This window comes from Acetobacter nitrogenifigens DSM 23921 = NBRC 105050 (assembly GCF_000429165.1).
Classification (GTDB): domain Bacteria; phylum Pseudomonadota; class Alphaproteobacteria; order Acetobacterales; family Acetobacteraceae; genus Acetobacter; species Acetobacter nitrogenifigens.
In genome coordinates this window covers 1-57,671 of record NZ_AUBI01000017.1, presented here as the reverse complement: position 1 = coordinate 57,671, position 57,671 = coordinate 1, and the positions used below count along the sequence as shown (strand labels likewise).

Here is a 57,671-nt window from a genome sequence, read left to right as displayed (position 1 = left end):
GCGCAGGAGCAGGCTCTTCCAGCTCGTATGCGATGGCGTGCAGTCGGGCATATTCCAGCGCTTCGTCGCGGTTTGCGAATTTGAGACGAAGCTGAGAGCGCGTGTCTCGACTGCCCGTCCACCCCATCAGGCCGCCGGGACGATGGGGAGAAGATTGACCGTATTCCAGAATCCAGATGTGCGTCTGGCTCTGCCCGGACTGTCCGGCGCTTTTCGGCTGTCTGTAAATTCGTGCCGTCATGCCCGTATCCTTCGCTGCGGTCTTGCCGTCTGGCGCAGTGGTCGGGGCGACAGGATTCGAACCTGCGACCTCATGTACCCAAAACACGCGCGCTACCAAGCTGCGCCACGCCCCGAAACCGAGCGGAAGCTAGGAGGCTCGACGTCTGCTGGCAAGTCCCAATTCGTCGATCATGTGAAGGAAGGGGCTTTTCCGGTGGTTTGTGTTCGTAAATTCCCACGAAAACAGGCGCTTCGCCTCTACGGACGGCCTGATGTCAGGCCGCCCGTCCCAGGGCTTGCTAGCCTGTAGGGGTTTCGGATTTGCGGGCGAGTGGCGGGACAAACAGGGGAGCTGTGTCCCACGGGAAGAGAATCCACGTGTCCTGCGGCACTTCAGCAACGAAGAGGTCAGTCAGCGGCTTGCCTGCCGGCTTTGCGTAAAGGCAGGCGAACACCGCCTTGGGAAGGCGTTCGCGCACGATTCGCGCAGTCACACCCGAATCGACCAGATCGTCGACCACGATGAAGCCCTCTCCGTCGCCTGCGACGTCCGGCGCCTTGATCACGACCGGCTTACCTTTTTCTTCTTCGTCGTAAGTTACGACGGAGATGGTCTCGATCAGGCGGCAATCGAGTTCACGCGCTACGATAGCGGCGGGGATCAAACCCCCGCGCGTTACGGCGACCAATCCCTTAAAGGGACCGCGTGGCATCAGATCCGTAGCGAGCAGGCGAGCGTCGCGGTGAAGTTGATCCCAGGTGACTGTCGCGTAATTGGTGGCCATCGTGCCGATATTCCCGTTTTGTGCTCGACTTCCTCTACCCGACGCAGCGCGTTCCGTTCACGGTTTGGTGGATCCGTTAAAAAACGTCCTCACACGGACGAAGGCGCTGGGCAGATTTCGCCCTATTGCTCTACCAACCACGGTTTTGCAACGCACACGTTCAATGTGCGCGGGCGTTGGTCTTGCTTTCGACCGTGAAGACCGATCACCCATAATCGTATATTGACGTGAACGGGCGTTTCGGCGACGAAAATTTTTGCCTTACGTCACACTTGGGCCCGATATGCGCCGCCAGGGCGCTGTTGGACAAGGTGCGCCGACTTTTCGGGAAATCATGTCCGCTTCGTCCGTTCTGAAACAGCCCGGGCTGATCGCCTATCTGATCAGCCGGAACGTCTCCGCTTTCGCCTCGCAGGTTCAGGCCGTGACGGTCGGTTGGCAGATATACGCGCTCACCCACAGCGCAGCGGCGCTTGGCTTCGTCGGGTTGGCGCAGTTCGCGCCGATGATGGCGCTGGTGTTTCCCGCCGGGCATGTAGTTGACCAACACGACCGCCGCCGCATCGTAATATTCTGCCAGTTCATCGAAATGTGCGCGGCGTTCGCCATCATGACCGCGACATGGACCGGCGCGCTTGCCCCATGGGGGATCTACGCGCTGGTGGCCGTCTTTGGCGCCTGTCGCGCATTTGAAATGCCCGCTCAGCAGACATTCCTGCCATCGTTGGTCAGCGCGTCGGACTTTCCGCGTGCGTCAGCCATATCCTCGTCGCTCTTTCAGGTTGTCTCTATCGTTGGTCCGTCTCTAGGGGGCGTGCTTTACGGCCTGGGACCGGCAGTCTGTTACCTTGTTTGCGGAAGCGCCTTCGCTATAGCGATGCTTAGCACGACGCGTCTGCAGTTGCGGTTTCCAGCCAGAGCGCGTCAGCCGCTCTCCCTTGTTTCAGTATTTGGCGGAATAAATTTCCTGCGCCGAAAACCGGCGATGCTGGGCGCCATTTCGATGGATCTGTTCGCCGTCCTGCTTGGCGGCGCCACAGCGTTGCTGCCCTTATATGCGGATAACATCCTGCACGCCGGTCCATTTGGGCTCGGATTGCTTCGTGCGGCGCCTGCATTGGGCGCCGTGATGATGGCCGCTGCGATGGCGCGCCATCCGCTGAAGCGTAACGCCGGTCGGATTATGTTTCTCTCCGTGGCGATCTTCGGCGTCGCCACCATCGCATTCGGACTATCGCGCTCCGTGCCGTTATCCGTTGTTGCACTGATGGTTCTGGGCGCTGCGGATGTGATCAGCATGGTGGTTCGCGACGCCCTGGTTCAACTGGGCACGCCGGACGAGATGCGGGGGCGAGTGTCGGCGGTTAACATGCTGTTCATTGGGTCATCTAACCAGTTAGGCGAATTTGAAAGCGGCATGCTCGCAAGCGCTGTGGGCGCCGTGCCTGCAGTGGTGATCGGCGGGGTCGGAACCTTGGTTGTGACGGTGCTGTGGATGCGCTGGTTTCCGCAACTGGCGGCATTGGATCGTCTAGACACGATTACGGCCGACTGAGGTGAGTGACATTTCGCCTCGTGGGGCCGTTCTTGCGGTTTTACGCCGACCCGACGACGGCTCTTTTCTGTTGGTTCGACGAGCCAATCCACCTGACGCCGGATTATGGGGTTTTCCTGGTGGAAAAATCGAACCCGGCGAGGGGATGTTCGACGCGGCCCGTCGAGAGCTGCGAGAAGAAACCGGCGTCAGCGCACATGGGCGGTCAGTAATTACGGCGTTCGATTCCGTAACTCGCGCTCCATCAGGCGCGCTGCTTTTTCACTACCTGATCGCTGTTATTCTTTGTACGCCTGATGTCGCATTGGCGGAGGTTTCACTGCGTGCTGGAGACGATGCGCTGGAAGCAGGCTGGTTTGACGCGGAGGAGATTCGTGCGCTCGGGACTCTGGCCAGCGCGCGGTGTCTGGAGATCGCACGGGCTGCCGGACCAACCACGCCGCAAGGCCTTTGATCTTCACCGCGCGATGAGATGGCGGCAGGGGCGCTGAGGTCTGGCCGCTTGCGTTCGGGCGACGCGTTGTTTATCGCGCAGCTATGAACAGGATCGAACGGCCTGAGCAAATGCCCCCCGCGACACCGGCGGACGACGCCGAAGCAGCCTTGCTGCAGGACGCAGGCGTCCGCGCCCTTCGAGCGGAAATAGGCGTCAACGGCCCCGAGCCGGTTATGGACCTACGGCCGGAGCGAGGACTCGCGCACAGCGTTCATGCGATCAACGATACACGGGATGGTTTTCGGCTTTTCAGGCTAGGGTGGACGCTTGGCTGGCTGGACATAAAGCTGCGTTACCGGGGGTCCATGCTTGGACCATTCTGGATGACGCTTTCCACGGCCATTATGGTCGGTGCGATGGGCTTCCTCTACGCGGCGTTGTTTAACATCAACCTGCGCATATACCTGCCGTTCCTATCGTTTTCGCTGATCCTGTGGGGCTACCTTAACAGCGCCGTGTCGGAGGGATGTAGCACGTTCACGGGTTCAGTCGGACTGATCCACGCGTTACGCATGCCGTTCAGCGTACATGTGCTGCGCGTGACAATTCGTGGGCTTTTGACCTTCCTGCACAGCGCAGCCGTGGTTGCGATCGTCTTCGCGATTTTCGGGATCGCGCCACGTCTCAATTGGGAGGTTCCGGCGGGCGTGCTGCTGTGGCTGGTCGATATGTACGCCATCACGCTTCTTTTCGGCGTACTTGGGGCGCGTTTCCGGGATATGCCCCCTGTCAGCGCCAGCATCATGCAGATCCTGTTTTTTGTGACGCCGATTATCTGGAAGCCTGATCTCATATTCATAGGCCGTCAGTACCTGCTGCTGGATCCTTGCTATCCACTCGTGGAAATCGTCAGGGGACCTTTGATGAACGAAGCGGTCCGGCCATCGATCTGGCTTGCGGCAGTCGCTTATAGCGGCGTGCTGTGGGTCACCGCCTTCGCTTTGTTCTCGCGTATGCGGACGCGTCTGGCGTACTGGGTCTGACGGCCATGGCCAGCATAGACGTCACCGACCTCGCTATTTCCTTTCCACTCTATCATGGCGACGCACGGAGCCTGAAGAAGACTGTCCGTCGATCTCTCAACGGCAAGCTGTCTGGGAGGTTCATGGAGGATCGGCGCGAGCGGGTTCTGGTGCAGGCCCTGAAGGGAGTCAGTTTCTCGCTTCAACGGGGAGAGAGGCTGGGACTGATCGGGGGCAACGGCGCGGGAAAGACCACTCTGTTGCGTGCTCTGGCGGGAATATACGAGCCGCTGGAAGGGCAGGTGCTCGTAAGGGGGCGTGTTGGCGCGCTCCTGGATACTTCTCTTGGCATGAACGATGATATGTCAGGACGGGAGAATATCCGCTTACGGGGCTTATTCCATGCCCTCGGCGACGCCGCCATTCAGGCTATCGAACGAGATGTCGAAACTTTCGCGGATCTCGGTCCGTTCCTTGATCTGCCGATCAAGACGTACAGTTCGGGAATGAGGGTCCGCCTTGCGTTTGGTCTCGCGACGGCGATCATGCCTCAGGTGCTGATCATGGACGAATGGTTCATGGCGGGCGACGCTTCCTTCCGCGAGCGAGCCCGGCAACGGATGATCGGGTTAGTCGAGGGAGCCGAAATTCTGGTGGTCTCCAGTCACCAGCCGGAGATCATGCAGGAGTGGTGCACCCGACTGCTTTGGATGGATCAGGGACGCGTGCGGATGGACGGCGCGACCGATGAGGTGCTTGAGGCTTACCTGTCTGCCGCAGGCTGACATAGGGTGCGCGTCTTCAACGGCACGCAATTGCGCGTTGCGTAGTCGCTAATTTGTACCAGGCCCAAAGCTTTGGGCCTGTTGTTTACTTATTGGGCGCGCGTATAAAATTTGCGGATACAGTCGTTAATTAATCGTTATTTTTTCAAAGAAACCATGTTTGCTGTTCCCACAAATACAAAACCTCCAGGTTTTCAATGGGAGAGATCGTCAATTCGTATGTCGGGCTTTTGTAGAGTCTCCTTATGCGTTATTGAAAGGTGAGAAGCGGATGCGATGTCTGCCTTGACTGGCTGAGAAGGCGTTTGGCGGGAACGTCGGCGTGAGTGAATGGCTGTAATCTACAATACGAATTACACTCACAACCCAAACTACTATCTCACATTAGCAATTGAACGGGCGGCGAAGACCGTTCTGGGCGACGACTCTGTCGTTGTCGCCGACAACATGAGTCTCGCCAGTATCGCGGCGTCCGGTCGACACGATGTTCTGATCTGCATTGACGGGCAGCGGATCAACAGTGAACTGATGAAGCGGGTACGTCCTGCTTTCAAGACAATGATTTTCTGGGCGTTTGAAGACCCGTTTATGGTCGACTTCAACGTCAATAACACTGGCGTATTCGACTACGTCTTCACGAATGATCCCTCTTGCGTCAGCGAATACAAGACGCCGGCGTTTTATCTTCCACTCGCGGCCAGCGTCTCTATTCACGAGCGCAAGGTCAGGGCGGCGAACGAACTCGACTACGACATCTTTTTCGCGGGCACGATGTGGCCGAACCGGGTCGAAACGCTTCGTCGCGTGGTCGCTGCTTTCCCTGAAGCACGACTAAAATTGATCTGTCCTGGCAACGAATATCTGCCGCCCTTGCCGGCTGATATCGCCGAACTCGCGATTCAGCGGCCTGTCAGTCATGAGGCGTTCATTGACTTCGCCAATGCAAGCACCGTCACGCTGACGATGTTCCGCGACTACGCGAGCCATGGAGACGTGGGGCAGGCGACGGCGCCGGGGCCTCGTTTTTATGAGCTCGCTCTGGCGGGCGCCGCTCAGGTCGTGGAAATCGGGCAGTCGATGCGCGAAAGCTATCTGACTGAAATCAACGGAATCAACGTCGCACGCGACGCAGACGAACTGATCGGGCATGTGGCTGCGCTGCTCGGCAACAAGTCCCTCCGCCGCAAGCAGGCGTTAGCCGCCCAGAAATCCGTATCGGAAGCGCATCTCTATGAGCACCGCATCCGGCGGATGATCGAGACGACCGGCGCTAATTTTGGCCGTAACGCCGCATCAACGACGAATGCTCCATCGCGCAAGGGGCGGCTGCGTGTCCTGATGTGCACGCATTCGACGATCTACGAACAGAACTGGGGTGGCGTAGAGGTCTATCAGCGCACGATCTCGTCTATGCTTTTGCGCGACGTTGAATTCTTCTACTGGCTCCGGCGGAACGGCTCATGCCGCCTGACCGACGCCAGCGGTCGGGAGATCGAGAGTTTCGATGTGCCTGATGTCGGTTGGCTCGACGCGCTGTGCGACGCGCCAGAGGAAACAGCGTTTTCGAGCGCCTTGAGCCAGTACAACTTCGATATCGTGCATTTTCAACACCTCGGGCATCACACGATGTCTTTGCCAATCATAGCGAAGGCCAACGGCGCCGGAGTGGTGTTTTCCGCGCATGACTTCCTACTCGTATCTGCACACTACAACCTGCTCAATCACGAGATGCGGTATTGTGAGGAGGACGTGAAATGGGTTCTCGCCGCCGACATTATGCTCAAGCGTTCGGAAAATCTTGAGTTTGGAGCAGAGCAGACGCGGCGCGCCTTCGTCGCGACGATGCTTAACTCAGTCGATGCAATTCTGTTCGGCACAGAGCATTCGCGCAATCTGACGCATACAATCTATCCACGCCTGGACAGCAAACGCAGCCTTGTTCTCGGAATTCCATCGCCCGAGACGACAGCGCCGGTTACACCGAAGGCTTACCAGCCTCTCGCGGGACGGCGCCTTTCAGTCGCCATCATCGGAAATTTTCTGCGAACGAAGGGCGCCGACACCGTCCTGAATACTATAGAGATCGCGAATCCCGATCTCTTCGAGTTCCATATTTTCGGTTATGTGCATCCCGAGTATCAGGAGGTTCTGAATAACCTCAAACGCTCCAACGTGCATGTCTACGGACGTTATTCGGTCGGTGAGATCGCCGCTCTGCAGGTAGCGGACGTTGCTCTCAATCTTTCTATATGGCCCGAAACCTATTGCATATCTCTTTCGGAGGCGTGGCAGAACGGACTGGTTCCTGTCGTGACCGACGTCGGCGCCCTCGGCGACCGCGTGATCGACGGCGTCAACGGCTTCAAGGTGCCGATCGGCGCGCCTGCGAAAGTGCTCGAACGTCTGGAATTGATCCGCTCCTGCGAGGCCGTGCGCCAATCTTTGATGGCTAACATCGGCCCGCATCTCTGGACCAACGCACAGGAATACGGCGCGGCGCTCCTAAACCTGTATCGGGATGTTGCGCCTCGCAATGGGCTAGGCAGCAGCAACGTGCAATTCGACGCGGGGCAGGTGAACCTGCTGCCGCATCCTTCGTGGAAACATCAGGCGCCGCCACGCCACATCTTCGATCCGCCGACGACGCGCGACGTTTCGATCGAGTTGCCCGAAATCGTAACGGACTGGCATTCGATTCAGGGCGCGGAATATTATATCGACGACGTGTGCCGCCACGTCTTCGCCGAGGCGGACGACGAGGAATTCGTTATCGCCAATGAGTTTCACATCCGGGGCTGGTACGTGGCGCCGGGAGTGTCCGGATCCGGTCAGCTTTACGCGGTCCTGATCGGTCAGGATGAGGCGCCCCCGATCTTCATTCCGACGCAACGGGAGGTTCGCTCGGACGTCACCGGGCTGTTCCCTGGCGCTCCCCGTCGCTCCGGGTTCGCCGGTCAAGTCGCATTGCGTGGCAAGTGGTGCGAGGGCGTGTTTCGCATTGGCCTTGCGAACATTGTCCATGGACGTGGCGCATTTCAATTGACTGGCGTGCAAATCGAAGTAGCGGACGGGCAAATTATCGGTATCGCCCGCGTCCCGCCCTCCAACGGACAGATTCTGCGAGATTTCGAGCGCGTTTCGGAAAGCGACGGCGTGCTGCGCGGCATCAAACTGTCGACGCTCCCCGATGGGCCGCGCCACGTCTACTCTGGCGACCTGGAGTTTTATCTCGATCACGTCACCGATCTTATCGAAGATGGAGGCCAGCATGAACGAGATGTGGAGGGAAGCGATCTCATTGTAAGGGGCTGGGCTTTCCTTCGTGGATTGTCGCGCGCCGGGCAGATTTTCGTGGTTCTGGTGAATGAGGCCAATGCCCGCAGCATAGCGTTCGGCACATCCCGCCTAATCCGTCAGGATGTGCAGACGATCTTCCATGACGCGCCTCTTTGTGTCGGCTTTGTTGGCAACCTGAGCCTCAATCGCGGGTTCAACGAAACGCTCGACGGCGCATACCGTCTATGTCTGCTTAATGTCGTCGGCGATGAAGCAGGAATGCGGCCCACTGCGGTCCGTCTGACGAGCAAGGACGGGAAGATCGTATCTGTTGAGGACTCACCACCCGGAGAGGCGGTGCTTGATAAATGCCGCGAAGCGGCAAGCGGATTTCTGAGCGTCTGATGTATGCGGCGTCTGTCGCGCGCATTAGGCGACGGGAGTTTCAGCCGTCGCTCGGAGATCACGCAGACACGCGGATGGGAGGGATGCGATGACTCTATTGCCTTCCGACGACATTCTTGATGTGAACGTTGCGCCAGTTGTGGCGCACGCTGCATGGGCTCGCTTCGAGGCGAGCTGGTACAGACGCTCATATCCGTTCGTCGCCGCAGCGATTAAAGACGGACAATACTCCAATGAATACGATTATTACGAATCTATTGGCGCAGCGTTAGGGCACTCTCCTAATCCGTGGTTCGATGAATTGTGGTACTTGTCCACTTATCCAGAGGTCATGCGCGCGGTAAAGCGTGGCGAATGGGCGTCGGGTTTCGATCATTACAAACAGGTCGGCTATACGAATTTTTCTCCGCATTGGTTGTTTTCTGAGAAATACTACCGACGCATGAATCCGGACGTGACGCACCGGGTCATTGCCGAGAAAGGAAAGCTGAACGGATACGATCACTTTCTGTCTGGTGGTGAAGCAGGCTTTCGTAGCGGCAGTCGGTTCTTCGACCCGCATGTAGTGGCGGTTCACGCGTCATCCAGCTCCGCCGCAAGCTTTCGCACGTTGGGACGTGAGGCAGGCGGGGCAGATACCTGGTTTTCACTGCTGCTTGATTTTCAGAACGGTTTCGCTGATGGCTGTCGCTCGTCCTGGTACTTCGATCCTGTCTGGTATCTGCATCGTTATCCGGAAGTCGCCGAGCAGATAAAGCAGGGAGAGTTTGCCTGCGCGCTTCATCATTATCTCATGGCAGACGACGCAAGCACCTACGATCCGCAAGATGCGTTCTCCGAAGCATTTTACGCCGAGGCATATCCAGATGTCGCCGCGTCCATAAAGGTCGGGCAGTTTCGAAACGGCTTCGATCATTTCCTGCGGGCCGGCGCCCGCGAGGGGCGGTTGCCAGTGGCTGGTTGTGATCTCGAGCAATACGCCACCCGGGCGAGCGTTCGCGCCGACATCGAAAACGGGCTTTTCCTGGATCCTTACGCACACTGGGTTGCGTCACGTTCCGCAGAAGCCGCGTCTACGCTTCCGGCGCAAGCAGCCGAAGCTTACGCCAAAGCGCATTTCATCGACACGGCGCGGTCGACGACCACGTTTCTTGGTCGCCGTCCCCTGAATTTTACCTGCGACGGACCACCTGCGGTCAGCGTTATCGTCGTGTTGCACAATCATTTTCCGCTGACCATGGGGACTCTTGCGTCCTTGCGGGATAATTTCGGCGGCAACATCGAATTGATCCTGGTGGACTCCGGTTCCACCGACGAAACGAAACATATCGCCCGATACGTGCGCGGGGCGCGGGTCATCCCGTTACGTTACAATGCGGGATTTGTGAGGGCCTGCAATGTTGGTCTTGCGGAAGTTACAGCCCCTGTCACGCTGTATCTTAACAATGATGTTATCTTGATGCCGGGCGCGCTGGCCAATGCTTTGGAACGTCTGGCCTCGTCGTCGAATATCGGCGCGGTCGGCGGAAAGATCGTTCGCACCAACGGGCTTCTACAAGAAGCCGGCTCGATCATCTGGCGCGACGGATCGACATTTGGTTACCTACGTGACGGGGATCCAAACTGCGCCGAGGCGAATTTCGTTCGCGACGTCGATTATTGCTCTGCAGCGTTCCTTCTGGTCTCGACGATTGCGGTCAAAGCGCTAGCCGGTTTCGACCCAAGATACTGCCCGGCATATTTTGAAGATACCGATCTTTGCGTGCGCCTGATCGAGCAAGGCTTTAGGATTGTTTACGATCCATCCGTCGTGATCGAGCATCTGGAATACGGCTCCTCCAATTCCGGAGCCTCCCACGCGCTGATGCAGCGAAACAGACGGGTGCTCGCGGCGTCAAGAGGTGCGTTTCTTCGCAATCAACTACCTGCGCACAGCCGCAACGTCATTATGGCGCGCACCCGAAAGAGCGCAGGGACGCGCATTCTTTTCATCGAGGATCGCGTGCCTTTGCGCGGCCTTGGTTCTGGCTATGTGCGTTCTAACGACATCGTACGCGGGCTTGCGGAACTGGGACACCAGGTGACGGTGTATCCGGTCGATAATCACTTCCATTCCGTTGCGCGCATTTACGCTGATTTCCCTGACACCGTGGAAGTTCTGTTCGACAAGACTGCGACGCAGCTCGATCACTTTCTGGAAGAACGAGCCGGGTGTTTTGACCTCGTCTGGATTGGCCGAACACATAACCTGAACCGCGTATTGCCGATTCTCCACGGTAATCACAGGTACCTTACAGGATGTGACGTGATCCTCGACACGGAAGTGGTCGCTGCGCCGCGCACGGTGTTGCGGGAGCAGGCTCTGGACCTAGCGGAAACGATCTCGGACCTTGACGCGGCTCTCCGCGTCGAATTCGAAAATGCCGTGTTCTGCAAGCAGATCGTCGCCGTGACCGAAACCGAGGCCGAGTTGATTAGACGGGCCGGACATACCAATCTCAACATTCTTGGGCACGCCCTTCAGATAGCGCCGACGCCCGCGTCATTCTCCGAACGGGCAGGGTTGCTGTTCGTCGGGGCGGTCACGGATCAGGATTCCCCGAACCTTGATTCACTGCTCTGGTTTCTCAGCGAAGTTATGCCGATTATCGTCGAACGCCGAACCGAAATCGCGCAGCTGACTATCGCCGGGTACCAGGGCGCGGACGTCGATATGACGCTTCTGTCAGAGTTCGACAACGTGCGGCTCGTCGGGCGCGTGGACGATCTCTCGCCTTTTTACAATACGCACCGGGCGTTTATCGCACCGACGCGGTTTGCGGGCGGCATTCCCTACAAGATTCATGAAAGCGCCTCACGCGGGTTGCCGGTCGTAGCAAGCCAGTTGCTTATCGACGAACTGGGATGGGTCGCCGGGCGGGACATCCTTTCGGGCGGCGCGCCGAACGCAGAGGTCTTCGCTGCCGCAGTCATCGCGCTTTACGATGACGAGTCCTTGTGGACGAGCGTCAGGCAGTCCGCGCTGGACCGCATCCGCGACGATTGCGACCCCGCGCGCTTCGCGCGCGCGTTGTCGGACATCATCGAAAAGGCTCGCGAATGACGGAATGCGTCGTTTGCGGGACACGCCCGCTGGGAGAGTTCTCCCTAGTTGTGTATGAACATTTCTCGCACCCCGGACTGGAAGAGCGGCATGGCCAAAAACGCTGAAAAGACAGAAAAGTACTCGGGCAAGGTTCTGATCTGTAGCGGCGGGCGCTTTGAATCCCAGGCCAACGCGCAGATACGCGAATCCATCATGGCCGGCTGGGCCGAGGTCTTTGGCGAAGAGAACGTCATCGCCGCGAACATCAACGGGGCAGCAGCCTCTATTCAGTATTTGCGGCCGACAATCGTTTTCGCCATCGGGTCTTACCTCCCGGAGAGCACCTATTTCGGCGAGGTTTGCCGAGAGGCGCGCAAGGTCGGCGCTGCGACGGTCTTCTGGGCGACTGAAGATCCCTATGAGCAGGACGCGTCCTACCGTATCACGGACGAATTCGATGTCGTCTTTTCCTGTGAACGTTGGGGATCAAATTTTTACACGCGTCCAAACGTCTGGCACCTTCCGCTCGCGGCGTGCCCGAAGCTGCATTATCGGCCGATTAACGAAACAACCGAGCGCACGATCGACGTGCTCTTCTGCGGCGTGGCGTTCACGAACCGCAAGGATATCGTGCGTGGATTGCTGCCGACGCTGCGTAATCTGAACATCAAGATCGTCGGGCCGGGCTGGGGCGAACTGGGCGTTGGCTTTTCAGATGCGCGGTTGGAGAAAGAGCAGTTGGTGCAGTTCTACCAACACTCCAAGATCGTTCTGAACCTCGGTCGGAGCCTGAGCTTCGAAAACAAACGCTTTATGATTTCGCCGTCGACGCCCGGCCCGCGGACCTACGAGGCTGCCGCAGCAGGAGCGATGCAGATATTTCACGAAGATACCTACGAAATCCGTCGATACTACACGAAAGACGAAATCCCGTCCTTCTCCAACAAGAGAGATTTCGATCGACTGCTCGACGTCTACCTCGAGAACGGCGCGTTGCGACTGGAAACGACGAAGAAGGCGCAGGCACGTACGATGTCGGAGCACACGTATGGCCATCGTATTCGCGAAGCGCTGGATATTTTGAATAAAGGTGGTTTTTTGCCGTAAATCTTGCTTCGGAAATGTGCTGTGGATTTGAATCTGGGCACATTTCCGATGTTTTTAAAAAACGACGATTGTTAGCAACTACTCCACACCGCAAATACGGCATCTTGACCGGGCAACGGGAAGGCGAGACGGGACCTGTTCCTGAATGGGTTCACCGGAGATAGACACTCTGATATCGATTCAGTCTGCGGCGTTCGAATAAAACTTTCTAAAAGACAAAAATCCACAGTGTGTCTAGGCGAGCTGAAGTCCATCTTCGGCACGCGCCTTCTGAAGTCTTGGTTTTTGCCAGTGCCCCTGCTCGATGTTGAAGATTTCCTGATCGATCTCTCTAACGACCTGCCGAGCAAACGGACCAAGATGCAGGTAGAGCGCACTTGTCATGACTACATATGGCAACGCTTTTGGATTATGCACGGCGCAATCCAAAAGCATGCGCCAGAATTGCCATGCCGTTCCAGGACCGGCACGATGAATACGGAAAAGTAGCCGGATGAAGCTACGAAGATCGCCCTTTATCATTCGATGCGTCCGTTTGCGCTTGAGCATACGACCCAATCGGCGCACACGATCGAAGTAAGCGGTCGGCTCATAGATTGTCCTGAGCACAATCCTGTAGTCATCAAGCACATCCCGACGTGGGCGGCTTGTCTCGAAATTCAGCCCGGCGGTGCACTGGTCGCCGGACTGCGTCTGACCATCGTCCAGAAAGAGACGCCCTTCTGCCAGCAGTCGGCGTGTAAGTTGTGTCGTTGGCAGAGCATAAAGCAAGCCCACCATGCACACGGGGATCGACGTGTCTTCGATACACTCGATCATGCCGGGAGCGACACTACCTTTCTCACTGTCGAAACCTACAATAAAGCCGGCATTGACGAAAATTCCGGCGCCATGAATGGTCTCGATGCTTTGTTGCAGACTTCGGCGGGTGTTCTGCTTTTTTTGCGTCATGACGAGCGTGTCGGTGTCCGGGCTTTCAATACCCACGAACACGGCAAAAAAATTGCAGTCAGCAAGATCGTTGAGTAACTCGGCATCGTCAGCAAGATTGATCGACGCTTCGGTCGAAAACTCGAACGGGAAGCTTTTTTCGCTCTGCCAACGCTTCAGGTCGGGTAGAAATTTTCTAAGCGCTTTCTTGTTGCCGATCAGATTGTCGTCAACAAAATCGACGTGTCCGCGATAACCAAGAGCGTAAAGCGCGTCCAGCTCAGCCATAACCTGTCCGGTCGTCTTGGTGCGCGGCACGCGGCCATATAGTTCAATGATATCGCAGAATTCACAACTGAACGGACATCCCCGTGAGAATTGAATCCCAACATGCAGGTAATGATCCAGATTCAGCAGATCAAAGCGTGGCAGTGGACTTTTCGTGACATCCGTTTTTCCCATGGGCGCTACAAAAACACCCTGCGTGACGCCGTTACGCCAGGCAGAAATGAAATTAACCATGATTTCTTCAGCTTCGCCGAGAACCTGAAAATCAGCAGCTTTATAGATATCCGGGCTTGAGGTGACATCAGGGCCACCGATCACCACGGGCTTACCTTTGGCGCGGCATATGTCGATGATGTGTAGGGCATCGATTCTTTGCGGAAGCATGCCCCCCGTCATCACCATATCAGCCCATGCGAAATCCTCTTCTGTCAGAAGTTCCGTATTGCGGTTGATCAGTCTGACATCCCAGTTATTCGGCAACAGCGCCGCCACGGTTATCAGACCCAGAGGCGCCGCAGGGTAACGCGCGCCAGTCAGGTCACAGGCCTCCTTGTAGTTCCAAAACGAACCTGAATTAAAAAGTGGAAAGACCATGAGGATCTTGCAGCTGTCGGTCATCGGGAATAAATCCTCAGATAAAACAGCTGATTACGATCAAATCGGGAGACTTTCCGATTTTTTCGAAAGTGCGCCGGACCACGGGACGCGGTCTAGTTTAGTTTTAAGGAAGCAACACATTAGGCCACGCTTTTACTGACCGGCGTCGGGTGAGTAAGCTCTGAACTGTGAGGCGTCGATGCAAGACCGTCATATGACCCTTACCAGAAGGGAATGCCTGCTTTTAGCCCAGATATCCTGGAATGGCGATAGCACAGTGTTATTTTCCGTTGTCATGTTGAATTTCTAAAATTGGCCTAAAAAAGAAATAATAAAATACCAATTTCTACATTAGTCATTCTGGTAAAAATATAGCCTATTCAATATCTTGAGTAAAAATAGAAACGTTCGTATTTGTGCGCAGTATAGGCCGCTATTTTCTCGCACGTTGTATCCGCCAGCGGTAAGGCCCCCCGATATGTCCCGATCACGCTGCATTAGCAGATCGAACACCTCCAGAGGCAAACTGTCTCACCTCTGACACACTTTGGTCAACGCAATACAAGTTGCCGTGATCTCGCAGCTTAATCGCTGGCCGGAATTATGTCGGATGTGGCGAGACACTTCTCAGCTTTGGCGGCGGCCGTCAGGTGGGACTAACCCACCGGCGGCGCCGCCATGGAAGAGCTGGGAAAGACGTGAAACATGCAGACAAGAATCTCAAGAATGTTGTCTATAATAACAACGCTTCTTGTCGGAGCCATAGGGCTCTTTCTTTTCTTTGGCGGAGCTCAACTCCTGCTTCTTGGCGGGTCGTGGTTTTACATTGCGGCTGGCGGCGTTTTTCTGGCGGTGGCTGCCACCGGCCTTAAAACGCCCCGCGTAGCACTGCGCATCTATGCGGGGCTGCTGCTTTTCGCGACGCTTTGGTCACTTTTTGAGGTCGGTTTCGACATCTGGGGACTGGAAGTCCGCCTGCTAACGCTGATCGCCGTGGGCGCGTGGCTGCTTCTCCCGTGGGTCTGGAGGCTTTCCAACAACTGGCTTTCCGACAAACGGGAAGTTCTGGGCGCAATGGGGGTCAGCGTAGCCGCGCTGGTCGTCAGCTGCTTTACGTCCTATTCGATCAACGGCTCCGTTCCTTCTGATCGTATGGCCGCGCAGGGGCAGCCGGACACCGGCTCGCCGGAGATGCCTGCTGCGGATTGGCAGGCTTACGGCCGTACTGTTGGCGGCGATCGGTATTCGCCTCTGGATCAGATCACGACGAAGAACGTGTCGCATCTGAAGCGCGCGTGGATTACCCGGACAGGGGACACGCAGCAGACAGGCGAGGGGACGGTCGCCGGGCCGGATCAGGGGCATGAGTTCAATCTGGAACTGACCCCGATCAAGGTCGACAACACGCTGTACATGTGCACGCCCCATAGCCAGGTGATTGCTATGGACGCAGCCACAGGCAAGATAAAATGGAAGTTCGATCCGCATCCTGCGGAAGCCGATCTGGCGAAGAACGTCTATCTCGCCTGCCGTGGCGTTTCCTATTACCGGATTCCGGACGAGATCCAGACCGGTTGCCGCACGCGCATCTACTCGCCGGTTGCGGACGTGCGGATGGTCGCGCTGGATGCGGAAACGGGCAAACCCTGCGACGATTTCGGTGATCATGGATTCATCTCGCTGCGTCAATATCTCGGTCATGTGCCGCATGGTTTTCACTTCGTGACGTCGCCGCCGCTGGTGGCGAAAAACCGCGTGATCACGGGCGGCTGGGTTTTCGATAATCAGGCGAATTTCGAACCGTCCGGCGCAGTGCGCGCGTTTGACGCGACGACGGGCGAGATCGCATGGGTGTGGGACGCAGGGCATAACCCGGAAACGTTCAAGCCCGGCCCGGATGACGTTCTGACGCGCGACACGCCGAACGGGTGGGGCGTTTATACCGCTGATACGAATCTTGGCCTCGTTTATGTTCCTACGGGCAACTCTCCGCCCGACAACTGGGGCGGTTCACGGCGCCCGTTCGACGACGCAACGTCTTCAGCGACCATAGCGCTCGATATCGAAACCGGCGAGCGGCGCTGGACGTATCAGACCGTACATCACGATCTTTGGGATATGGACATTCCCTCCGGGCCGTCGATGGTCGATCTGCCCGACTCCAGCGGCAAGATCGTACCGGCGCTGGTTCAGAGCACCAAGCGGGGCGAGTTCTTTGTTCTTGATCGCCGTACGGGCGTGCCGGTGCCGGGCTACCCGGTGGAAGAGCGTGCAGTTCCGACTGCAGGCGTCGCTGGGGACGACCGCATTTCTCCGACGCAGCCTTTCCCGGCGGCCATGCCGTCGCTGACGCCTCCCGATCTCAAAGAGACGGATATGTGGGGCGCCACGCTGCTTGACCAGATGGTGTGCCGTATCCAGTTCCGGCAGTCGGCCTATGATGGACAGTTCACGCCGCCGCATGTCGGGAAGACCACCATCGTCTATCCGGCGTTCTACGGCATTGTGGACTGGCAGGGGATCACGATTGATCCGCAGCGCAAGATCATGCTGGCGAATGCGAGCTATCTGCCGTTCCGCATCAAGCTGGACCACCGGCGGACTCTGGAAGATCCCGGCGTTCTGCCGAAGTGGACCGGCAACGGTGAGGAACCTACCGCCAAGGGCGACGCGCTTTCAGTCTCTCCGGATTACGGCACGCCCTATATCGCCTACACCAATCCCTGGCTGAACCCGCTGCAGATTCCTTGCAAGGGGCCTGTATGGGGCACGCTCACGGCGATCGATCTGGTCACCAAAAAGATCGTGTGGCAGCACCCGGTTGGAACGACGCGCGACACAGGCCCGTTCCGCACGCACACCAACCTGCCGTTGCCGACCGGGATGTATAATATCGGCGGCAACATCGTCACCAAAGGCGGCGTGGTGTTCATGGGGGCCACGGCGGACGATTATCTCCGTGCGTTCGACCTGAAGACTGGCGAGGTTATCTGGAGTGACCGCCTGCCTGCGGGTGGACAGGCGACGCCGATGTCCTACGAAGTCAACGGCAAGCAGTACGTCCTGATTGCTGCTGGCGGTCACGGCGGTCTGGCCACGAGAAGCGGTGATTACATCATCGCCTATGCTCTGGACGGTCAGCAGGACGCTGAGGCGCACTGATCGGCAACGATCACAGTCTTCGACTTCAACGGAGCGTTCGCAGGGTTAAGCGGACGCTCCCCCTGATCTGACGGAAATAACATCATGCGCGTGACAGAATGGGCGAATGTTCGCCGTCTCTCCGTGTTTTCGCTGCTTGCGGCGGGCTTGACCCTGAGCGTTTGTTCAGGCGCGCGGGCCTCGGACATTACCTTGGGCATTATCGGACCACACGAATACGATTTGCCTGTCGATTTTTCGCCGTTCAACGTGCTGGTTCAGTATGGAGACGGCAATGCCGCGGGCTCGACCTACAATGGACAGGGCGTGCGTCAGGCAAAAGGGGGCAGCCACACTTGGTCCGGGCTGACAAAATACGTCCATTTCCGCAGCTTCGATGCAATTCCGCATGTCGGTTTCGCTTTCGAGGTCATTCAGTCTGAAAGCTACGTGCTCGCCAACGGAACGAATTACGGGGGACTGGGTGGCACCATCGTGGGGCCAGCCGCGTGGTTCAAGCCAAACGCGCACAGCACGTTCGGATTTCAGACCTTCATGCAGACGCCTTCAGGCACACGATATTCGCTCGCGTCACATAACTGGTCGAATATATCGAGTTTTATTTTTGACTATGAATGGAAGCATTTCAGCTTCGACGGAGATGCGGGCGCCGTTACAAGTTCAACGCGTCACGTTCGCGGGCAGGACAGCTATTATCCCGGCGTAGTGTTTTACTCCAACCTGCGGTTCAGCTGGAAGGCGACGAAACTCTTTGAACCGTTTCTGGCGTTTGACTGGCAGAACGTCGCGGGCACGTATAACAACACTCAAAATTCTTACGTAAACGATTCCTACGGCCGGGAGACGGCGCTTGGTCTGGGCGCCATGCTCAATATCTCAAAGCACTACTCTTTTACCGCGAGATATTCGCATTCTGTGGAAGGACGGAATGTCCCGGAAACAAACGCCTACTATATTAAATTTGTGTATCTTTGGTAGCTTGGGCAATTGGCGTAAATCTGCGGAAGAGATGGGAGCGCCTTGCAGGGGGATGTAAGGCGTTCGAGGAAGGCCGCCATCGCCCTTGCGAGGCAGATCCCCGCTTCGGCGCGCCGTTAAAAATTGCGCGTGACGCCGCCCATGATCGTCCTTGGCGTGCCAACGGTGGTTCGAGTTAGTGATGCCGAAGGAAAATATCTTTTGTCAGCAGCGTTTTGCACATTGAGTTGAGCGCTCCACGCCCCCTTTTCGTAGTACAATGCAAGGCTGATGAGGGCGTAAGCCGAAGTTTTATAAGTCCGCCCGTAATAGGGATCTCGCGGCGTGTAGTTATCCGCGGGGCTGGCTCCCTCGACATGCACGCCGCCGCCAAATCCCAGGCCTTTAAGTGCGCCGACAGGCAACGTATATTTTGTCCAGATATTGAAAATATGATGGGGCACGCCAGCAAGCCACAGAGACCCTCCATTGAGCAGAAGCCTGTTATCTTTTGTGATCTTTGTATCCAGATATGTGTAGGCTATTGTCGCATTCCAGTTCGGCCGGATACTCCACTCACCTTCGAGTTCAAATCCCTTGCTGGTCTGCTCTCCCTGCGCGATCGAATACAACGGGTGAGCCGGGTCTGTCGTTGCGACATTGGTTCGTGATAATTGAAATAACGTCGCCATTCCTCGTAAAGAACCGTCGCGGCTTTGTGTTTTTAAACCGAATTCATAATTAGCGCCAATTTGTGGAGGGAGGATATTTTGCCTGTAATCCACAGAGGTCGTCGGGAGAAAGGCGCGTGACCAGTTGAAGTAGAACGCCATCTGGTCGGCAAAATTCCATGTGAAGCCAGCGTGCGGACTAAACGCCGTCGTTGGCGGATTGTTTCCGCCCCGACCGGCGGTCGCACGATCCCACCGAACTCCAAACGTCGCCGCCACATGTTTTCCGAGTCTGAGGTGATCCTGAATGTAAGTTCCGAATTGATCTTGCCGTGCCTTTGATATTTTCGCGACGGGAGGCATATCTGGCACATCGCCATAAACTGGATTTACGAGAGAAAGAGCCGTCGTCGTCGCGTACCCGGTCGTCAAGTTCGTTCCGTTGATCCCGTAATCGACGCCGATCAGCATGTAATGAGAGAGCCACTTGCCTGTGTGGAAGCGAAGATTAATGTTGGTGTCAATTCTTATATCGTGACCGTGGTTGTTGTAGGGGCCGTAATAATATCGGCTGACACTCGATAGATCGGGCGTATAAGAGCCCGCGAACAGCCAGCGATTATAAGTCTGCCGATAGACCATGTAACGAAAACCCTGATGCAGGCCGATCGCGTTGTTGAATCGGTGATCCAGCATGTATCCCAGATGAACGAAGGTCTGCCGCTGCTGAGCAGGGTTGTCGACGTCGTTTATGGAAAAATCTCGGGGCAACGTTCCCCAAGGGGAAGGGAGCACCGTCCCGTAGCCAGGAATGGCTGTATAAGGGTGCCCGCTTGCGCGGCTGTAACGAAACAACATAGTGAAATCGGTATTTTCTGTCGGACGAACCGAAATGGACGGTGCTATATACAGTGTCTCCATATCCGATGCTCGAACAAAATAATCCTGCTTACGATAGAGCGTATTCAGCCGGGCAGTTACAAGGCCGTTTGACGTCAACTTCCGGTTCATGTCCGCGCGCCCCTCATAGTAGGACCATGAGCCGCCCTTGGCGGTGAACGTTTCGAAGTTTCGCGATTCTGGTCGCTTGCTGACCATATTTACCAGTCCGGACAAGGGGCCTTGGCCGAATAGCCCCGATGCTGGTCCCTTTACGACTTCCAGTCGTGACAATCCGACGGTTTCGTTGATTGCAAGGGCATCAATTGTCTTGAGGCCATCCAGATAAGTCATTCCGGATGTGCTGAGGCCGCGCACGCGGATGCTGTCATACAATGCGTAATTATCGGCGTAGGACACGCCCGCCACATTTCGCAACGCATCAGACAGGCGCAAAACATTTTGATCGTCCATAAGTTTTCTGGATACAACGGAAACGATCTGCGGGTTTTCCAGAAAAGGTATAGACATTTTTGATGCGCTGACTGAGACGTTTTGCTGTCTGGCCGTCACGCTTACCAGTTCGGTCCGCCTGGCGTGAAGCTGATGTGTCGTCAGCTTTCCATTTGAGTATTCTGTCGTCCTGCACAAGCGTTTTTCCGAAATTTTTTTTGCTGCGCGTGTTTCCGCCAGCAAGGGAGAAGTCATGACATTTAAGCAGATAATACCGCTAAATGCAGCCGTACAACCGGTATTAAGTATTTTCCGGCTTGTTGAATAATCGCGCATTTTTTGACGCCAGTATGTTGATGCGTCCGCGCTTTATAGCAAGTGCGACTCATTCTCACCAAAAAAGGTACCCACCGCAGTAAAAGACATGCTTTGTCGTATTGAGATACCAATCTGCAATCAAGAATTGTTCGGAAAACTGCATTGGCCATAATCTCAGGAAGATGTGTTGACACGGCGCCTGGCAGTCAGGCCAATCACCCGCACTCTCTGGTTCCTTGCAATACAAGCATCTCTAGAAAATCGAATGATTCGTATGCGAAAAATTTGTTATATTTTATAATAAAATTCGATATTTGAATCTGAAATTCACTACCGATCGGACGTTGGCAAGACCAGACGCTCCGGGTTCGTTCATCCCAAGATATGGATCGTGCGCAGAGGTTGGGCTGCTGGCTCAACAGCAAACGTCATCACCGTGCAAGCGCCGCGTCCTGCACGAAGAACGTCGCCGTCTCCCTCCCATTCCAGGACTCAGCGCGTAACCATCCAGCAACGTGCAAGAGCGGACGGGCGCGATCTTCCAAGGCAGCAGCCACCGCGCTGTCACCGGCGCGGAACAGAAGCGCCTTGACCGCCGAACGTCCTTCTCCCTCAAGCAGAACACGCAGGGTTGCGCCGTCTTTACCTATCCTGTCTGTCCGAACGACCCGCACATGCGTCAGGACCAGCAACGGCTCTTCATTGCCATTGCCAAACGGAGCCAGACGACCAAGGTCCTTGGCGATTTCTGTGTTGGCGCCCGCCGAAGTGATCGCAGCATCGATTTCAAGGACTGTTGTCGCGGGTCTTTGCGCGGCAACAGCGAGGCGCTCGTTGAGAAAAGCATGCAGGGCAGGGATATCTTCCGTCGCCAAGCTGAAACCTGCAGCCATGGCGTGGCCGCCGCCGGTCTTCAGCAACCCTGCCTCGCGCGCAGCAATGACCGCCGACCCGAGGTCAATACCCGGAACGGAGCGGCCGGAACCCTTGACCAGGCCGTCGGCCAGTTCAGCGCCAATCAAAGCCGGACGATTGAATTTTTCCTTGACCCGCCCGGCGACAATACCGACTACGCCGACATGCCACTCCTTGCTGGCGAGCAATATGACAGCGCGCCCTGCCTCGCACTGCGCTTCGGCCTGCTCCATGGCGCGGTCGAGGATCGAGGCCTCAACGTCCTGTCGTTTGCGATTGATCGCGTCCAGCCGCTCGGCGATCCACTGCGCGTCGTCTTTATCCTCGCTTAGCAGAAGCCTCAGACCGAGATCCGCCTCGGCAATACGGCCGCCCGCGTTGATACGCGGCCCCAGCGCGTATCCGCATGAGAACGCCGACGGCGCGCTCTGCACACCCGCGACCCCAAGAAGCGTCGACAGCCCCAACCGCGCTTGTCTGCCCATAATCCGCAACCCCTGCGTGACAAAGGCTCGGTTGAGGCCGGTGAGCGGCATGACGTCGCACACGGTGGCGAGCGCAACCAGATCGAGCTGTCGCATCAAATCCGGCGCCTCGCGGCCATCCGTGAACCAACCGCTTCGCCGCAGATCGCGGATCATCGCGACAGCTGTGACGAACGACAGCCCGGCGGCGCACAGTCCGCCCAGCCCCGAAGCGCATTCCGGGCGGTTCGGATTGATCGTCGCCAGAATCTGCGGCGGCGCGCCTTCGGACTTGTGATGATCTATCACCACGACGTCCGCGCGGCCGTCCAGGCAACTCAGGATATCGCTCGCAGCAGTCCCGCAATCGACGCACACGACGAGACTGGCGCCGCGCTCGACAAGGGAAAGCAGGGCAGGGGCATTCGGCCCGTAACCCTCAGTCATACGATCAGGAATATGGGTGTGAACCACACAACCCAATTCACGCAGCACATCCGCCATCAGCGCGGACGCGCAGGCGCCATCCACGTCGTAGTCTCCAAAAACGCCGACGGTCTCCCCATCGCGCACCGCGCGAGCGAGACGGGCGGCGCCGACGTCCATATCGATCACGCATGACGGATCAGGCATGAGCGCACGCAACGTAGGCTCAAGAAAGTCCGGGGCCGTAGCCAACCCCACGTCGCGCAACGCCATGATACGCCCGACGATCTCGGACGTTCCGTAACGCTGGGCGATCGCCGATCCCAGGCGCGTGACGGCTGGCGCCTCAACGCCGTCGCGCCAGCGCCAGGGACGGCCCGAACAGCTCGCCTCAACGCCGAGAGCTGCAGAATGCTCCACGCGCTCCTCTGACGCCACAACGTCAGCTGTAGGCATCACAGGCTTGTCCGCATGTGAAGAGACGTCATGAGACGAATCAGCGCGTGCCCCAGGTCTTCGTAGCGAAGTTATGATGCCCTTCGACGAAACGGAGCGTGCCGGACTTGGAGCGCATCACCAGTGAATGCGTCGTCGCGTGATCGGCGTGACGACGGATGCCGCGCAGCAGGAAGCCGGACGTCACGCCGGTCGCCGAAAACAGAACGTCGCCCGAGGCGAGGTCCGTCAGGCCTAACTTGCGGTCGGGATTCTTGCCTGGGTTCATGGTTACGGCGCGCTCACGCTGGGCGTCGTCTTCGAACAGAAGCCGAGCCTGCATCTGCCCGTTCATGCAGCGGACCGCAGCGGCGGCGAGAACGCCTTCCGGAGCGCCGCCGGAGCCCGCGTAAATATCGACCGAGCCCTGTGTGAAGCAGGCGTCGATAGCGGCGGCGACGTCTCCGTCGGAAATCAGCTTTACGCGGGCGCCCGCCTCACGCGTCTTCGCGATCAGTTCGGCGTGGCGATCACGATCGAGCGCGCACAGGACGATCTCACCAATGTCTTTGCCGCGCGCTTTGGCGAGGTTGCGGATGTTCTCCCCGATCGACGCATCCAGATCGACGACGCCGTCAGGAAGGCCTGCGCCGACGACGATCTTGTCCATGTAGACGTCCGGGGCGTGAAGAAAATTGCCTTTCTCCGCCAACGCCACGACGGTCAGCGCGTTCGGAAGATCCTTCGCGCAGAGTGTGGTGCCTTCAAGCGGATCGACGGCGATGTCCATGGCCGGGCCGCCGGCGCCGACTTTCTCGCCGATATAGAGCATCGGCGCTTCGTCCATTTCGCCTTCGCCAATCACGACCGTGCCATCGATAGCGACCGTGTCGAACGCTGTCCGCATGGCCTCGACGGCTGCGCCATCAGCTTCATTCTTGTCGCCGCGACCGGTCCAGTGCGAGGAAGCTAGGGCCGCGGCTTCGGTCACGCGCACCAGTTCGAGCGCGAGATTGCGGTCCGAGACGATAAAACTTCCCTTGCGCGTGTCAGCCGACATTCTTCGTTCTCCGAGATGATGTTCCGATTGCGTGGCATGTCGCGCCGCAGGTTGCAAACGCAGGCGCTTCGCCCGGGGCGGCTCTCAACTCGCCCGAGGACGTATGGCCGGATCGTGACTCGGACAGGCGAGTCTCGTCGAGAGTTAGTTGAGGGAGCCCCGATATCCGCCGTTACGACGCATATCGGTCTTTTTTGGGGCGCAGCGTCTTTGGGGCGCAGCGTCACAAAGACATGCGAAATGACGCCGATCCCGAAAATCCGGCTAAGGTCCGGCCGCAGGACTCTGCAAATGAGTCGCGCAAAAAATACTCCGAACCCCCGCCTTTTCAGGGGCGGTAGACGCAACTCAGATGGTTTCGATACGGATCAGGATCGGAGTGTCCGACACCACCGGGAGGGCGGCGATACGTGTTGTTGCGTCCTGCATCCCAGCTTCACGCGTCGGATGAGTCACCAGAATCAGAGGAACGTCGGCGCCAGCCTCCGCAGCCGGGTGCTGCACCATGCTGTTGAGCGACACGCCGCAGTCTCGAAGGATGGCGGTGATGTCTGCGAGCACGCCCGCACGATCAGCGACGCTAAGGCGCAGGTAGAACGCCCCTTCGCGCTCCGAAATCGGACGGCTACGAACCGGCTCCAGTTCCGCCGCGCTCACACCCCACACCGGAGCGGGCTTGCCGCGCGCAAGATCAATCAGGTCCGCCGCCACAGCGCTCGCCGTCGGTCCGGCGCCGGCGCCGCGGCCTTCCACCATCAGCCGCCCAACGAACGCGCCCTCGGCGATCACCGCGTTGAACACGCCGTCCACCTGCGCGATGGGCGAGGTGTGCGGCACGAGGCACGGCGACACACGTGCCTCGATTCCACGTTCGGCCTGCCGGGCCAGGCCCAGCAATTTGATCCGATAACCAAGAGCCTTCGCCGCACTCAGGTCCAGTGCTCCGATCTGTCGGATGCCTTCGACGTGGACGCTGTCGAACTGAACCGGGCGTCCGAACGCGAGGGAGGCGAGGATCGCCAGCTTGTGCGCGGCGTCCACGCCATCGACGTCGGTCGAGGGGTCGGCCTCTGCGTAACCCAGCGCCTGAGCCTCGGCCAGCACGTCAGCGAAATCGCGCCCCGTCTCGCGCATCGCGGTGAGAATATAGTTGCAGGTGCCGTTCAGGATGCCGCCGATCCGCAGCAGCCGGTCAGCCGCCAACCCTTCGCGCACCGTCTTGATGGCTGGAATGCCGCCTGCGACCGCCGCTTCGTAGAGCAGGGGCGTGGACTGCTTTTCGCTGAGAAGACCGAGAGCCTCCCCGTGAACCGCGACAAGAGCCTTGTTCGCGGTGACGACCGGCTTGCTATTGGCGAGCGCCGCCTCGACCAGTTCGCGGGCTTTGCCTTCTGCGCCGCCGATCAGTTCGACCACCACGTCAACGTCCGGGTCGGTCGCTAGTCCCGCCGCATCGTCGTACCAACGGCATGAACCAAGATCTACGCCCCGGTCGCGCGTGCGATCGCGCGCCGCCACCGCCGTAATGACGATTGGCCGTCCGGCGCGGGCGGTGATCAGATCGGCGTTGTCACGCAGAAGAAGGGCGAGGCCGGCGCCGACGGTTCCAAGACCGGCGACGCCAAGGCGCAGCGGCTGCCCGGCGGCGGACAGAAAGGCTCCAGACGTCACGATGCGGTGTTCTCCTCAAAAGCGGACGGCTCGGCTGGCTGGGCGCTGGCTGGGGCGCCGGATTTAGGGGCGATACCATGGGCGGACAGAAAACCGCGAATGGCGCGGGTCGCCTGACGCAGGCGTTGCGTGTTTTCGACCAGGCCGATCCGTACGAATCCTTCGCCATACTCACCGAAGCCCAACCCCGGGGCGACCGCGACGCCCGCTTCCTGCAGCAGCAGCTTGGAGAACGCCACACTGCCCATGTCGCGGAATTTTTCCGGGATTGGCGCCCAGGCGAACATTGACCCTTCGGGCGAGGGGACTTCCCATCCGGCGGCGTGCAGACCACGCAACAGCACGTCGCGGCGCTCCTTATAGAGCGCGCGGATTTCCGCCACGCAGTCCTGCGGACCGCTGAGAGCGGCGACGGCCGCCACCTGGATCGGGGTGAACGCGCCGTAGTCGAGATACGACTTGATTCGTGTCAGCGCGCTGACCAGGCGGGGATTGCCTGCGGCGAAGCCCATACGCCAGCCCGCCATCGAATAGGTCTTCGAGAGCGAGGTAAATTCGACAGCGATGTCCTTTGCGCCGGGGACGGCGAGGATCGACGGCGGCACAAGATCGCCGAAATAAATTTCTGAGTAGGCGAGATCGGAGAGGATAAAGATTTCTTCTCGCCGGGCGAACGCGACGAGTTCCTTGTAGAAATCAAGATCCGCGAGGAACGCCGTTGGGTTCGACGGAAAGTTGACGATCAGGGCGGTCGGTTTCGGAACCGAATGACGAACCGCCCGGTCGAGCGCGCGCAGCATGTCCTCGCCCGGATAGGCAGGGATGGAGCGGACCGACGCGCCTGCGATGATGAAGCCGAACTGATGAATCGGGTAGGACGGATTCGGAACGAGGATTGTGTCGCCCGGGCTGGTGATCGCAGCAGCGAGGTTTGCGAGGCCTTCCTTCGAGCCGAGCGTCGCAATGACCTCGGTCTCCGGGTCCAGCTTCACGTCGAAGCGGCGCTCGTAATAGCCAGCCAGCGCCTTACGAAGGCCGGGGATGCCACGGCTGACCGAATAGCGGTGTGAGCGTGGGTCGGCCACCGTCTCGATCAGCTTCTTGACAATGTGCGGCGGGGTCGGGCTGTCGGGATTGCCCATGCCAAGATCGATGATGTCCTCGCCCCGGGCCCTGGCGGCGGCCTTGGCCTTGTTGACCTCCGCGAAAACGTAAGGAGGAAGGCGACGGATGCGATGGAACTCTTCGGTCATGGCCGGTCTGTCCTGAGGGCTATAGCTGCCCTTTCTGTTGCCGTCCGGGCTACGTGCCGTTCTGGCGGGACCGAGACGTATAGGAAGCCCCGACAGGGCAGGCAAGGCGCAGGCGCACGCAGCAACCCCAACGGAACAATTTTATGCCGTGTATGCGCCGTGCCGGATCTCGGAAACGTTTCCCTGAAACAACGGCAAGACTGCTCGGGCGCCACATACCGTATGAACCTGCGTGTCCATGCCGAAGCGGCCTCACGGTTACGCCTGGATGCAACGCGAGCCGTTCAGCAATGAAAAATTCCCGAGAGAAAAAAACTCGTTCTGTGGGGTGTTGGGTGGGCGATCAGACGAGCGTCGGTCTATAGAAGCGCGTGGTGGCGTCACGACGGATATCCGTCGTGACGAAAAAATCCAACGGAAACTCGCTTTACAAATGCGGCGGAACGTGGCGCTCATCGTCAGATCATGGAGTGTATGAATGCGCGTAAAATTCCGCCGTCAAGCATTATTTATCGTATCAATGTGGGCCGCGTTTTTCATTTCACTAATAATTGTTTCATTCCGTGGAAAACAGGATATCAATTACGACCAGATTAACTACCATTATTACGTTTCCTATGCTCTTATGCACTGGCGTTACTGGCAAGATATCGCGCCTGCACAGATAGTGCACACCTATCTCAATCCCCTCGTTTACGTCCCGTGGTACGCGGCGACGACACTTGTCGGCCCTAAATTCGCTACGGTCTTACAATGCGCCCTCCAGTCGACGGCGATCTTCCCGTTGATAGGCGTGGTCCGAATTCTATTCCCGGGAACGAACGCGTCACGCCCCTTAGCCCGAATATTGACGATCCTGCTCGCTTTGGCGTCGCCCATGCTTTGGTCTGAAGCCGGAACATCATTCGCCGACGCAGCGCTGGCTACGCCAATTCTTGCGTCCCTGTATTTCTCCCTGAAGTGGCTCCGTTTCGGAGACGTACGAAACCTGATTTTGTCTGGCCTGTCCCTCGGGGTAGCTGCGGGACTCAAACTGACCTGCGGGATTTACGAACCCGGGCTTCTTCTGATCGGCGCAAAGCCCTTCGTTCGTGGGCGCATGCCCTTCCGAACGCTTGCGGCACAGCCGATGGCGTTTATGACGGGACTGATCGCTTCATCGGGCTGGCTGTTCGTCTTGTGCTCCCTGAAGTTCGGAAATCCTGTTTTTCCTTACTTTAACAGCATTTTTTACGCCACAGAGGGCGCAAGCCGATCATATCGTGACACTGCGTATGTGCCTCACTCCCTATTGACCGCCCTGTCATTTCCGTTTCGCTGGGCGCGAGGCGGGTCTATTACGTCCGAACTGTTTTTCCGCGATATTCGCCCTCTCATCGCTCTCGCGCTGATCTGTGCTCTGGCCGTCCGCATTATCGCGTCGCGACTACCGGTCCGGCGTCGGCAGAGCGAAAATATCGAGCCACCCGACCTCCTTATCAATGTGATCGCATTCTTCCTGATTTCGTTGGCGGTCTGGATGGGCGCATTTTCCATACAGCGTTATTTCCTGCCGGGAGAAATCATCTCAGGCGTCATAATCGGCGCCTGCCTGGACCGACTGCTCTCCCCGCGATTTTCCGTTGTGCTGCTCATTGTGATTGAGGTGGGATCATTCGCCAGCCTACGCACCTCTGACTGGGGACACACGAACTGGCTGCGGACCACATATGACGTGACCATTCCAACGCAATTTCAGGATACGACCATGGTTTTCATCGCGGGCGAACCATTTGCGTTTGTCGGTGCGTTCTTCTCGCCTGCGGCGACGTTGGTTGGCATGACAGATTGGGACAACCGCGACCCGTCCCAGAATTCTCCGTTCACACGGCAAATCAGAGCAGGGCTGGCGGCGGCGGGGGCAAAGCCCGCCGTTGTCTCCGCCGGGCCGCCGTCTCGGACCGCGCTGTCAGTTCTGTCCGCCTATGGACTTGAACTGACCCAGCAATGCGAAAAACTGGGTGGCGTGCACCGTGACGCGCAACTACAGATTTGTGCGCTCTCGAAAGGCGACGCCTCTACAGCGCGGTAAATTACCGCGCCTGAGGATGCAACGACGACAGATCAGCGGCTCATCAGAACCGGCAACGTCGCATGCTCCAGCACATGACGGGTCACGCCGCCGAGAATGAGCTGGCGCAACCGCGAATGGGAATATGCGCCCATGGCGAGCATATCGGCTTCGAAGTCCTTGCACGCCGCAAGGAGCCCCTTGCCCACATCCCGCTCGACGGGCGCGAACTCCACCCGATCGGCCGTGATATTGTGCATCGACAAGTAATCGACGACCTCCCGCGCTTCCGGGCCACGTCGCTGATAGTCCCCGCAATGCAGCACGCGCACGCGCTCCGCGGTGCTCGCCCATGCGATTACACCACGTAAAGCCGAGGCGGCTTCGGCCGTGCCGTTCCATGCGATGCACACGCGCTTGACCATGTGCGCCATTGGTTCGCGCGGAGCGATGACGGCAGGGCGGCCGCTATCGAACAGCACTGCGTGAAGCGCTTCGGACGAAGACACCTCGTCCCCGCTGTCCGGGTGAGCGACCAGCGTGAAATCTGACAGCCGCGCGTGGAACGGAACGATCTCGCTTTCCGATCCCTTGATGACGTTGAAGCTGACGCTCGCCTCATCCTGCGGGAATGGAATACGCGGCGGAACGACGGCGATGCCTGCATGAGCGGCGAAGGTCTCGAAAACCTCCTGCACTTCGCGTGTGCGCCTCGCGCCCTCGCGCTCCGCCGCCGACATCAGATCCTCGACCATTCCGCCGGTCAGCCCTTCGCCCGCCAGAGGCGCGATGTCGCGCCCGTCGGGACGCACATGCAGCACGGCCAGATGCGCCTTGAATCGCCGTGCGAAATTGCGCCCGATTATCAGCGCAGCGTCCGCATTTCGCACGCTGCTCAGAGGGAGAAGAATTTTGCTGACCTGTTTCATGGCGACCTCTCGCTTGGCGCGGATGTTCGAATGGCCAGTCATCGCCGCGCAAGGGCGGCGGTTCCCGGAACACAAGGAAGGACCAGAGAGCTGCGCCCGGCATGATTGAAGAGCGCGTCCGATTGCCTCCTGTCGGGCGAGTATACGGCTTTTCGCTCCCTAAACGCCATGCCGGAGACGTCGTTGCGTGGAAACGCGTAGTCTCAGGGGTAAAGGCGGGTGACGCTCCACCCGGCGTCCGACGCAACCCATATCGCGCGATCATGCAGCCGAAATGGGCGATCCTGCCAGAATTCAAATCGGTCCGGGGTCAAGCGAAAACCCGACCAGTTGGCCGGACGGGGCACAGGCTGGCCTTCGTATTTCTTCTCGACGGCGTGGATGCGCTCTTCAAAAATCGAGCGATCGGGAAGGGGCCGGGACTGGTCGGAGGCGATCGCGCCGATCTGCGACATACGTCGGCGGCTGGCGAAATAGGCGTCGGCCTCTTCCGTGCTGACGGGTGAGATCGAGCCTTCGATACGAATCTGTCGCCTTAGAGTCTTCCAATGAAACAGCAGCGCGGCGAAAGGCGTCGCAGTCAGTTCAGCCGCCTTTCGGCTTTCAAGATTCGTGTAGAAAGTGAAACCGGAGCGATCAACGCCCTTAAGGAGAATGATCCGCGCGTCCGGCCGGCCATCCGCAGTAACCGTGGCCAGCGTCATGGCGTTCGGATCGTTCGGTTCCGACGCTTCAGCGTCCGTCATCCAGAGCGCGAAAAAGTCGAATGGATCGGCGTCGAGGTCGATAAGGGGAGACGCGTCGCTCTGTGTCATCACTAAGGGGCCTCGTGTTGTCGGGGTGTCTCGCATCATCGCGCGGATGTCATGCTCTCACGCGTTCAAACACATCTTCCATCGTGTTTTCGTGCAGGGCGGAGATGCGTTCGCGTTTCTCGACTTGTTCCCAAGCCTATGTTGTGCAACGACCCGTCCGGTTTTGTCACCTCCTTAGCTGAACGGGGAGCCTCTCATGTCAGACGCCGCAGATACATCGTCGGTTGAAGAAGGCCCGGTAAAGGGCGACCTGATGCGCGGCAAACGCGGCGTCGTCATGGGTGTCGCCAACGACCGCTCCATCGCCTGGGCCATCGCCGCCGCCGTCGCCGCGCAGGGAGGCGAGATCGCCTTCACGTATCAGGGCGAGGCTCTGGGCAAGCGCGTGCGCCCGCTTGCGGAAAGCATCGGCGCGACGCTGGTGCTGCCCTGCGACGTCAGCGACGACGCCGCCATCGACGAGACTTTCTCGCTCATCGAGAAGGAGTGGGGAAAGATCGACTTCGTAGTCCACGCTATTGGTTGGGCTGACAAGCAATTCCTGCGCGGTCGTTATCTCGACACGCCCCGCGACGCATTCCTGACGGCGCTCGATATCTCCTGCTACTCTTTCACGGCTGTCGCGCGTCGCGCCGCTGCGATGATGAATCCCGGTGGTTCGCTTTTGACGCTGTCGTATCTCGGCGCCGAGCGCGTGATGCCGCATTATAACGTGATGGGCGTCGCCAAGGCGGCTCTTGAGGCGTCAGTGCGCTACATGGCGGCTGATCTCGGCGCCGACGGCATTCGCGTAAACGCAATTTCCGCTGGTCCGATCAAGACGCTGGCCGCGAGCGGCATCGGCGATTTCCGCTATATTTTGAAGTGGAATCAGTACAACGCGCCGCTTGAGCGCAATGTGTCGTTGAGCGAAGTCGGCGGCGCCGGTCTTTACATGCTGTCAGCACTCTCCGGCGGCGTGACGGGCGAAGTCCATCATGTCGATTCAGGTTATCACATCGTTGGCATGAAAAACCCGAAAGCGCCCGATATTTCGGTCGTCGGCGAATAACGCGGCGGGCGCGGCGAGGGCAGGGACGATATGTCGCATAACAGCTTCGGCCATCTTTTTCGTGTGACCACTTGGGGCGAAAGTCACGGTCCTTCGATTGGCTGTGTCGTGGACGGCTGCCCACCGCGTCTCGCCCTGAGCGAAGCCGACATCCAACCATTCCTCGACCGCCGTCGCCCCGGGCAGTCCGTCTTCACCACGCAGCGTCGCGAACCCGACGAAGTGCGTATCTGCTCCGGCGTGTTCGAGGGCGTGACGACCGGGACGCCCATATCGCTGATCATCGAGAACACTGACCAACGATCGAAAGACTATGGCGAGATAGCCAACACTTACCGCCCCGGTCACGCCGATGTCGTCTACGACATAAAATATGGCGTAAGGGACTATCGTGGCGGCGGCCGATCGTCCGCCCGAGAGACGGCCATGCGGGTAGCGGCGGGCGCCATAGCGCGTCGCGTCCTGGGCGGCGGCGTCGTAATCCGCGCTGCGCTGGTGCAAATAGGCGAACATGCGATCGACCGTTCCCGTTGGGACTGGGATGAAGTGAACCGTAACCCGTTCTTTGCTCCGGACGCGGCCATTGTCCCGGTCTGGGAACAATATTTATCCGCCATTCGCAAGGCTGGTTCCTCCGTTGGCGCGACCATAGAGGTCGTCGTGGAGGGCGCCCCCGCCGGGCTCGGGGCGCCGATCTATGGCAAGCTGGACGCCGACATCGCAGCGGCGCTGATGAGCATCAACGCCGTCAAGGGCGTCGAGATCGGAGACGGTTTCGCCGTCGCAGGATACACTGGCCCGCAAAATGCTGACGCCATGCGCATGCACGGCAATCGCATCGTATTCGAGAGCAATCACGCGGGCGGAATTCTCGGCGGCATATCGACTGGGCAGCCGATTGTCGCACGCTTCGCCGTGAAACCCACCAGTTCCATGCTTACGCCCGTGCCGTCCGTAAACCGGCAGGGCGAAGAGGTCGACGTGGTGACCAAGGGCCGGCATGACCCTTGCGTAGGCATTCGTGCGGCGCCCGTGGGAGAAGCTATGATGGCCTGCGTGCTGGCGGACCACCTGCTCCGGCATCGAGCGCAGAACGGAGCTTAAGCCCGACTTTTCCCATCCATATCACCACGATAGGTCCAGCTTGGCGGTGGCCTGCCTATCAGGCGCGGTGACGGGCTTTTTCCTGACATGATGAAGCTGGGGGCCTGCCTCCGAAAGAGGCTTACGCGCTCCGGGCGCCTGTTTCAAAAAAATGAAGCGGGCTAAATCTCGACTTCTCAGCGATGAGGGCGGTCTCTTCGCCGGAAATTGCCGGGCTGAACAAATAACCCTGCACCTGGGTGCAGCCGTAACGCCTCAGTGCGTCGAGTTGGCTTCTAGTCTCAACCCCCTCTGCCGTGACGACAACGCCGAGCTCGGAAGCAAGCTCTATAACAGAACGCACGATAGCGGCCGACCGCCTGTCGTGATTCATATCTCGAATGAAGCCCATATCAAGTTTCAGCTTATAGAAATCGAACTCCTTGAGAAATCCAAGCGATGAATATCCGCGCCCGAAATCGTCGAGCGCGAGTTTGATTCCCAGATCAGAAAGGCCGTGCAACACACCGGCGCAGGTGCTGTTGACGTCCATGAAGATGCTCTCCGTCACTTCCAGCTCGAGCCTCGCAGGTGGCAATCCGGTTTTTTTCAGGATTGTCCGTAAGGTGAGGAGGAAATCCGGGGCTTGAAGCTGCCCTACGGAAACGTTTACCGCGACCGTCAGATCCGTCGGCCATGAAACCGCCGTCCTGCATGCCTGCTCAAGCAGATAGTTGCCAAGTTCGCAGATCAAACCGGTTTCTTCAGCCAGCAGAATGAAGCGATCCGGGGGCACAAAACTGCCATCGGGCTGCGGCCAACGAGCCAGAGCTTCAAAGCCGACAAGAGTTAGGGTCCTGGCGTCGATCAGTGGTTGGTAAGCGAGAACTATTTCCCGATTGGTAACGGCTTCACGGAACTGCCCCAGAAGCACGCGACGCTGCTCAATCTGCCCGCTCATTGAGCTCTCAAAGCAAGACCACGTATTTTTACCGGCTCGTTTGGCGTTGTACATAGCAAGATCGGCTGCATCTAGTATCGACTCGATGCTGTCACCACTTACAGGCGCCAGAGCCAAGCCTACGCTTACATGCACGACCACGTCCTGATCGGACAGTTTTACAGGTTCCAAAAATAGATCAACGATGTCCTGCGCGGCGTGGATCGCTTCAGGCGGATTTATGTCCTGCAGGAGTAGGGCAAATTCGTCGCCGCCAAATCGTGCAACAAACGCGCCATCCCCACCCACACGCGCAAGTCGAGCTGCCGCAACCCTAAGTACGGCGTCTCCAGCATTGTGGCCTAACCTGTCATTCACCCGCTTAAATTCATCCAGGTCGACAAGATAGAACGCAAAGGTCCGTCCGGTGCGCCCAAGATCGCTCAGCGCATTGCGCAAGGCCTCATTCAACGCATGGCGATTAGGTATGCCCGTCACGGCGTCATTGCGCGCCTGATGCGCTTCTTCGAATCGCTCCGTAAATGTGTCTGTCACATCATAAGCCAGGCCACGAAATCCGCAGTAATCCTGATGATCGTCGAACATTGGGCGGCCTGTAAATGACCACAAAGAAACCGTATCATTTACTTTCAGTGGCACAACAATATCGCGGAATGAAATTGATTCATTTAAACAATTCACCATATGCGTGAAATCGACAATTTTTTTTGAAATTGGGCCACGGATATCATTCGTAGAATTTATGTATTTTTCTTTTAAAGTATTAAGGAAATTGTGAGGCATTTCTAACGAAGGCTTCCAGTCAAAAATATGCGCCAAATCTGGAGACAGAAATGAAATCACTCCATTTCTGTCAGTTTCCCACAAGCTCCAGATTTCGCCAGCGTCGCTTCGTCCGGAAAGCAACTGCAACGTTGAACGCTGCTCCTGCGTCTCAAGGCGATAAAGAGTGATTTTGTCGAGAAGGCGTCTTACCTGCACCGTAACAGAGCCGATAAACAGCCCGTATATTACAAGACATCCAAACAGCGCGAACCAATCCCTGCCGCCAAGTGAAAGAAGCGTATAGGCGGACGCGGTCCCAAGCGGGATCGTCAGGCACTCGGCCATTCCTGCAATAGGCACAAACGCCAACGCCGTAGCGATAAGGCCCGCACACGTGCATGCGACAATAACTTGTTGATGCGGGGGGGCTGGAGGAAAGAGCGTAAGAGGCATCGTCGCCCACATGACGCCAAGACACAGCCCCAAACTGACGAAGACTAGCCGCATAAGACGTACATTTTTGTAACGACGACGTCTTGATAGGTATCTGCCGACGACCAGCGATACTAGAATCTGGAGGAAGGCAACCAGCTCAACGCCGCCGAACAGGAAAGTTCGATACGCGTCGGAGCCCGTGCCTGACGTTCCGAACAGCAACATGCCCACGACGAGAGCGCTGGTCAGACTACCCCATGGAGTAAGATCACACGCATAACGGATACGCTGAAGATCAAGCTCCACTCTGTAACGAGAAGGAGACGACTTGAAGCTAGAAAGAGAAAACCAGCGCTCGATGAAACCACGGAAGAAAATTTGACGATATCCTTTGCTCTGAGGTCACGATTACTCGGAGGAATGCGTCTTCCGATTGCCCCGGAACAGCAAGGTCAACTGTCCCTAGTACAAGAGTAAAGCGTATTGGTAAAAAAAATACCAATACGCTTCACGCCGTCTTTACCTTACGACGAAAAATCGCCCGAGGACAGAATTTTCATGATACCGCATTGTTTCAGCTTTATTTTTTCAAAATAAATCAAAAATTAGACGATCTCTTGCGCCAGCATGTGCCCAACATCCGCCGCGGCTTCTCCAAATAATTTTTCGCAACGCCGGATGTGAGAGAACAGGGCAGTCCCAACGACTGCTGGATCTGTCGAAGGATGATACGCACGAGCAAGATCCTCATCGATTTCCAAGTGTGACGGACCCTCGTGCTCGTCCATCAGATGAGCCAATCCCCAAACCCAACGGCCCGAGGAAAATTTACCATTGAAAGCAGGTGAGTGGCAGAGATAAGCTGCCAGCTCTTCAGCGATATATTCGGTTCCGGCAAGCCAGCAGAAAAATTCGACCTCATCGTCTGAGTTCGCGCTCTCAAGGAGCGCGGCGACGCCCGGGACTACAGAGCTTTCTTCCAACTCCACACCGATCTCATCCGCCGCGCGACGCCAAAGAAGGGCATGGGACCCTTCCTCGTCCTTCATTTCCCGAACGGCCTCACGCGCTTCGTTGAAGAACGCACGCACACGACTTTGTCCGAAACGCTGCACCAGAGGTCTGGTCGGCATACGTCCGACGCGGGCGTCGATTGCAGTCTCAAATGCCTTTACGAACGGCCAAAATCCAACCAGCAAAGCCTTTATCGAATTGATATCTCCTTGCGCGCAAGCCCGGATCAGGGTCGAGCCATAGACTTCTTCACGTGCGTGGACGCGGAGCGCTCCACGATCGACAACTTCCTCGGCGAAAAGAAGAGCATACATTTTGAGTTTCCTTGAGAATGACGCTCCCTAATGGGAGACGGGTAATCTTAGAATTTAAATCAGAATAAAATCCACATAAATAAAACAATATCTTGTATTAATCGAATATGTATAGTTATACTATTTAGTAAATATAGAATTGATATTTTTTTGTCTACAATTATGTATGTAATTACTTACATAGTTTAATTTTAAACTATCGGTACCGTGCAATCGCATTAACCGCGCTATCAGACGCCGTCATGTGCTTTCATAATGCATTGATTTAATAGTGAGTGATCGCGCATCGCGCGACAGCCAGTCAAAGCAAAGTAAATGCAAAAAATTATTATATAATATAATAACTTTCTAAATTATCTTTAATATTGGCGTGCGTTACAAGAAAAAATCTACACAATATGGCATTTATGAGTAATTACGACGCAGATAATGTTAATTCATCGCAGCGTTTGCAATATAATTATGAAAATGTGTAGTATATAATAAAATACACAATGGATATTATAAAATATTTAATTTTCATTCAACCTGAAAGAAGTTATTTATCATGGATAATAATTAGAAAAATTCACAAATCTGCATACAATACTCCGATTTTGCATAAAGTTTCTGCCAAAATCGCCATTTTATTACGTATTTTTTGATAAGCTAAACATTGCGCTGGATGTTTCACGCGGTGCCACGTGTGCAGACTGGCCGATTGTCGCTCAATGTTCCACAGGGCACGTGCCAACGGTCCAAAGATAGCGTAATTACCTCCGAGGAAACCCCATCTAGAATCTCTGTATGGCTCGACAAAACAATAAGTGAGACGCGAGCCACTGCACGAGACGGGCCCAGATTTCAACCGACTGCTGGAGCAATTCTGACGGTCGTTCACGTACACCCATGAAACGGGTGGATTTGAGTTTACTCGAAATCCGTCGCGAGTTCAGGATTACGCCGATGGTCAAACATTCGTGATATCTGCATCGACGTCACGCGTCCGACTGAAAGATCATTGGGGACGCAACCTTGCGCAAACCACCCGACCTCAGACGTCTCCAGACTTGTCGTGGCCTTACCGTCGAGCAGATCACACAAAAAGAACACCTTCGCGCAAGAAAACACGCCGTTGGGATGTCCCTGCCTCGTGCGGTCCCACAATGCCGCAAGCTTCGTCACCCTAACGCGATACCCGCTTTCCTCCACGACCTCCTTAATCGCATTCTCCGCGGTGGTGAGATTTACGTCTGCCCAACCGCCGGGCAGCGTCCAGCGGTGCTGGTCGGCGACTTCCCGCACCATCAGCAACCGATCGCTCTCGTCAAAGACAGCCGCGCGTACGTCGATCTTTGGCGTCGCATACCCGGTCTCGCCCTCGAATAGCGTCTCGATGCGCTCTGTAAGAGCATTCGTTCGTGCGGCGAAAATGCGGGCGGAAAGGGCGCGCAACGCCTCGTAACGCTCTCGGTCGTAAGGATTTTCTGTAAAGGTCAGGCCCGTTTGCGCGATGGCCTGAATTTCGCGCGCCCAGACAAGCCAGTCGGGTTCAACATCCATGACAACCCTCTTTTGTGCGTGCGACCGGGCATCTCAGATCGGCGCGATCTCCATCGCCTGTCGCGAGAGAAACTCACGATAGGGGCCATCGCGGCGTTCCAGTTCGCCGGGCGAACCATCCTCCACGATCCGTCCCTTCTGCATCACAACGATCCGATCGAAATCCTTCAGAGTCGACAAACGGTGCGCCACGGCGATCACCGTGCGTCCCACCATCAGGCGCGACAAGGCCATCTGCACGTGATGCTCGCTTTCGCTGTCGAGCGCGCTGGTCGCCTCATCAAGGATAAGGATAGGTGCGTTGCGCAGGAAAGCGCGCGCAATCGCGAGGCGCTGTCTCTGGCCGCCCGACAATTTTACGCCCCTGTCTCCGACTTCTGTCGCAAACCCTTCCGGTAGAGCCATAATAAAATCGGTGCATCCGGCGGCGTCCGCTGCGGTCCGAACTTCATCGTCCGTAGCCTCAGGCTTACCGTAGCGGATATTGTCGCCCACCGAGCGGCGCAACAACGACACTTCCTGCGGTACCACTGACATGCACGACCGCAACGCAGTCTCGGTCAGCGCGCCGATATTCTCGCGATCTATAATTACTGCGCCGCCTTGCACGTAACGTTGTCTCTGCAGCAAGGCCAGCACAGTGCTCTTGCCTGACCCCGAGCGGCCGACGAGACCGACCCGCGAACCCGGCGCGACATGAAGATGGAAATGCTCCAGCACGTTGGGGCCGCCGGGGTAGGCAAACGTCACGTCATCGAATGTGACCTCGCCTCGTTGTGCCTGGCGGAAGCCGACCGCATCAACCTGATCGCGCATTTCGTGGGTGAGCAGAATCGTGGACAACGTTTCGCCGAGTCGCGCGAGGTGCTGGATCATCTCCACAAGCGCCACCGCAAGGTCGCGCGTGCCGTGCAGAATCATAAATCCGAGCGTTATAACCATCACGACGTCACCGACGCTGGCTGCGCCATTGCGCCACAGCAGGACGACCCACACCAGCAAGCCGGCAGTGAGAATCGCGGTCAGCGCAGCGTGAACGAGTCGCAACCGCTCCAGATAACGTAACGAGCGGCCACGGGACGCCATCTCCGTGCGAAGCACGGATGCGAGCCGTCTACGCTCGTAACCGAGCATCCCGAAGGTGCGGACCAGCGGCAGATTGCCCACGACGTCCTGCATTTCGCCATCCACGCCTGCCGCGTCAGACGCATACGTCGCGTGCAGCTCCCGTCCGGCCTGCGCCATACGGAACATCAAATATGCAAGGGCGGCGGACAGAACGATGATGACCCCGCCCATCAAAGGGCTGACGGTCAGCATCAGCGTGATCGACAGCACCACGTTGAGGCAGGGAGGCAATACGTTCCACGCCAGCAGGCTCTCCAGCGTGAAGCTGGCGTTGCCGGCCGTGGATATCCGGGCGGCGAGAGCCGCCGGCATCCGATCCGAAAAATAGCTCGTAGAATGGCCGGTGAGATAACGAAACAGATCCCGGCGGACGTCGCCTGTCACGTCGACAAAGGTTTTCGCCGCGAACCAGCCCGCGACGCGCCAGGACATGTTGTCGGCGGCGATCACCACAGCCAGCCAGGCGACAGCGCGCCAAACAGCCAGCATATCGCCATGCTGGCTGGCGTTCATGGTGTCGACCAGATGGCGGATTGCGTAGGAAGAGAACACCGCGCAGGCGACGGCGATCGTCACGAATCCGAACACCATCGCGTGGGACACGGCGTGGCGGCGCGCATAGCACGCAATGAAACGGCCCGGTCGGCCCGCGTATTTCGGCAGTTGTTCGTCGGAAACCGTAATCCCGTCGTCGCGCTTCAAGCGTGACCGTCCATGCGCTCGCACCTCTCCAGTCAACTTTCTGCCCTTGTAAACGTTCGTGACAGAGGACGAAAGCGCATGGTTCGCTTTCTCTCTCGATAACCGGTTCGCCATAACCCGCTTGTCTGCGGAGGCCTACGCCGATAGGCGTTGTCGGCAGTCGCAATATTCAATCACAACCGATGGAGTCCTCCGGTCAATGCGTATCGCCCAGATCGCGCCTCTCCATGAAGCCGTGCCCCCCAAGCTGTATGGGGGCACAGAACGCGTGGTTTCCTTCCTCACCGACGAGCTCGTCGCCATGGGGCATGACGTCACCCTGTTCGCAAGCGGCGACAGCGTGACGAAGGCGAATCTGGACGCTGTATGGCCCCGGGCCTTGCGTCTCGATCCGGCGATTCGCGATCCCATCGCTCCACATATGTTGCTGATGGAACGGGTCGCGCGTCTGGCGGATCAGTTTGATGTCCTGCATTTTCACATGGACTACTGGCCCTTCACATATTTCAGCCGCCAGAAGACGCCGTTCGTCACGACGATGCACGGGCGGCTGGATCTGATGGAACTGCAGCCAGTGTTCGACGCGTTCCCGGACGTGCCGATCGTCTCCATCTCGAACAACCAGCGCCAGCCATTGCCGCAGGCCAACTATGTTGGAACGGTGCTGCATGGGCTGCCCGAGAAGCTGCTGACGCCCCAGCCGGGACCACGCGACTACCTCGCGTTCCTCGGGCGTATCTGTCCGGAAAAGGGCGTCGACAAGGCGATCCGCATCGCGCGCGCAGTCGGGCTGCCGCTGAAAATCGCTGCGAAGATCGACCGTGTGGACGCGGAATACTTCGAGAAGGAAATCGTCCCGATGTTGGGCGAGGGCGTCGAGTTGATTGGAGAGATCAACGACGCGCAGAAGCCGGCCTTCCTGTCCGGCGCCAAGGCCCTTCTCATGCCGATCGACTGGCCGGAGCCGTTCGGGTTGGTCATGATCGAGGCGATGGCGTGTGGAACGCCGGTTGTCGCGTTGCGCCGCGGGTCGGTGCCAGAGGTTCTGGAGGACGGCCTTACCGGTCTGATTGTCGACAGCGAAGCCGAGGCTATCGCCGCATTCCCGCGCCTCGCCGAAACGAATGCCGAGCAGATTCGCAAACGCTTCGACGAGCGTTTCACTGCACGCCGCATGGCGGAAGACTACCTGAAGATATACGCCCGTCTCGGCGAGCAATAGGCGTCACTTTGACGCGGCGAAACATCTGCGCCGCGCCGAATCTGTGTGATATGAACAGACGGTCATAAGCGCCTGTTTGGCCAAGGGCGGCATGGCGGCAGGCATCATAGCGTCGCGCAGGGTGAGGCGAGAGTTGTCGGTTCCGAAGCTCCCCGTGAAAATTCGCCCCGGGATGACCCGTCTGGGGCGTCGATCGTCCGAGGATCGACACCTCGACGGTCGTCTGTTCGCGGCGGCGCTTCTGATTCATCTGGCGCTTGTTCTGGCATGGATCGCCATGCACAGGACACCTGAAGAAAAACCTGTCCCGTTCGCTCTCGCGGATGTTCAGGTTCTGTTCGACCACGGTCAGGCGTCGATTGATCCGATCCCTGCGCCGCCACCTTTGCCGGACGCCGCGCCGCCTGTTCAGGCGCCCGCACCCGTCGCCGATGAACTCATTCCCTGGCCAGGTTCCGGCGAACCGCTTCTTCCGATAGTGCCGCCGCGCCCCACAGGTTCGAAAGAACCGACGCTTTCCGGCGCCAGTCATATGGCGACCGTGCATGTTGGCGACGGTCAGGACTCGGCGAGCGTCCTGACCCATAAGGTTCCACATGAAAAAGACGCGCCTGCGAAGGATGCAGACGTCGCGAGCCCGAACGGCACAACAGGCAAGCGTCTCAGCGAAGCCAAGACCTCAGCCGGGCAGGGCGGCTCCAGTTTTAGTGACGGCGGCGCGTCGTGTGCGACGCCTCCGAAGATTTATCCGCCTCTCGCCCGCCAGCGTGGCGAGGAAGGCATTGTGTACGCGGGTTTTTCACTGGCGGCCAACGGCACCGTACGGAACGTCCGGATTCTGCGCGGCAGCGGGCATCCGATCCTGAACGATTCGACGCTCAGTTTTCTTCGCGGCCTGCGATGCTCGCGCCCACCATCAACGCCGTTCAACGTCATTATCATGGTGAGCTATAATCTGATCACACCCTCGGGATCGACGATGTCCTTCAAACCGGTAGCTCAGCAGACGCAAGCAGCGCCTCCCGACGCTGGCACACGAGAGAATGCGGACGCCTCAGCAGATTCGGACGCGGGGGAAAACGCGGATTCCACCGCAGGCATAGACCAGAGCGGCGGCAGATAACGCGCGTCAAACGAAAAGCAGGCGCGCAAACCGCAGCCTTGCACGTATATGCGCTCCGTGGTTTTGCAAATGTGGACCTCACGGTCTGCAGATTATTGTCCGTAGACGCGATCTTCCGCAGAAATTCCCGCCGGAGAAAGTCAAGTCGTGAAGCGCATCATGCCCCGTTCCCTACTGTCGATGCTCCATGCGCCTCACAAGCTGGAAAAAGCGATGGAACACTCTTCCGAGGCGAGCGCAGTGGTTCGCTTTAACGACTGGCTGGCCGTGCGGATGACAGTGCTTTTCGGCAGCATCTGGTGCGTTTACGCGTTTACCGTGTTTTCGCTCATCCCGATGGTGGCTCCCGGATGGCAGAACACGCTTCTCTATATCAGCAACGCGATTCAGCTCATCGCATTGCCCGCTCTGGCTGTCGGAAGCGCTATCCTCGCGCGAAGCAGCGAAGCGCGCGCCGACGCCGATCACGCAGCTTTGGTCGAAATTCTCGACGACGTGCGTCAGGAACTGATGGAACTACGGTCCCTGACCAGCGGCATCGCCGCAAATCAGGCGCAGGACGCAACAGGAGGCACGACCATGAACGTGTCAGCCGACACATTCATCGCGGTCGACAACATCGCACCAGACGCGTCGGGCCAGCGATGACGGGTCGGCCGAACGCCCATCGTCACGATTCTCCTAGAAGATGCAACACGATTTCCCGCCTGTGCGGTGCGGCCCTGTGCTCGAAAAGATAGAGCCCCTGCCATGTCCCAAGAACGGGGCGCCCTTCGGTCACGGGGATGCTCATCGACGTGTCGGTCAACATGGTCCGCAGATGGGCGGGCATGTCGTCAGGACCTTCGTAGTCATGGACATAACGTCCGCGTTCTTCCGGCACGAGCCTCTCAAAAAACCGACCGATATCATGGCGCACCGTCGGATCGGCGTTCTCCTGAACCGTCAAGGAGCAGGACGTGTGCCGACACCACAACGTCAGCAATCCCACATCCACGCCGCTCTGCTCCACCCAGTCGACAATCGGCCGGGTGATTGGCGTCAATCCTTTGCCACGCGTGTCGACGGTCAGCCGATGAAGATGCTGGCGCATGAACAACTCCTCCTGCCTCTGATGGCGCACCAGAAAATGGTGGCGCCATGACGGCTTACGGTCGCGCTCCGTACCTGCCATCTCACGAACTTCTTGCAGAATCTGCAACCCGGACTGCAACCGAGCCGCCATCATACCCAAAGATCTCGAGGTTTTTGGGTAGCCTTATCCTGATTGGGCGGACGCTGTTCGGGGTGACGGCTCTGCTTTCTGCAACGCCGCGCCCGGCCGAGGCGGCCGGAGACGACGAGCTTCACGGATGGTCAGGGATCAAGGATCGTTGGCGGCAGGCTGGCGTCAATATAGACATCGGCGACAGCGAAGAGTTCTGGACCAACCCTGTCGGTGGGTCCCGATCGTCGGCCAATTACATCGGGGCGACGGTCGTCGACGTCACGCTCGATCTGGCGCGCCTGTATCATGGTGGGGCGGACAGGGAAGGGCAGTGGGGCGAACTGGAGGTCAGCGGCGTCGATATTCGCGGACGCCCCTTCAGCAACGTTCCGCTTTACGCATTCAACCAGACCTCGACGAGCGAGGCCGATCCCAACCTGCGTCTCTATGAACTTGCTTACTCGTATCATCCTTCTGGCGACGCGATCGAGGTTCGCATAGGCAAACTGGACCTCAGTCGCGACTTCATGGTCAGCGACACGGCTCAGGACCTGCTCAACGGGTCTTTCGGCTGGCCGATGATGCCCAGCAACAATCTCTACGATCAGGGGCCAGCCTCACCCCTCGCAACGCCGGCGCTCAGGCTGCGATATGACGTATCCGATGACTGGACCCTGCTCATCGCTGTCGGCGACGACAATCCGACAGGCGCACGGACATTCAACAACCCGAACGACCCCTGGAACCAGAATCAGGATCCCTCGGGCACACGTTTTAACTTCGGCACTGGCACGCTGGCGATGGCCGAGGCGCAGCACAGCGTCAGCATCGGAAAACTGCTGGGCTCTTACAAGGCTGGCGTGATTGTGGACAGCGGGACATTTCCGCTTCAGGCCGACGCAAGCACGCAGCGCCGTGGCAACTGGCTGGTTTATGCGATATTGGACCAAACGCTGTTTCGCGACCCCGCCGTCGGACGGCTGCACGGTTTTGTTCGCTGGCAATATACGGGACTGGCGGATCGTAACGAGATCGTCTCCGCGCTGGACGCTGGGCTGTCGCTACATCGGCCGTTCGGTCGACGACACGACCTCGTGGCGTTTGGGTTCGGGTACGCCGCGCCAAGCCGTTTCCTGACCACGACTGAACCGTCAGGGCGAACGGAAGCCCGGCAGAACGAGTACCATCTGGAATTGACCTACCGCGCGCAACTTTCCTCCTGGCTGTCGCTGCAACCGGATTTGCAAGGACTGATCGCGCCAAGCGGCGGGGTTTACGTTTCGGGGCGCCGCGTGAGGGACGCGTTGATTCTCGGCCTTCACGCCGGGTTAAGCCTCTAGGGCAGGGCTTGCTCAGGCAGGGCATGCCTGAACGGGCAGTAATGCTTTTTAGACAATAAGATGGAAAGATTTCTCGCAGCTACGATTTCGCAGGCCACTCTCTGACGAATGCCGCTCAATCTTCCTTGGAAGGATACTTTGGCGCTTCACCGTTGTGCGCTTCCGGATCGACCGAACGAAGAAACCGCTCCGCCAGCGCGCCATAAAGCGGCTGCTTGCAGATCATGCGCGAGACGCCGAACGCAAGGAATGAACTGGCCAAAAGCGCGAGCGTGACCTGCTGATTGTCGCACATTTCCATCACGATGACCGTGGCGGTCAACGGCGCCTGTACGACGGCGGAAAAATACGCCACCGTGCCCAGAAGCACTACGGCGCCAGGCGTCGTGTGAGGCAGGAACTGCGCGATCCAGCCACCGATGCCCGCGCCGACAGACAGCGACGGAGCGAACAGTCCGCCCGGAATGCCGGAACAGTAGGAAATGATGGTGGCGCAATATTTCAGGACAAAATACGAAGCCGGGTAATGCTCATCGCCCTGAATGATGGCGCGGGCCTGCGCGTAGCCGGTGCCGTATGTCATGCCGCCGGAGGCCACACCGATAATAGCCAGCACCAGACCGCAAAGCGCGGCGAACAGAATGGGCCGCTGCGCCACGAAGCGGCCGAATGCGCCTGGCAAGCCGGATGAGGCTCTAATCAGTATCGCCGAGAATGACCCGCCCGCGATTCCGCCGAGCAGCCCGCAAGCGAGAACAGCGAGCCAGCTTACGCCAACCGGGACGATGACATCGGTGTGCCCGAAATACGAGTAATTGCCGACCAACGCTATTGCCGTCACGCCCGAGAGCACGACTCCAGTCAGCAAAGTGCCGCTGGTCCGGTGCTCGAAAGAGTGGGCCAGTTCCTCAATGCCGAACACTATTCCGGCGAGCGGTGTGTTGAACGCGGCCGCCACTCCCGCCGCTCCCCCGGTCATTACCAGCGCACGGCGCGACGCAATTTCGCTGAGCCGAAGGAACCGGGCCGCCGCGTTCATGATTGCCGCGCCGACCTGCACCGTCGGTCCCTCGCGGCCAATCGAAGCGCCAGCAACGAGTCCAAGACAGGTCAGGCAGATTTTGGCTGCGGCGATGCGGATCGAAAGCACCCGATCGACCACAGACAGATCGTTGAGGTGCATGCAGGCGATCGCCTGAGGAATGCCGCTGCCCTGTGCGCCACGGAAGAAACGTCTGGTCAACCATATCGACAAGGCAAGGCCAGCAGGCGTCACTAAAAGCATGAACCATGGGTTGTGCTTGATGACATCGCTCCGGAGCGCAGCCGCCTTGTCAGCCAGCGCCGCGAAGCTGATCGCCACGATGCCGACGGCGATCGAACTGCCCCAGTAGATCAGCTTCCGCCGCCACTCCGCTGTCGTCATACGTGCGGTGTCGCGAAAGTGCCTGATCCGGCCGACTTGGGTCGAGGTAGTCGTATGCATCGGTTCTTCCTGCTGCGGCGGGTCTCTTCAGCAATGAGAGGCAGCGCGCAATATCGTCCCGGCCTTACGCCTGCCGGGCGATCATTCCAAGTCCTAATCCCACATGTCGGCTAAAGTGTTTCGCCGGGCGGCGGCGTCAGCCGCAGTCCTGGTGATTAAGGCCATCGTAATCCTGCATCCCTGTGGCCGCAGTATGTCATACCACCGGTGGAGACGTGAGCAGGATGCCCGTGTGCTTGGCCTTTGTTTCTGGCTCGACATGAATATTGATCAGCGCGCGCCCGATGGCTCGCCTAAGGCCAGCCTCTATCCGGTCGCAAATCTCGTGCACGACGCCGACCGTCATCGAGCCCGGCACCACAAGGTGAAATTCGATGAATGTTATGGCCCCCACGGTGCGAATGCGGATATCATGCGCCTCCAGCGCGCCGGTCGCCGTTTCAGCGATTACTTCTCGCAGTTTGGTAAGGGTCGCAGAATCAGGGGCTTCGTCCATCAATCCCGACACGGATTGCCGCAGCATCTCCCAGCCAACCCGCAACACGTTTAGCGCAACGAGAGCAGCCAGCGCAGGGTCGAGCCAGACCCACCCTGTCAACGGGATCAACGACAGTCCCGCAATCAGGCCGCATCCTGTCCACACGTCCGAGATCACATGGTGACCGCCTGCGATCAGCGCGGGCGAACGTTCCGCGCGTCCTTTTCGGAGCAGCGTAAGCCCCCACGCGAGATTCAGCAGCGTGGCGACGCCGTTGAGCCCGACGCCGATCCACGGCGCCGTCTCAGGATGCGGCCTCAGAAATCCTTCCACTGCCGTTTTGCCGATGGCGTAAGCGGTGACCAGCACCAGCGCGCTCTCGACGATCGCCGAAAGGTATTCCGCCTTGTAATGCCCGTAGGTGTGGTTGTCGTCGGCTGGCCTCTCAGCCACGCGAATGGCCCACAGGGCCGCCGCCGCCGCGACGACGTTGATGATCGTCTCGAGCGCGTCCGCCTTCAACGCGACGCTGCCGGTGTTGACCCAGGCTGCGTATTTCAGTCCGAACGCGGCGATACTGACAGCAAAACTCGCCCATGCCAGCGCGAATTTTCGGTCCGGCTTCGGCGCGTCCCCAATTGGGGCGGCGTTCATCATGACAGGCTCACACGTGCAGCGCGTCGTCGAGGCTGCACCCGCCACCGCATGGCGAGACTTCGATCTGCAACGTCGCGTGCTGTACGCCGAAACGCGCGCGCAGCTCTCGGCCCGCCGAGAGCAAAATCGCGTCGTTGGGAACGGTCGCATTTTCGCTGCGCACGAGATGAACGGTGAGCGCCGTTTCAGTTGTGCTCATTGGCCAGACGTGAAGGTCGTGAAGGTCAGTCACGTCGGGAAGATCACGCAGAAAGGCGTCGACGCCATGGATGTCAACACCCTTTGGCACCCCGTCGAGCGCCATATCCAGCGAGTCCCTGAGCAGCCCCCACGTCGTAAGAACGATAAGCGCCGAAATGGCTAGGCTCGCGGCCGGGTCCAGCCACGCCAGCCCCGTCAACAACACGAGCGCGCCGGTGGCTACGACACCGAGGGAGGCGACCGCGTCCGTCGCCATATGCAGAAAGGCGGCGCGCAGGTTCAGGTCATTCTTCTGACCGCTCATGAAGAACAGCGCGGTCACTCCATTCACCACCACGCCCAGCGCCGCCACGATCATCACGCTTTTTCCTGCGACCTCCACAGGATGGAACAGACGCAGCACGGCCTCCCACGCCACGCCGCCGGTCACGAGCAGCAAAGCTACGGCGTTGGTCAGCGCAGCAAGAATAGAGGAACGGCGCAGGCCGTAGGTAAAGCGCGCGGACGGCGCTCGGCGCGTCAACCGCTCCGCCAGCCAGGCGGCGGCCAAGGCGAGCACGTCGGACAGGTTATGACCAGCGTCCGCCAGGAGCGCTACGGAGTTCGCCAGCAGACCCCAGACAGTTTCGCCGACCAGATAGACCATGTTGAGGGCCATGCCGGCTGCAAAAGCGAGCCCGAACGACGCGGGCGCGTGATGGTGATGCCCGAAAAGCCCATGATCATGGTGGTGATCGTGTCCGTGACCATGCCCGTGGTCGTGACCATGCCCGTGGTCGTGGTCGTGGAGGCTGCCGCGTCCGCTGTTTTTGTCACTCCCGATTTCGGCATGGTCGTGGTCGCCACACGCATGGCCGACATCAGAGCGTCGCACGTTTACATCAGGGTCGCATTTGGGCCCGCACGTCGCGTCGTCGCGGTTATCGGCGTCGCATGATCCTTCGTCGTGGGCGTGATCGTGCGCATGGGAAGAATGGGGGCGTTCATCTGGTGAACCATGGCGGTGACCGCCAGAAGTGGAGGACGCGGTCATGTCGCAATCTCCTTGGTCGGTCTTGCGCTACAGGTCGCGGTTGACAGGAGGTCGTTCCGAAGACTTGATTCCCGCGTCTCATAGACCATACCGCCCGTCCGCAAAACGGGAAGTTTACAGTGTCGCCTTCGGATGGGAGCAGTGCGCTCTCCATTGCTCCGCGCAATGAGTCCACTCTCTCGTGATCACCAGTCTGCCGTGATATGAGCCGCCCGATTGTGGCTCCTGTCAGGGGCCAGCGGCGCCACGCTCGCATGCTCGCCGCCATGTGGAGACGCGTCAGGCGTCTGAAGCCTAATGGAGAACTCATGATCCGTCTGACCGAGGTGAGGTTGCCGCTCGACCACGCGCCTGAAGCGCTGATCGCCGCCGCGCGCGCCAGGCTCGGCCTTGCGGACGCCGACGCGCTCGATCTGCGGGTCGCGCGGCGTGGGTATGACGCCCGTCGTCGTGGCGGCATCATGTTGGTCTACAGCCTGGACTGCGCGGTGGCGGACGAGGCCGTCATTCTGGCGAAAGCAGGCGAAGATGCGCGTATTGGCCCGTCGCCGGACACCAGTTATCGCCCTGTCGATGTCGAAGGTCCGCGATTGGCCAGAGGCGAAGCGTTTCAAAGGCCGGTTGTGATCGGCGCCGGACCGTGCGGGCTGATGGCGGGGTTGATTCTCGCGCAGATGGGACTGCGGCCGCTGATTCTCGAGCGTGGAAAGGCTGTCCGCGAACGCACAGTCGACACGTTCGCCCTGTGGCGGCGGTCGGTCCTGACGCCGGAAAGCAACGTGCAGTTCGGCGAGGGCGGAGCCGGGACGTTCTCCGACGGCAAGCTTTATAGTCAGGTCAGCGACCCGCGCCATCTGGGGCGCAAGGTGCTGGAGGAGTTCGTGCGCGCGGGAGCGCCCGAGGAAATCCTGTTCGTCTCGAAACCGCATATCGGCACGTTCCGGCTTGTCTCGATGGTCGAGCATATTCGCGCCGAGATCGAGGCCGCAGGCGGCGAATACCGGTTCAGCGCCCGGGTCGACGAACTCATGCTCGATGAGCAGAGAAGCGTACGAGGCCTGCGTCTGTCCGACGGGGAGGAAGTCGCTGCGTCGCATGTCGTTCTCGCGATCGGTCACAGTGCGCGCGACACATTCAGCATGCTTGAGGCGGCGGGCGTAGAGATGCAGTCCAAGCCGTTCTCTATCGGCGTGCGGATAGAGCACCCGCAATCCCTGATCGACGCCGACCGTTTCGGACCACAAGCTGGTTCGCCGCTGCTGGGCGCCGCCGATTACAAACTCGCCCACCACGCGTCCAACGGGCGTGGCGTCTACTCCTTCTGCATGTGCCCCGGCGGCACAGTGGTGGCCGCCACGTCGGAGGAGGGGCGGGTGGTCACCAACGGGATGAGCCAGTATTCGCGCGCCGAACGCAACGCCAACGCGGGAATCGTCGTCGATCTGCGACCCGGCGAGGACTATCCGGACGAACCGCTGGCAGGCGTGGCGTTTCAGCGGCATTGGGAGCGGCAGGCCTTCCTCGCCGGAGGAGGCGACTACCGCGCCCCGGCGCAGCGCGTGGGCGATTTTCTTGCGGGCCGCGCCTCCACGTCGCTCGGCTCCGTGACGCCGTCCTACCGGCCCGGCGTCACGCCGACGGATCTTTCCGCCTGTCTGCCTGATTTCGCTGTCGAGGCGATCCGGGAGGCTCTTCCCGCATTCGCGCGAAAGCTGCCAGGGTTCGCGATGGAGGACGCAGTGCTAACGGGCGTGGAGACGCGCACGTCCTCTCCGTTGCGCATCCCGCGCGGTCAGGACGGGCGCAGCCTCAATACAGGCGGTCTGTTTCCTGCAGGCGAGGGCGCCGGTTACGCAGGCGGCATCCTGTCCGCCGCGATCGACGGCATTCGGATTGCGGAAGCCGTCGCGCTGTCTATGGCGGGGCGCGAGGCTACGGGACTTCTCCGCGGTTCCGCCGGCAAGGAGCAGGCTGGCTAACGGACCGTCGCCGCTGTTCAACCGAAGTGAAGAACTGGACCCGCATTAATTTTTGTGCTGAGGGACAGTCTCTCGGGCCGTGACGCGGGCGTAACGGAACCGAATCGACTCCTCGCACGTCACGTCCGCATCTTCATTTCCCGGCTATGCCGCAGGAGCAGAAGGGCGCGGCATGACCCGGTTGTGGATACTTTCTGATCTCCATCTAGAATACGCACGTTCTCCAGATTCATACGATCCACCACGCCCCGCATTCGACGTGCTGGTGGCGGCGGGGGATATTCTGGAGGGGAATCCAGAGGGCGCGATCGAGATCGTCGCGCGTCTGGCCGACGGACGTCCTGCCGTGTTTGTCCTTGGCAATCATGAAATCTGGGGTGGCACGCTGTCGCAGCAGCAGGCCCGCGCGCAAGAGGCTGCGCGGCGCTTCGGCGTCACATTGCTCGACGAGTCAGCCCGTGTCCTGCGTGGCGTCAGATTTGTCGGATGCACCCTTTGGGCGGACGGGCGTCTCTCAGGGCTCGACGTTCGTCCCCGGCTTCTTACCGGGGAAGGTTTTCTGAGACCGGACGGTCGTGGCGGCGTCAGGGTGGGCGATGAGCTTGCGCAGCATGAACGTCAGGTCGCGCAACTCGACCGGCTGTTGGGGGTCGAAAAGGCGCGCGGCACGGCCCTGGTCGTCGTGACGCACCATGCTCCGTTGCTGGACTGCGTGCCGTTGCATTTGAGAGGCGAACGGAATATCGGCCTATACGCTTCTGATCTTTCGGATATTTTCTGGCGTCGAGACATAGATTTATGGGTTCACGGCCACATTCATGCCGTTGGAGACATGCGGCATCCGGGCGGCGCCCGTATCGTCTGCAACCCAGCAGGACCACGCTTCTCGACGCCGGGCTTCAGAAACGATCTGATCGTCACCGTGTAAAGCTTGCGCGCTGAGAGGCATATATTGCCGTAGCCGGATAGAAGGTCGTTTATATCGAGCACATTTTCGCATTGATCGGCGCCGCTTCCCCGGTGTGGCTCCGTTTGCCGCAGTAGAGCCCAAACACGTAGCAACGGATCACGGACACACTACCTTGCGACCACAAGGCGTAATTAAATAATCGGGTCAGCAACCAATTATCATAGCATCTGTTAGACTTAATATTACAAACCGCAGTCTTCATCTTAACCGACACTCCCGACAATTGATCTTGAGGAGAATGTTGTGAGAGCATCGATTTTTATCGCAGTAATCTTCACCTCGCTTTGCGTCTCAAGCTGCGCGAATAACGCCGACACGAATGACCATTTTAACTATGAGCAAGACATCACCCGACGATCACGTCTTGGGGGCGGTCAATCCCACATGTAAATTCGGACTTGATGCGCGCATCTAAAATTTGGGCATTCTCTGTGTTCAACAGCGCAATATCAATATCCTGATGAACGAGTGGCGTCAGGCCCTGTTCGCCGGGCGGTATAAACGCAACTGACCGCTCACACGCTTCAATGAAGCCCTTTCCCTGACAGAGGTAGAACACGGAACCAAAGATCAGGGCTTCACATCAGGGGAATTATGAGCGGCGGCTGGATGCGTGAGGCAGGCAGACAATTGATTGCCGTTTCCCCACGTCTCTATCAAGAAATTTTATATTCCGGAAACTTTCACCGAAGCGTGTCCACTATTCGATACGTAGTTCTGCAACTCTTCGGCCAGATGTTCGGCATGTTCGATCCGATATTTAACGAGATCGCCGATACTGACCAGACCGACCAGACGACCGTTGTCCACGACCGGCATATGGCGACAGTGAGTGCGGGTCATCCGTCGCGCCGTATTGAGGCTGTCTTCGTCGGGCGTCGCGACCGGCGTGTTCGCCGCCATCACGTCGCGGGCGACCAGAGCGCCAAGGCCGGCAGGGTGAAGCGCCACCGCTTCGACGATCTTTCGCTCCGACACCAGACCGACCAGACGCCCGGCGCCATCCAGAACCGGAGCGCCGCCAACCCCATGTCGCGCCAATGTCTCACAGACGCGGGGCAGGGGATCGGTATCCAACACGGTGATGACGTCCCAACCTTTCTCGGCAAGGATGCTGTGCAGGGGAGTAGACATGGCGCGCGTGTCCTTTTTCTTGATTGGACTGCTGCGTCGCCTCGACGCCCGGCGCTTAGACGACGAGCATAGTCAGTGTGATCGATGTCGGTTGGCTGGCGCCGACGCGCAAGGCCTTGCGTGAGGGAAATTCGACGGAAGCGTGTTCCGCCGGGCCGCGACGCCCGATGAAGAGGTTTATTCTGGATAATAAGCGTCGGTGAAAACTGCTCGACGCGTCCCGCAAAGCTGCGCACGAAGACACCGACGGATCGCGACATCCTGTCTACAACCAAAAATGGCGCCCCGAAGGGCGCCATTTCCGTAACGTCAGTCAGTAAGGACGCAGCCATACGGCTGCCGTCCTGTCGTGACTTATCAGGCGTCCGTGTTGCGGCGACGGATCGCAGCGCCAAGGATATCGCCCAGCGACGCGCCGCTGTCGGACGAGCCGTATTCGTTGATCGCAGCCTTGTCTTCCTCGACCTCACGGCCGCGGATGGTCAGGGCCAGCTTGCGGGCTGCGCGGTCGACCGAGACGATCTTCGCGTCAACACGCTCGCCAACTGCGAAGCGCTCCGGACGCTGCTCGGCCTTGTCGCGCGCCAGTTCGGCGCGACGGATGAAGCCGGTCAGAACGTCGTCCACCTTCACCTCGATGCCGTTGCTCTGAACAGCGGTGACGATGCAGGTGACGACGGCGCCCTTCTGGACGCTCGACAGCGCGTCGGCCGCCGGGTCTTCCTGAAGCTGCTTGATGCCGAGCGAGATGCGCTCTTTCTCCACGTCCACGTCGAGAACCTTGGCCTGAACGACCTGGCCCTTCTCGTAGTGCGTGATGGCGACTTCGCCGGCCTCGTCCCAGGACAGGTCGGACATGTGGACCATGCCGTCGATGTCCGCGGACAGGCCGATGAACAGGCCGAACTCGGTGATGTTGCGGATCTCGCCCTCGACCGTCGAGCCGATCTTGTGCTCTTCGGCGAACTGCTCCCACGGGTTGCGCTGAACCTGCTTCAGGCCGAGCGAGATACGACGCTTGCCGCTGTCCACGTCCAGGACCATGACGTCGACTTCCTGCGAAGTGGCGACGATCTTGCCCGGATGGACGTTTTTCTTCGTCCAGGACATCTCGGAAACGTGCACCAGACCCTCGACGCCCGGCTCGAGCTCAACGAACGCGCCGTAGTCGGTGATGTTGGTGACGCGACCGCTGTAACGCGCGCCCGGCGGATACTTGATCGCCACGTTCTCCCACGGATCAGCCTCAAGCTGCTTCATGCCGAGAGAAATGCGCTGCGTGTCCGGGTTGAAGCGGATGACCTGCACGCGAACCGGCTGACCGATCTGCAGGGCTTCGGACGGGTGGTTGATGCGCTTCCAGGCGATGTCGGTGACATGCAGGAGGCCATCGACGCCGCCGAGGTCCACGAACGCGCCGTAGTCGGTGATGTTCTTCACCACGCCGTCGAGGATCATGCCTTCCTTCAGGCCCTGGATCAGCTCGCTGCGCTGCTCCGCACGGGTCTCTTCGAGGACCGCGCGACGCGAGACGACGATGTTGCCGCGGGCGCGGTCCATCTTCAGGATCTGGAAGGGCTGCGGAACGCCCATCAGCGGGCCGACGTCGCGCACGGGACGGATGTCGACCTGGCTGCCGGGAAGGAACGCCATGGCGCCGCCGAGGTCGACCGTGAAGCCGCCCTTGACGCGTCCGTAGATCGTGCCGTTGACGCGCTGGTTGGCTTCGAAAGCCTTCTCCAGGTTCGTCCAGGCCTCTTCGCGACGCGCCTTCTCACGCGACAGGACGATCGTGCCGTCACGGTCTTCGTAGCGCTCGACGTACAGCTCAATGACGTCGCCCGGCTTGACCTCGTGGGCGACGCCCGGCGGGCCGAATTCCTTGAGGGCGACGCGGCCTTCGCTCTTCAGGCCGACGTCGACGATGGCGAATTCGTCGGTCAGGCGGACGACATGCCCCTTGACGACGGAACCTTCAAAGCCCGTGTCCAGGCCGAGGGTCTCGTCGAGCAGAGAGGCGAAGTCTTCGCCGCCAAAATGATCGGTTGTGGTGAGTGTGGCAGAAGCCATGTGAAACGATATTTCCCTGCCGGCCCGTTTAGAGCCGACAATTCCTGCGCGTCGCGGTGAGGCGAAACGACTTACCCCGGTCTTCGAAGATATCCGAAGGTATGCGGGATCGACGGTTGAGATCGGTCAACGCCCCCAAAGGGGCCGAAACCGGGCGGTAGACAGCACCTCAAACCGCAGAGTGTCAACAGGAAGCTTGTGTCAGTGCCGTTATCCGGAACCTGTCTTTTAGCTTTCCGCCCTGAGCGTCGTCAGCGGACGAGCAAGTAGAGTGGTCGCAATTTCCATCCATTCCTGCTCAAGACTACTGGTCGGCGTTGGACGCCCCGCGCACCGATACCAGTAGCGTGCGTTGCCGAGATCGCCTTCCTTGCGATGCAGCCATGCGTGCGCCCAATCGCAATCCGGGTCGCCTTCATTGGCCTGCGCGCACTCATGCGCCTGTGTCCAGTCGCCCCGTCCAGCCCACCAGATCGCCTGTAGCGCAAGATCCGCACCTTCTGGCGGACTCGCGGCGGCGAGCGTTTTCCTGAATACGCCAAGCGCGCTCATCGGCAGTCTCCCTCACGAAAAGCGATACAGTTGTTAAGTTAACACGGTCGGTGGCGACGCAAGATCAGAATTCCATCCCGTAAGCCGTATCGTTCCAGTATCGTCGCTACGCGCCAGAGTTTCGCGCCTGCCTGTCGAATTGAGTGGAGTTTGGCGTTAATGATTGTGGCTGGTTGGGCATGGCTTTCGCGCCGCATTGCTTACGCGTTCCTTGTTTTCGTTGGCGCTATCCTTCTTCTCAGCCCGGTCCCCACGCTCGGCCTGCTATGGGACGTGTCGATGCTGTGCGGTTTTTCGGCGCTGTTTGTATTGTTGCAAATGTTCGCGCTGACGGGGCGACCACTTTCCACGCCATTCTATGAAGGCAAATTTTTCATCCGGCTGCATGAATACGGCGCTTACATGCTGCTCGCCTTTGTCGCCTGGCATATCGGTTTCAGTCTCTGGGCTGAACCGCAACTCCTCGAGGATCTGCTGCCCCCGATCACCGGCGTGATGCAGACGGGAGTCGTCGCCGCTACGCTGCTTGCGATCGCGACATTCGCCAGCCTGCCGCCTGTCCGACGCGCAGCGTTCGGAACGGCCACGCTGTTCCGCCGCAGTCATTCGGTTTGCGCGACGCTGTTGCTGTGCGCATCGGGCGCCCATGCATGGCTGGCAGGGCTACGCCTCGCTGGTTTCTGGCCGTCAGTGGCGTTCGCCGCACTTGCGGGCGGTGCGGTCGCACTGCCCTGGGCGTCGCGCCAGGCAGTGCGACCGCACCGCCCCCCCGGAAAACGCGCACGCGATACGGCGCGGTTCGCCGCCCCGGTCGCTATGGTTATGCTCTCTCTTGGCGTTGCTTTGCCGTTTCTGGGCGCGGCGCTCCTGCATTGGCGGGCATGGTGATCGACCGCCTGATCGCTTCGTGGCGCGCGGCGACGATAATTGTCATCGGCGCACTTTGTGGAAGCGCTGCTCTGTGGTGGACGTTATCCGGCGCTCCGCACGCAGCGAAGACGCGCCCGCTCATGCCCCTCGATTTTCCGCACAAGGCCCACGTCGCGTTCAATTGCGTCACATGCCATCACAACTACACCGAGGCCAGACTCTCTTCCTGGCCGTTTCAGGGATGCATAGCGTGTCACAAGAACACGCCATCGCTCTCAGGCGTCATTGAGGAGCAGTTTCATGGCCAGTGCGAAAGCTGCCATCTCAAATTCGCGGAAGAGCATCGCAAATCGGGTCCGCCGCGTGCGTGCCATGTCTGTCATGTAGCTGGAGGCATGACGCATTTTTAAACCGAGAGTGCATTCATGCGGCTCAAGGACTGCGGCTGCCAGGGCGGCAGATATCGACCTTTGTCGCGCCGCTCACGCGCGACGCCATGTGTGCTACACAGCGCGCTACCACAAAACATAGGTTTTCATCCATGACGATTAAACGCCTCGCCCCCGAAGAACGCCTCAGTGGAGCTTCTATCTGCGGCAATATCGTCTATCTGGCCGGACAGGTCGCTGATGACGCCACCCTCGACGTCGAGGGACAAACCGCCGACATCCTGAAGCAGATCGACGCTCTGCTGGCCGAAGCAGGAACCAGCAAGAGCAATATTTTATCCGTGCAAATTTTCCTCACCGACATCAACGATATCGCGGCGATGAATCGAGCATGGGACGCCTGGCTGGACCGAGGCAACAAGCCTGCCCGCGCTACGGTCGAGGCGAAACTCGCCAACCCAGACTGGAAAGTCGAGATCACGGGCGTCGCGTTTATTCCGTAACGTTGGCTACGCGTTTCAACCTGTTGGAGGCGTCTGGGAAGGGTAGTCGGCCGAATGCGCTTCCCCTGGCTCCAATGCGACGTCGCCCCTGAGACAGGGGGAGGCGCTCGAGACTGATCATACGAGAGGGAAATTTTGGCGCTGTCCTTTTCCAACCCACATCAACAGTCACAATAAGTTAGGCGGCAGATTGAAACGAACTGACGGCAGTATCCTTGCATTCGCCCTGATGACAACGGGATTCGTCGTCGTTGCTCATGCGGTCGCTTATATGGCGCAAGAATTTTCTCACACGTTCAGCGCCTGGGCACTGGGTTACATGCAGAATCCTCTTGCTCTCGATTACGGGACAATCACCCCTGCGAACGTCGTTCTCCTGTCGAGCGTCGATGATAACGTACAATACGATCCCATTTTTAGGGCCTGTTAGGTCTTGAAAGACGGAGCGCACTGCATAGCTCTTTGTCATGAGCATGATACAGTCTGTATTTTCCGATGATGCATGGTCGAT

General features: G+C 58.7%; 43 protein-coding genes and 1 tRNA gene (1 of these 44 running past the window's edge). 21 read left to right on the top strand and 23 right to left on the bottom strand.

Annotation, left to right across the window (positions count from 1 at the left end; translation table 11 throughout):
- From G442_RS0115635 to gpt, 3 genes are all read right to left on the bottom strand, one after another.
- A protein-coding gene (locus G442_RS0115635) for an ETC complex I subunit (protein ID WP_026398743.1) crosses the window boundary here: on the bottom strand, positions 1 to 241 show its 5' portion. The gene continues 68 nt to the left of window position 1, outside the view; 241 of the gene's 309 nt are visible here — the first part of the coding sequence; its start codon is at positions 239 to 241; its stop codon lies off the left edge, out of view.
- A 38-nt stretch (positions 242 to 279) separates the two neighbouring features.
- A tRNA-Pro gene (locus G442_RS0115630) sits at positions 280 to 356 on the bottom strand.
- Between the two features lie 165 nt (positions 357 to 521).
- Positions 522 to 1,007: a xanthine phosphoribosyltransferase gene (gene gpt, locus G442_RS0115625; protein WP_026398742.1), complete on the bottom strand. Its 486-nt coding sequence runs from the start codon at positions 1,005 to 1,007 to the stop codon at positions 522 to 524.
- Between the two features lie 334 nt (positions 1,008 to 1,341).
- On the opposite strand from gpt, the gene G442_RS0115620 reads away from it, so the two are divergent.
- The 7 genes from G442_RS0115620 (at position 1,342) to G442_RS0115590 (ending at position 12,678) form a co-directional block, all read left to right on the top strand.
- On the top strand, positions 1,342 to 2,562 hold the full coding sequence (locus G442_RS0115620; protein WP_026398741.1) for an MFS transporter: 1,221 nt from the start codon (positions 1,342 to 1,344) through the stop codon (positions 2,560 to 2,562).
- A 1-nt stretch (position 2,563) separates the two neighbouring features.
- Entirely contained in the window at positions 2,564 to 3,016 is a 453-nt protein-coding gene (locus G442_RS0115615) for an NUDIX hydrolase (RefSeq protein ID WP_026398740.1), read from the top strand.
- Between the two features lie 110 nt (positions 3,017 to 3,126).
- Positions 3,127 to 4,041: an ABC transporter permease gene (locus tag G442_RS0115610; protein ID WP_246789489.1), complete on the top strand. Its 915-nt coding sequence runs from the start codon at positions 3,127 to 3,129 to the stop codon at positions 4,039 to 4,041.
- A 5-nt stretch (positions 4,042 to 4,046) separates the two neighbouring features.
- Positions 4,047 to 4,805, top strand: a complete 759-nt coding sequence (locus G442_RS0115605) for an ABC transporter ATP-binding protein (protein WP_026398738.1) — start codon at positions 4,047 to 4,049, stop codon at positions 4,803 to 4,805.
- Between the two features lie 330 nt (positions 4,806 to 5,135).
- Positions 5,136 to 8,486, top strand: coding sequence for a glycosyltransferase family protein (locus G442_RS0115600; protein ID WP_026398737.1), 3,351 nt, complete (start codon positions 5,136 to 5,138; stop codon positions 8,484 to 8,486).
- An 88-nt stretch (positions 8,487 to 8,574) separates the two neighbouring features.
- Positions 8,575 to 11,589: a glycosyltransferase gene (locus G442_RS0115595; RefSeq protein ID WP_051292414.1), complete on the top strand. Its 3,015-nt coding sequence runs from the start codon at positions 8,575 to 8,577 to the stop codon at positions 11,587 to 11,589.
- A gap of 90 nt (positions 11,590 to 11,679) precedes the next feature.
- Entirely contained in the window at positions 11,680 to 12,678 is a 999-nt protein-coding gene (locus G442_RS0115590) for a CgeB family protein (RefSeq protein ID WP_026398735.1), read from the top strand.
- Positions 12,679 to 12,912: 234 nt separating this feature from the next.
- Here the strand turns inward: G442_RS0115590 and G442_RS0115585 are convergent, their stop codons facing one another.
- Complete coding sequence (locus G442_RS0115585; RefSeq protein WP_026398734.1) at positions 12,913 to 14,514, bottom strand: B12-binding domain-containing radical SAM protein; 1,602 nt, start codon at positions 14,512 to 14,514, stop codon at positions 12,913 to 12,915.
- A gap of 705 nt (positions 14,515 to 15,219) precedes the next feature.
- Between G442_RS0115585 and G442_RS0115580 the strand changes: the two genes are divergently transcribed.
- Together G442_RS0115580 and G442_RS0115575 are read left to right on the top strand one after the other, a co-directional pair.
- On the top strand, positions 15,220 to 17,655 hold the full coding sequence (locus G442_RS0115580) for a membrane-bound PQQ-dependent dehydrogenase, glucose/quinate/shikimate family (protein WP_371863419.1): 2,436 nt from the start codon (positions 15,220 to 15,222) through the stop codon (positions 17,653 to 17,655).
- Positions 17,656 to 17,739: 84 nt separating this feature from the next.
- Positions 17,740 to 18,633, top strand: coding sequence for a transporter (locus G442_RS0115575; protein ID WP_026398732.1), 894 nt, complete (start codon positions 17,740 to 17,742; stop codon positions 18,631 to 18,633).
- A 116-nt stretch (positions 18,634 to 18,749) separates the two neighbouring features.
- On the opposite strand, the gene G442_RS0115570 is transcribed toward G442_RS0115575, so the two are convergent.
- The 5 genes from G442_RS0115570 to G442_RS0115550 form a co-directional block, all read right to left on the bottom strand.
- Positions 18,750 to 20,951 carry a TonB-dependent siderophore receptor gene (locus tag G442_RS0115570; protein WP_246789488.1) on the bottom strand — a complete coding sequence of 734 codons (2,202 nt, stop codon included), beginning with the start codon at positions 20,949 to 20,951 and terminating at the stop codon, positions 18,750 to 18,752.
- A 413-nt stretch (positions 20,952 to 21,364) separates the two neighbouring features.
- Positions 21,365 to 23,194, bottom strand: coding sequence for a single-stranded-DNA-specific exonuclease RecJ (gene recJ / locus G442_RS0115565; RefSeq protein ID WP_051292413.1), 1,830 nt, complete (start codon positions 23,192 to 23,194; stop codon positions 21,365 to 21,367).
- Between the two features lie 40 nt (positions 23,195 to 23,234).
- Entirely contained in the window at positions 23,235 to 24,233 is a 999-nt protein-coding gene (gene glpX / locus G442_RS0115560; RefSeq protein ID WP_026398729.1) for a class II fructose-bisphosphatase, read from the bottom strand.
- Between the two features lie 348 nt (positions 24,234 to 24,581).
- A complete protein-coding gene (locus tag G442_RS0115555) occupies positions 24,582 to 25,904 on the bottom strand; it encodes a homoserine dehydrogenase (RefSeq protein ID WP_051292412.1) in 1,323 nt (440 codons plus the stop codon).
- On the bottom strand, positions 25,901 to 27,157 hold the full coding sequence (locus G442_RS0115550; RefSeq protein ID WP_026398727.1) for an LL-diaminopimelate aminotransferase: 1,257 nt from the start codon (positions 27,155 to 27,157) through the stop codon (positions 25,901 to 25,903). Before G442_RS0115550 ends, G442_RS0115555 begins: the two co-directional genes overlap by 4 nt.
- 847 nt (positions 27,158 to 28,004) lie before the next feature.
- On the opposite strand from G442_RS0115550, the gene G442_RS0115545 reads away from it, so the two are divergent.
- Positions 28,005 to 29,228: a glycosyltransferase 87 family protein gene (locus tag G442_RS0115545; RefSeq protein WP_154660392.1), complete on the top strand. Its 1,224-nt coding sequence runs from the start codon at positions 28,005 to 28,007 to the stop codon at positions 29,226 to 29,228.
- A 32-nt stretch (positions 29,229 to 29,260) separates the two neighbouring features.
- Here G442_RS0115545 and G442_RS0115540 read toward each other — a convergent pair whose 3' ends face one another.
- Together G442_RS0115540 and pdxH are read right to left on the bottom strand one after the other, a co-directional pair.
- Positions 29,261 to 30,136 (bottom strand): universal stress protein, encoded by an 876-nt coding sequence (locus G442_RS0115540; protein WP_026398725.1) that lies wholly within the window; start codon positions 30,134 to 30,136, stop codon positions 29,261 to 29,263.
- Positions 30,137 to 30,339: 203 nt separating this feature from the next.
- Positions 30,340 to 30,951: a pyridoxamine 5'-phosphate oxidase gene (gene pdxH / locus G442_RS0115535; protein ID WP_035376765.1), complete on the bottom strand. Its 612-nt coding sequence runs from the start codon at positions 30,949 to 30,951 to the stop codon at positions 30,340 to 30,342.
- 196 nt (positions 30,952 to 31,147) lie between these two features.
- On the opposite strand from pdxH, the gene fabI reads away from it, so the two are divergent.
- Positions 31,148 to 32,002 (top strand): enoyl-ACP reductase FabI, encoded by an 855-nt coding sequence (fabI, locus tag G442_RS0115530; RefSeq protein ID WP_026398723.1) that lies wholly within the window; start codon positions 31,148 to 31,150, stop codon positions 32,000 to 32,002.
- A gap of 30 nt (positions 32,003 to 32,032) precedes the next feature.
- Entirely contained in the window at positions 32,033 to 33,106 is a 1,074-nt protein-coding gene (gene aroC / locus G442_RS0115525; RefSeq protein WP_026398722.1) for a chorismate synthase, read from the top strand.
- A 121-nt stretch (positions 33,107 to 33,227) separates the two neighbouring features.
- Here the strand turns inward: aroC and G442_RS24055 are convergent, their stop codons facing one another.
- The 4 genes from G442_RS24055 to G442_RS0115505 all read right to left on the bottom strand — a co-directional run bounded on the left by G442_RS24055 (position 33,228) and on the right by G442_RS0115505 (position 39,946).
- Entirely contained in the window at positions 33,228 to 35,552 is a 2,325-nt protein-coding gene (locus G442_RS24055; RefSeq protein ID WP_051292411.1) for a putative bifunctional diguanylate cyclase/phosphodiesterase, read from the bottom strand.
- A 299-nt stretch (positions 35,553 to 35,851) separates the two neighbouring features.
- On the bottom strand, positions 35,852 to 36,574 hold the full coding sequence (locus tag G442_RS0115515) for a hypothetical protein (protein WP_026398721.1): 723 nt from the start codon (positions 36,572 to 36,574) through the stop codon (positions 35,852 to 35,854).
- 909 nt (positions 36,575 to 37,483) lie between these two features.
- Positions 37,484 to 38,116 carry an NUDIX hydrolase gene (locus G442_RS0115510; protein ID WP_026398720.1) on the bottom strand — a complete coding sequence of 211 codons (633 nt, stop codon included), beginning with the start codon at positions 38,114 to 38,116 and terminating at the stop codon, positions 37,484 to 37,486.
- A 33-nt stretch (positions 38,117 to 38,149) separates the two neighbouring features.
- On the bottom strand, positions 38,150 to 39,946 hold the full coding sequence (locus G442_RS0115505) for an ABC transporter ATP-binding protein (RefSeq protein WP_026398719.1): 1,797 nt from the start codon (positions 39,944 to 39,946) through the stop codon (positions 38,150 to 38,152).
- Between the two features lie 199 nt (positions 39,947 to 40,145).
- Between G442_RS0115505 and G442_RS0115500 the strand changes: the two genes are divergently transcribed.
- From G442_RS0115500 to G442_RS0115490, 3 genes are all read left to right on the top strand, one after another.
- The gene (locus G442_RS0115500) at positions 40,146 to 41,168 is read left to right on the top strand and encodes a glycosyltransferase family 4 protein (protein ID WP_026398718.1); all 1,023 of its coding nucleotides are present in this window, start codon (positions 40,146 to 40,148) and stop codon (positions 41,166 to 41,168) included.
- A gap of 154 nt (positions 41,169 to 41,322) precedes the next feature.
- Complete coding sequence (locus tag G442_RS0115495) at positions 41,323 to 42,291, top strand: energy transducer TonB (protein WP_161628380.1); 969 nt, start codon at positions 41,323 to 41,325, stop codon at positions 42,289 to 42,291.
- Positions 42,292 to 42,504: 213 nt separating this feature from the next.
- The gene (locus G442_RS0115490; protein ID WP_026398716.1) at positions 42,505 to 42,939 is read left to right on the top strand and encodes a hypothetical protein; all 435 of its coding nucleotides are present in this window, start codon (positions 42,505 to 42,507) and stop codon (positions 42,937 to 42,939) included.
- A 22-nt stretch (positions 42,940 to 42,961) separates the two neighbouring features.
- Here the strand turns inward: G442_RS0115490 and G442_RS0115485 are convergent, their stop codons facing one another.
- On the bottom strand, positions 42,962 to 43,384 hold the full coding sequence (locus G442_RS0115485) for a secondary thiamine-phosphate synthase enzyme YjbQ (protein ID WP_026398715.1): 423 nt from the start codon (positions 43,382 to 43,384) through the stop codon (positions 42,962 to 42,964).
- A gap of 155 nt (positions 43,385 to 43,539) precedes the next feature.
- Here G442_RS0115485 and G442_RS22740 point away from each other — a divergent pair, with 155 nt between their 5' ends.
- Entirely contained in the window at positions 43,540 to 44,838 is a 1,299-nt protein-coding gene (locus tag G442_RS22740) for a carbohydrate porin (RefSeq protein WP_246789487.1), read from the top strand.
- A gap of 115 nt (positions 44,839 to 44,953) precedes the next feature.
- Here the strand turns inward: G442_RS22740 and G442_RS22735 are convergent, their stop codons facing one another.
- From G442_RS22735 to G442_RS22730, 3 genes are all read right to left on the bottom strand, one after another.
- A complete protein-coding gene (locus G442_RS22735) occupies positions 44,954 to 46,324 on the bottom strand; it encodes a chloride channel protein (RefSeq protein ID WP_051292409.1) in 1,371 nt (456 codons plus the stop codon).
- 196 nt (positions 46,325 to 46,520) lie between these two features.
- Entirely contained in the window at positions 46,521 to 47,459 is a 939-nt protein-coding gene (locus tag G442_RS0115470; protein WP_246789486.1) for a cation diffusion facilitator family transporter, read from the bottom strand.
- A 7-nt stretch (positions 47,460 to 47,466) separates the two neighbouring features.
- Positions 47,467 to 48,693 (bottom strand): cation diffusion facilitator family transporter, encoded by a 1,227-nt coding sequence (locus G442_RS22730; protein ID WP_084440649.1) that lies wholly within the window; start codon positions 48,691 to 48,693, stop codon positions 47,467 to 47,469.
- A gap of 308 nt (positions 48,694 to 49,001) precedes the next feature.
- Here G442_RS22730 and G442_RS0115460 point away from each other — a divergent pair, with 308 nt between their 5' ends.
- Both G442_RS0115460 and G442_RS0115455 read left to right on the top strand, forming a co-directional pair.
- Positions 49,002 to 50,672: an NAD(P)/FAD-dependent oxidoreductase gene (locus G442_RS0115460; protein ID WP_026398713.1), complete on the top strand. Its 1,671-nt coding sequence runs from the start codon at positions 49,002 to 49,004 to the stop codon at positions 50,670 to 50,672.
- Between the two features lie 172 nt (positions 50,673 to 50,844).
- Positions 50,845 to 51,600, top strand: coding sequence for a metallophosphoesterase (locus G442_RS0115455; protein WP_026398712.1), 756 nt, complete (start codon positions 50,845 to 50,847; stop codon positions 51,598 to 51,600).
- Between the two features lie 708 nt (positions 51,601 to 52,308).
- On the opposite strand, the gene G442_RS0115445 is transcribed toward G442_RS0115455, so the two are convergent.
- From G442_RS0115445 to G442_RS0115435, 3 genes are all read right to left on the bottom strand, one after another.
- A complete protein-coding gene (locus tag G442_RS0115445; RefSeq protein WP_026398710.1) occupies positions 52,309 to 52,776 on the bottom strand; it encodes a CBS domain-containing protein in 468 nt (155 codons plus the stop codon).
- A gap of 357 nt (positions 52,777 to 53,133) precedes the next feature.
- The gene (gene rpsA / locus G442_RS0115440) at positions 53,134 to 54,846 is read right to left on the bottom strand and encodes a 30S ribosomal protein S1 (protein WP_026398709.1); all 1,713 of its coding nucleotides are present in this window, start codon (positions 54,844 to 54,846) and stop codon (positions 53,134 to 53,136) included.
- A 228-nt stretch (positions 54,847 to 55,074) separates the two neighbouring features.
- Complete coding sequence (locus tag G442_RS0115435; RefSeq protein ID WP_026398708.1) at positions 55,075 to 55,398, bottom strand: hypothetical protein; 324 nt, start codon at positions 55,396 to 55,398, stop codon at positions 55,075 to 55,077.
- A gap of 159 nt (positions 55,399 to 55,557) precedes the next feature.
- Between G442_RS0115435 and G442_RS25240 the strand changes: the two genes are divergently transcribed.
- The 3 genes from G442_RS25240 to G442_RS0115420 all read left to right on the top strand — a co-directional run bounded on the left by G442_RS25240 (position 55,558) and on the right by G442_RS0115420 (position 57,160).
- Positions 55,558 to 56,286, top strand: a complete 729-nt coding sequence (locus tag G442_RS25240) for a ferric reductase-like transmembrane domain-containing protein (RefSeq protein WP_051292407.1) — start codon at positions 55,558 to 55,560, stop codon at positions 56,284 to 56,286.
- Positions 56,280 to 56,678: a cytochrome c3 family protein gene (locus tag G442_RS25600; RefSeq protein WP_051292406.1), complete on the top strand. Its 399-nt coding sequence runs from the start codon at positions 56,280 to 56,282 to the stop codon at positions 56,676 to 56,678. The genes G442_RS25240 and G442_RS25600 overlap by 7 nt, the downstream gene beginning before the upstream one ends.
- Before the next feature lie 131 nt (positions 56,679 to 56,809).
- Positions 56,810 to 57,160: a RidA family protein gene (locus G442_RS0115420; protein WP_026398707.1), complete on the top strand. Its 351-nt coding sequence runs from the start codon at positions 56,810 to 56,812 to the stop codon at positions 57,158 to 57,160.
- A gap of 178 nt (positions 57,161 to 57,338) precedes the next feature.
- On the opposite strand, the gene G442_RS25920 is transcribed toward G442_RS0115420, so the two are convergent.
- Positions 57,339 to 57,671, bottom strand: a 333-nt coding sequence (locus tag G442_RS25920; protein WP_211229157.1) for a hypothetical protein, incomplete at its 5' end; no start/stop codon positions are given.

Coding starts and splice junctions, on each gene's coding strand:
- G442_RS0115570 (WP_246789488.1), bottom strand. CDS start 20,951: ATGCGCGATTATTCAACAAGCCGGAAAATACTTAATACCGGTTGTACG.
- G442_RS0115580 (WP_371863419.1), top strand. CDS start 15,220: ATGTTGTCTATAATAACAACGCTTCTTGTCGGAGCCATAGGGCTCTTT.
- fabI (WP_026398723.1), top strand. CDS start 31,148: ATGTCAGACGCCGCAGATACATCGTCGGTTGAAGAAGGCCCGGTAAAG.
- G442_RS0115515 (WP_026398721.1), bottom strand. CDS start 36,574: ATGTATGCTCTTCTTTTCGCCGAGGAAGTTGTCGATCGTGGAGCGCTC.
- G442_RS0115435 (WP_026398708.1), bottom strand. CDS start 55,398: ATGAGCGCGCTTGGCGTATTCAGGAAAACGCTCGCCGCCGCGAGTCCG.
- G442_RS0115620 (WP_026398741.1), top strand. CDS start 1,342: ATGTCCGCTTCGTCCGTTCTGAAACAGCCCGGGCTGATCGCCTATCTG.
- G442_RS25600 (WP_051292406.1), top strand. CDS start 56,280: ATGGTGATCGACCGCCTGATCGCTTCGTGGCGCGCGGCGACGATAATT.
- gpt (WP_026398742.1), bottom strand. CDS start 1,007: ATGGCCACCAATTACGCGACAGTCACCTGGGATCAACTTCACCGCGAC.
- G442_RS0115470 (WP_246789486.1), bottom strand. CDS start 47,459: ATGATGAACGCCGCCCCAATTGGGGACGCGCCGAAGCCGGACCGAAAA.
- aroC (WP_026398722.1), top strand. CDS start 32,033: ATGTCGCATAACAGCTTCGGCCATCTTTTTCGTGTGACCACTTGGGGC.
- G442_RS0115550 (WP_026398727.1), bottom strand. CDS start 27,157: ATGACCGAAGAGTTCCATCGCATCCGTCGCCTTCCTCCTTACGTTTTC.
- G442_RS0115600 (WP_026398737.1), top strand. CDS start 5,136: ATGGCTGTAATCTACAATACGAATTACACTCACAACCCAAACTACTAT.
- G442_RS0115485 (WP_026398715.1), bottom strand. CDS start 43,384: ATGCGCCAGCATCTTCATCGGCTGACCGTCGACACGCGTGGCAAAGGA.
- rpsA (WP_026398709.1), bottom strand. CDS start 54,846: ATGGCTTCTGCCACACTCACCACAACCGATCATTTTGGCGGCGAAGAC.
- glpX (WP_026398729.1), bottom strand. CDS start 24,233: ATGTCGGCTGACACGCGCAAGGGAAGTTTTATCGTCTCGGACCGCAAT.
- G442_RS22735 (WP_051292409.1), bottom strand. CDS start 46,324: ATGCATACGACTACCTCGACCCAAGTCGGCCGGATCAGGCACTTTCGC.
- G442_RS0115455 (WP_026398712.1), top strand. CDS start 50,845: ATGACCCGGTTGTGGATACTTTCTGATCTCCATCTAGAATACGCACGT.
- G442_RS0115575 (WP_026398732.1), top strand. CDS start 17,740: ATGCGCGTGACAGAATGGGCGAATGTTCGCCGTCTCTCCGTGTTTTCG.
- G442_RS0115595 (WP_051292414.1), top strand. CDS start 8,575: ATGACTCTATTGCCTTCCGACGACATTCTTGATGTGAACGTTGCGCCA.
- G442_RS0115445 (WP_026398710.1), bottom strand. CDS start 52,776: ATGTCTACTCCCCTGCACAGCATCCTTGCCGAGAAAGGTTGGGACGTC.
- G442_RS0115490 (WP_026398716.1), top strand. CDS start 42,505: ATGGAACACTCTTCCGAGGCGAGCGCAGTGGTTCGCTTTAACGACTGG.
- G442_RS0115510 (WP_026398720.1), bottom strand. CDS start 38,116: ATGGATGTTGAACCCGACTGGCTTGTCTGGGCGCGCGAAATTCAGGCC.
- G442_RS0115420 (WP_026398707.1), top strand. CDS start 56,810: ATGACGATTAAACGCCTCGCCCCCGAAGAACGCCTCAGTGGAGCTTCT.
- G442_RS25240 (WP_051292407.1), top strand. CDS start 55,558: ATGATTGTGGCTGGTTGGGCATGGCTTTCGCGCCGCATTGCTTACGCG.
- G442_RS0115610 (WP_246789489.1), top strand. CDS start 3,127: ATGCCCCCCGCGACACCGGCGGACGACGCCGAAGCAGCCTTGCTGCAG.
- G442_RS0115500 (WP_026398718.1), top strand. CDS start 40,146: ATGCGTATCGCCCAGATCGCGCCTCTCCATGAAGCCGTGCCCCCCAAG.
- G442_RS0115585 (WP_026398734.1), bottom strand. CDS start 14,514: ATGACCGACAGCTGCAAGATCCTCATGGTCTTTCCACTTTTTAATTCA.
- G442_RS0115460 (WP_026398713.1), top strand. CDS start 49,002: ATGATCCGTCTGACCGAGGTGAGGTTGCCGCTCGACCACGCGCCTGAA.
- G442_RS0115590 (WP_026398735.1), top strand. CDS start 11,680: ATGGCCAAAAACGCTGAAAAGACAGAAAAGTACTCGGGCAAGGTTCTG.
- pdxH (WP_035376765.1), bottom strand. CDS start 30,951: ATGACACAGAGCGACGCGTCTCCCCTTATCGACCTCGACGCCGATCCA.
- G442_RS0115540 (WP_026398725.1), bottom strand. CDS start 30,136: ATGAAACAGGTCAGCAAAATTCTTCTCCCTCTGAGCAGCGTGCGAAAT.
- recJ (WP_051292413.1), bottom strand. CDS start 23,194: ATGCCTACAGCTGACGTTGTGGCGTCAGAGGAGCGCGTGGAGCATTCT.
- G442_RS22730 (WP_084440649.1), bottom strand. CDS start 48,693: ATGACCGCGTCCTCCACTTCTGGCGGTCACCGCCATGGTTCACCAGAT.
- G442_RS0115605 (WP_026398738.1), top strand. CDS start 4,047: ATGGCCAGCATAGACGTCACCGACCTCGCTATTTCCTTTCCACTCTAT.